Source organism: Paenibacillus sp. GXUN7292 (assembly GCF_050864975.1).
Taxonomy (GTDB): Bacteria; Bacillota; Bacilli; order Paenibacillales; family Paenibacillaceae; genus Pristimantibacillus.
This window is the reverse complement of record NZ_JBOZWO010000003.1, coordinates 173,015-230,685: the sequence shown is the minus strand read 5'-3', so window position 1 is coordinate 230,685 and position 57,671 is coordinate 173,015. Positions and strand designations below refer to the sequence as shown.

Genomic DNA, 57,671 nt, shown 5'->3' with positions numbered 1-57,671 from the left:
TGTTGTTACCTTGGTTCTGTTTTTGGTTCAACGCTTGGTTGCAAGCCGCTTCTCCTATTCGATGTCGGCGCTAAAGCCAATGTCTGTAGAAAAAGCGAAAGGCTTTAAAAATATTTTGTCTCATGCATTTGTATATTTCGTTGTGTTATTGGCGATTCTTCCGCAGCTAGTTGTAACGTTTACTTCGTTCTTGGAAACGAAGGGCGGCCAGGTTTATACCGGCAATTTCTCATTTGATAATTACAAAAATATTTTGTTAATGAAAAATACTTCTGTCATTTGGAATACTTATAAAATGGGACTTATCGCCATCGTCATTATTGTCGTGCTAGGGGTATTGATTTCTTATTTAACGGTTAGAAAGAAGAATGCCATTACGAATGTATTAGATACGGTTTCGATGTTCCCGTTCATTATTCCAGGATCGGTACTAGGGATTGCATTTATTTTCGCATTTAGTGATAAGCCGTTTGTGCTCAGCGGCACAGTGTTAATTATGGTTATGTCGTTCGTCATTAGAAGGATGCCGTACACGATTCGTTCGAGTACAGCGATTATCGGCCAAATTAGCCCAAGTCTTGAAGAAGCTGCGATTAGCCTTGGCGCGTCGGAGGCGAAGACATTCCGCAAAGTGGTTGTGCCAATGATGATGCCAGGGGTTATGGCAGGAGCAATTATGAGCTGGATTACCGTTATAAGTGAATTGAGCTCCTCGATTATTTTGTATACGAGCGGTACGCAAACACTCACCGTATCTATTTATACGGAGGTAATTCGTGGTAACTACGGCAATGCATCCGCATACTCTGCCATATTGACTGTGACTTCAATTATTTCATTATTACTGTTCTTTAAGCTGACAGGCAAACGCGAGGTTAGTGTATAGTTAGCTGAATGTGCGGAACACGAACGAAATGTATGTTTGCTTCCCTTAGCTGTATTTGATAATTTAAGATTATAAAAAATATTGCTCGGGAGGCAAACATATGACGCACAAGTATAGCGATCCTTTTGACATCAAAGGTCCCATGTTGAGTTACCCGCTATCATTGCCGGAAGGATTAGGCAGTTTGAAAAGGGTGCAGCTTACAAATCTTTGTAAGCTGCTTAAGATCGAAGGTTACAGCAGCCTGAATAAATCGAATCTAGCTGCCATGATTAGCAGAAAAATGCCGAATCATCTCGATGAGACATTTCAATTATGGGACTTGCATCGGGTGAATATCATTCAGGAAGCAGTAAAAAACAATGGCCGAATTACGAATCTTCTTGATAAACTAAAGTATTATGAGTATTTTACAAATAGAGGGATTTTGTTCCCAACATTTATAAATGGTAAAGAGGCATATCTTATGCCTGAGGAGCTTATCGCTTGGTTTAAAGAAGTGGACATTATGAATGTATACGATATCACTCGGCGCAATACAGAATGGATTAAGCTGACAATGGGCTTGATTTATCGTTATGGTGCTTTGACATACACTCAATTGAGTGAATTGGTATTTAAGCACGCTGAGATGAGGCTAGGTGCAATGGATTTTTACGACGTTATTTCAGATGCTGCACAATATTATTTGGAAATTGAAATTGATGATGATCATGACATCGTTTCTTATTTTTACAACAGTTCTCCAGAGGACATCATTGCAGAGCATAATTTCAGAAGCCAGCTTGAATTTTACCCGTTTACCCGTCAGCAGCTTATGCGAGCCGGTGAACCGGGCTATAACGAAAAGTCGAAGCATTATGAACAATCAGTCCGTTATTTGATGACAACCTATCGGATAGGCCGCGAAGATGCAGATGTCATGGTTGAGGAATGCGAATGGGAAATTAATAATCTTGCAACCTTAGGGGAATTGGTGAATGGTTTTTCAGAGTGGATCGAATTTTCTTCATTAGATGAGATGTCAACGTTGACTGACAGAGTTGCAGAAATGATGAATAACACAAGACAGTGGGCGTTGAAAGGTTATTATCCTAGCGAGCTTTCCGCGAAGCGTCAAAGCAGCAAGCCTGCGGTTTTAAACCAAGCTTCTAGCCAAAGCGGGCGGGGGACGGTGATTTCCCTTGAGACAAAAAAGAAAATTGGCCGGAATGATCCATGCCCATGTGGAAGCGGTGCAAAATTCAAGAAATGCTGCGGCCGATAGAGTTAATTTCATAATGCTGCAAAACCGAAATTGACTCAATAAGCAAATACGTTGTAAGAGCAGCCCGGAGTGGCTGTTCTTTTTAAAATAGCGTGCCCAGAGGCACGCATCATCTAGTTGATGAAAGTTCAACCGAAGGAGGGACCAAGCCACCTTCGTAGCTAGGATACCTGCGTAAGGCGAAATCTGTACGTAGAAGCGTATCGACGTCGACATCCAAGGCGATCATTCACTCTCGCAGATCATATTGCATGGTTAAACCTTATATTTCACCGAGAAACGGCACCTCCGTAGCCAAGGACGCGCAGCGTTTCTTCTTGTTCGTAGAGCAGTGATTAGCTTCTAACGGTTGCCACAAACGCTATTTGTGTAAAAATAGCAGATTAAAATTTCTAACGGTTGCAATCGCGCTTATTTACACAATAAACCACAGATTCCACTGAAAAATGGGGGAATAACGCTCATGACAACCGTTAAATGACAAAGTGAGCTAAAATAGTCGAAATAGCCTCAATGGCAACCGTTAGCGAAGTTTTAACTAGCTTTTAAGCCATCTGAAAATTGCGTTTTTCTTAGAATTACCGCAAGCGACGTAATTGTTTAAGGGTGAAGGGGGGGATGAACATGCAAAAGAGCTTCAGAGACTATATGAAAAAAATCTTTCTCAAATATTCGGTCATTACGATCGCTCTTATTTTCACGCTGTACATTTTATCCCTTTACGTTACGTTTATGGTTGTCGTCGTCAAGAAAAATCATCAGGTTAATGACCACATTCGCGCTATTGTAGCCTATGAATTTTCAAGATATCGCAATACGTTGGATAAGCTCGCCCAAGATGAAGCATTTCAGCAGGTAACGGAGGATCGTTCGCGATTATTGGAAGTAAATAATATATTGTATTCATTTGTTAACGCCAGACAATTTAAAGGGAGCTTTGTTCTTTTTGATAAAAATGGGGATATCGTTACGACCAGTCTTTACAAAGGGAATGTCGAGGCGTTAACGAGTGACTATTTGATGCAAAGCTTGCTGCGTGATACGGATTTGCGGGATGGAATAGAGCGAACCGTTGACAATTCCTTGTTCAAGGAAGGACAAAGCAGCTCCTATTACTTCGCTAAAGCGATTATGGCAGATGAAGCTGTCCAAGGCTATTTATTCTTTTTCCTGGAAGATCTCGGCCGCTATTTTCAGCATTCAGCAGATTTGGTTGCGATAACGGACCGGTTTGACCAAGCCATTTATGTATCTGATCAGAAGCTGCTATCCCATGCAGGGAAGGTAAACAAGCACTATCTGGAAGAGAATACGGCTACGATTGATAATAACGCTTACTATGTAACGAACCGTACGATTTATGAGCAGGATATTCAAATTATCAATATGCTGTCGATTAATACCTTCAAACAATCGGTATGGATTGGGCTGATTTCTTTTATAAGCATCGGCGTAGTTATGATTATTGTTATTTATTTGGTTCTGCCTAAAATTATGAGACAAAGCCTGAAGTCCGTCGATTCCTTAATTCATTTCATTCAAACGCCCTCCAAGCAGGTGAAGACACAGGCCTTTGAGGAGTTTCAAATGATTCAGGATGAGTTTCTTATTAAAATGGATCAAATCCAATCGTTAATGCAGAGTAATGCGGAAATTGCCGAGATGAAGCGGAGGATGGAAATTAAGCAGCTGGAGGCGCAGTTCAATCCTCATTTTGCATTTAATGTGCTGGAAATGCTGCGTTATGAAATTTTATTCGATCCGCAAAATGCTTCGGATATTGTTGTTTCATTTGCCAATTTACTAAGGTACAACATCCATTATGGCAGCACGATGGTGCCTGTTGAAACCGATATCAAATATGTAGAGGATTACTTGAAGCTGCAAAAAATGCGGTTTAACCGCCGTTTGGATTACACGATTGATGTGGATGAGTCGATACGAGATGTAAAAATTCCAAAGCTTATTATTCAACCGCTTATCGAAAATAGCATTAAACATTGCATAGAAGAGACGGCTCATTTGGAAATTGCGATACGCATTGTGCGGAAAGATGATTATATGTATATGGCTGTAAAAGATAACGGGAAAGGGATTGAACCGGACAGGCTGGCCTTGCTTCAGCAATCGCTCGAGCGGGGAACGAATGATACAGAGCATTACGGTATTTTTCACTCGCATCGCGTCGTTCAGCTCATTTACGGCGAGCAATTCGGAATGACGATTGACAGTGTTCATGGAGAAGGAACGAATGTTGAAATCAAGATACCTTTAAATAAAGGGGATTGATAGCATGTATAGAGTGCTTATCGTGGAAGATGAGGACATTATTCGTAAAGGACTTACCTATAAGGTGGATTGGTTGAACAATAACTGTGTCGTTGTTGGCAGTGCAATCGATGGGAATGACGGGCTGGACAAAATTAAAGAACTGAAGCCAGACATCGTAATCACCGATATAAGGATGCCTTTTAAGGATGGAATTATCATGCTGGAGGAAGCGCTGGCTGTACATGATTTTGAAACGATTATTATTTCAGGCTACAGTGAATTCGACTATGCCCAAAGAGCGATCTCGCTTGGCGTCAGCGAATATATTTTAAAGCCGATTGATTTTAAATTGCTTGATATCGCGATCCAAAAAATCAGAAAAAAAATCGATGCCCGGCAAAGTGAAGAAAAGAAGCATGAGTACCTTAATATGTATCAGGAAGTGCTTGACGTTGAAGCCTTATCGGTTCATTCCACCTATGTATCAGATATGCTGGACTATATTAAAGAAAACTACCCGCATAGAGTTTCGATAACGGATCTGAGCGAAAAATTGCAAGTATCCACCGTGTATTTAAATGCCAAGTTCAAGGAAGAAACGAACTATACGTTTAATGATTTTTTAAACCGGTACAGAATTATTAAAGCGATTGACTTTATGAAAAACAGCGGCAAGCTTATATATGAAATCGCGGAGCTGGTGGGCTTTAAGGATTACAAGTATTTTAGTCAAGTGTTCAAAAAATATGTCGGCTATTCGCCTACTCATTTTACGAAGTAATGCATCAAATATCATCTTAATAGAGAAATGGCCGTTAATCCTTGCTTATTCCAATAATCATTAGATCTACTATGTGGCTCTAAACTTCATGATCCTGAGCTGAGATGAGCAAATAATGATGAAATGATTATTGCTGTAATCGAAGGCATGCCGTAAAGTTTCTACTATCGCTAGGCATGCGATCTCGATCTGAATAAGGAGGTTGAAGAAACTATGGGGTTAAGAAAGCAATTACGGTTTAAGCTGTTGTCCATGCTAGTTTGTTTTGCCTTGCTGTTGAATGTGGCAGCGGTGTGGTCAGGTTTTGGAACCCATTTTGTAAGCGCTAACAGTCAATTTGAAATCAATGAAAACTTTGACAGCATGACAACGGAGGAGCTGCAAGAGCATTATCTGTTTTCTCCTAATCCGCTTAATGAGTCCAATAATGTCACGATTAAGCAGGATCCGTTAAGAAGCGGCAGTGCCGTGTATATTGAGGATCAATCAACAAGCGCGCAAACTCAATTCATACGTAATTTGAATGAACCGCTATCTGGTGTTGTAACGGTTGAATTGGACTGGTATCACGAGGGTAGCGAACGCGCAAGCTCGATCCGACCGATCAAAATTTTCTCTTCGACTAACGAATCTGCGGCAACGACTGTTGTAGAAATCCAAACACGGGACAGCGGAAAAAATGTAGCTCTCTCCGTTGGAAGCAGCCATACGAATATTATTAATGATTACGCCATCAATACTTGGTACCGCTTTAAGATTGTCATGAATACCGATACGAAAAAAGCAGATGTCTATGTAGACGGCGTGCTTAAAGTCGATCAAAGTAATTTTGTCAGTGCAGATGCCAATCAAATCGCAAGAATCAAGTCTTACACACAAGATAAGCCGCAAATCAGTCAATATATCGATAATTTGAAAGTATATGCCGGTACATATAGCCCAGATCCCGATCCGGGCACTGATCCCGATCTAGGTACAAATCCCGAAACGCCGCCTGTAACGGAGCCCGCGGAAGGAGATTTGATCGTTGCTCCTGACGGTCTGGACAGCAATGCCGGCACACTGGAAAGCCCCACTACGTTAACCTCAGCAATCACTCGAATTCAGCCGGGCGGCACGATTTTTATGCGCGGCGGTACCTACTACTATGATAAAACCGTACATATTGAACGCAACAACAGCGGAATAGCGGGTGAACGCAAGCGGATTTTTGCTTATAGCAACGAGAAGCCTGTGCTTGATTTCTCCGCGCAGGCATTTGATTCAATGAACCGCGGACTGCAAATTGACGGCCATTACTGGCATGTAATGGGCATCGAAGTGAAGGAAGCCGGCGATAATGGCATATTCATCGGCGGCAGCTACAACCGGATCGAAAATGTGGAAACACATCATAACAAGGATACGGGTCTTCAAATTTCCCGTTACTCGTCTACCGCGACGAGGGAGGAATGGCCTAGCTATAACGAAATTATTAATGTCTATTCCCATAACAACTATGATCCGGATAATGGCGAGGATGCGGACGGCTTCGCGGCTAAGCTGACCTCTGGTCCCGGCAATATATTCGATGGCTGCATCGCCGCTTATAATGTGGACGACGGCTGGGATTTATTCACTAAGACGGATACCGGTCCTATTGATCCCGTGACGATACGTAACAGTATTGCATTCAACAATGGAGCGACCTCCGAGGGCATATCTACCTTTAACAGCGACGGCAACGGCTTCAAGCTGGGCGGTTCCAATATACCGGTAAACCATATTGTCGAGAATAATATCGCATTCAATAACAAGAAGCACGGATTTACCTATAACAGCAACCCCGGCTCCATCACTATGTCGAATAATACAAGCTGGAATAATGGAATGAAAAGCGGCAGCAATTTTGCATTCGACAAGGGTACTCATGTATTTAAGAACAATTTGTCCTATAAAGCATCGGCCAGCGACAAGTATCCGGATGTCGTGGATGTTAGCTATTCCAATCTTTGGTGGCACAATACGAAGGGCAGCCAAAACGGGAAAGGCTTGAAGGCGAGCGAGGCGGATTTCATTAGTCTGACGCCGGCCATTTTTCGCAATGCAAATGGCTCGCCAAGCATCGGGGATTTCTTGAAGCTTGTCGAGGGCAGCAGCCTCAAAGGCGCAGGAACGCCAGCCGGCACAGATATCGGCGTGCTTTATGATTTCGTGCCGTCGCCGGGCAATCCGGACCCGGACCCGGACCCAGGTCCAAATCCAAACCCGGGCAATGGAGGAGCACAGCGGCATGAGTATGACTTGATCGGATTCGCTTCAGGAACTACCAGAGGCGGGGAACTGCCTGTAACAGATGCTAACTATGTGCAGGTATATGATGCTGTGCAGCTGGGCCAAGCCTTGAAGCGCAAATCAAGCATCAAAGTTATTGAAATTATGAACGATCTGGATTTGGGGTGGAATGAAATTCCAGAGGCTGCAAAGGTTGCTCCCTTCACCTCCCATGCAGAGCCCAAAACTCACCCTGTGCTCTTGGAAACCGGAGTAAGCAAGATTACCGTAGACGGCTTCGACGGCCTGACAATTTTCTCTGCGAACGGGGCCAAAATCAAGCACGCGGCATTCGTATTCAAGCGCAGCGCCAACATTATTATCCGTAATCTCGAATTCGACGAGCTGTGGGAGTGGGATGAACAAAGCAAGGGAGATTATGACAAAAACGATTGGGACTATATTACGCTTGAAGAATCCAGCAACATCTGGATCGACCATAGTACCTTTAACAAAGCCTATGACGGTGTCATAGACGCCAAGAAAGGGACGAACGGACTAACGATCTCATGGTCGCTGTTCCGCGGGGATGACGGCAGCCCGAATAGCTGGGTCACTCAGCAGATTAATGCGCTTGAGGCAGAGCGCAGCCAATATCCAATGTATGATTTTGCTCGCGGTCTAGGGTTAACGCCCGAGGATATTATCGCGATCGCCGGCGGTCAGAAGAAAGGGCATCTGGTCGGCGCCAACGAGTTGAAGACGGAGAATAATGATCATACTGTAACGCTGCATCATAACTACTATAAAGATATGATGGATCGTATGCCGCGGCTGCGCGGCGGCGATGTGCACGCCTATAATATTGTCATGGACAGCGCCGGCGCCCATGCTGCATCGAAGCGGTTGACAGAGGCCATGCAAAGCGCGCTTGCTTCCAAAGGCTACAAGCTTGGCGTGACCAGCAACGGCGCCATCTCTACCGAGGGTGGAGCAGTGCTCATAGAGAAATCTCATATAATTGATGTGCTCTATCCAATCCGCAATAATCAGAAGGATGCAGCCAAGTCCAACTATACAGGAAAGATTAAAGCTATCGATACAATCTACTCGTTGGACGGTGTAGTGTTCCGGGGAGGAAGCGAAGAACCGGACAGCCCATTATCGCCGGTGCCTGCGCCAGCTCTTGAATTTTCCTGGAACAATTTCTCCACGCTGCCATACAGCTACAAAACCGATGAACCGGAAACGCTCGTTGGGCGGCTTCTGGCGGAAGAAGGTGCTGGAGCCGGGAAAGTGAACTGGCCTGCCGCCCAATGGCTGATGACTGAAGGCCTGGGTCCAGAGCTGCCTCAAGACCAAGCGCCTGGACAGGTAACCGGGCTGAAAGCCTCAACCCAAGCCGGCCAAGTCAACTTGAGCTGGAGTGGCGTGTCAGGAGCGACAGCGTATCATGTAAAGCGAAGCCTGGTAAGCGGTAGCGGCTACACAACGATTGCAACCGTCAATGGAACGAATTATGCCGATTCGTCCGTCGTTAACGGCACTGCTTATTATTATGTGATCACTGCTGTGAATACCGCAGGCGAAGGAATCGCTTCTTTCGAGGTACAGGCGACACCGTTTACTGAAGAGCCGAGCAATCCACATTATCCTCCATCAGGCGGGACAATTCAGCCGGAGCAGCAGCCTGAACCGCAGGATACGGTATGGATGGAGGCATCAACAACTATGTCCAAAGGTGCGGACGGTCAATCCTTAGCCACAGTTATCGTAAACGAAGAGGCGCTCAAGAAAGCTTTCCGTACTCTGAAGCTCTCACAAGCGGCAACGCCAACTATCGCCGTCGAAATAGCTGACGAGGGCTCCGCTGTTATCGTGAATCTGCCGCTTCAAGCACTGCTTGCCGAGCTCGCCGCCTCATCAAATGCAGTGTTGTCAGTGAGAACGTCTGAAGGCGAGTACAGCCTTTCGTTGGATAAGCTTGGCCTTAGCAGCTTCACCCTCCAGCTTGACCAATCGCTGGAAGATGCCAAGTTAAAGATAGCAATCAAACCTGTAAATGGTAACGCAGCGACAAAGATTGCACACAGCGCCGCTAGTGTGGATGCCGCTATCCTAAGCGGTGCAATAGCATATTCGGTATCTATTCAAGCCAGCGGCAGCGATATACCTCTGAAAAATTATGCCGGTTATGCTACCCGTACAATCACTGTAGATTTACCAGTTGATCTCAAGCATCTTGCTGCGGTCATGTACAACCCGGAGACAGGAGCACTCACCTTTGCTCCTGCGTCCTTCAAGATAGCTGACGGCAAAGTGACAGCAACACTCAAGCGAGCCGATAACCAAATTTATATGATTATCAGCAAGAAGAAAACATTCAGTGATTTGCAAGGGCATTGGGCAAAAGCGGACGTTGAACTGTTGGCCTCCAAGCTGATTATTAAAGGCGCAGCTGCAGATCATTTCGCTCCGGACCATTCCATTACAAGAGCGGAATTTGCCACCCTGCTCGTACGCGCTTTGGGGTTGAAGGAAGAAGGAGCGCCTCAATTCCGTGACGTTGCGCAGACAGCCTGGTATGCTGAAGCGATAGGTGCAGCAGCTGCATCTGGCATCGTCAAAGGATACGCAGACGGAACCTTTGCCCCGAACTCTAGCATTACGAGGGAAGAAATGGCCGTCATGATTGCGAGGGCGCTTTCCTCAACAGGGGCGGGGACTGCTTCCTCTACTGTTCTGGAGAAGTTTGACGACAGCAGCCAAATTAGCGGCTGGGCGCGATCTGCCGCGGCGCAAGCAGTAGAAGCCGGAATTATTAAAGGAGTTACCGATCAATCCTTCGTGCCTGCTGCAAAAGCCACGCGCGCTGAGGCTGCGGTCATGCTGAAACGTTTGCTGCAAACGGTTAAATTTATCGATTAAATACAATAAATTGCAAGTGAAGCTTCCAAGACCAGAATAGTGGGCTTTGGAAGCTTCGCTTTATTATTGTAATGGTATGCTTCATCAAATGTAATCATGCTCTTGCACAATCCTCAACCCTATTGGCATTCTTGAATAACCTTTTGCCATTCCCTATCCTCCATCCAGCAAATCCCCTATGGCCGCCTTAAGCCCTGTGCCTCTGCTCCTGTGTCGTTTTTTATATGTTAACACGGACATCATTGTGCTATTATAATAAAACAATTCTAACATACAGAAATTGAGGGAGATACCGCTATGGCATCCAAAAAGCTGCAAACAGTAACGATTATTCTTATGATTACAGCGATATGTATCATGAGTATTTCAATTGTTATGTACAATATTACTGTCGATTCTATTAAGCAGGAAGTTGAAAGCGCTTACCGTGTTTCGTTGCAAAATACGAGAGAACGTATTGAATCCTACTTCCGTTCTATCGATCAGTTAACCCTTCAATTTGAAAAAATACCTGAGGTTGTTCAATTTACACAAGGCAATTTTGATCCAGTCATCCTAGGCACAGTGTTGAATCAAGCCTATCGCCTGCATGCTTCGCTTGATTATGTCGATAATGTGCTTATTTATCACGACGAATATCGTGAATCTATATCGACCAATCAAGACATGTCCAAGCGGTATACGGAGTTCAGCCCGCTGCTTGAAAAGTTCGAACAAATGAATACGGATAAAGCCTATATTAAGACTGAGCTGGAAGGCATCCCGATAAATGTATTTATTCGTAAGCTTCCGGTATTCAGTCAAGCGCAAAAGCTCACCATTGTGTTTCAAATCAATCAAGCTTTGTTTGACCGTATATTGGGAAGCGCTGCCAATGTTGAGAACAGCGGCTATTTCATTATGGATGAGGAAGGCGAGCTTGTTACGAATCGCGGCTATTTCAGCAATGAAGAAGTGATGAAGTGGGCTGGTCAAATACATGCTGCAGGTATTGCAAATGGGAATGATTCAAGCAATGTACTTAACTTGCAGGACACCTTCATTACTTATCTGGGCCCATCTTATAATGGCTGGAGCTATGCGTATGCCGTATCAAACAGCTCCTTTCTGCACAAGGCTGATGATCTTAGAAATATCGTTTTGTTAATTGCAGTATTGTTGTTTTTGCTTGCGGCCGTGCTGTCATTCGCAACGACACAGTGGCTGTGGAGAGGCTGGTACAGAATCAAATCCTTGCTTGATAACAATGCGGCAGCTGCACCGGAGACGATTCATAGCAGCAATGAGTTTAAAGATTATTTGGCCAAGGTGCAAACGATTGTAAACCGCAGCGAGCTATTGAAAAAGCAAACCGATGAAATGCTGCCGCAATTAAAGGAAGCGCTCAGCTTATCGCTGCTGGAAACGGGAGCAGTATCGTCCGAGGTGATGGAGAAAGCAAAGCAATACGGGATTTTAGTACAAGAGGGGACGTATTGCTGCCTGTGTATCATTAATGATTACCCTCAGGAAGAGCAAGGCATGTATACGGCCTGGGATAAAACGACATTGGAATACGGCGTTTTGCTCGTTATCAAGGAAGTGATAGAAGCACATGCGTATGGCTTTGCGGTTAACTCGCAAAAGGGACATGTTGCGGCTATGCTTAGCAGCAGCCAAAAGGAGCCTGCGGAGCTGACGGAAACGATCGTGAAGGTAACGCAGACGATCAGACAATTTATTCAGCAATATTTTCCGGTTACAGTCTCGATTGGAGTCAGTAAGATCCGCACAGATTTAAGCTTAATCAAATTAAGCTATAATGAAGCGCTCGAAGCGCTTAATCAAAAGCATATTTCGACAGGCGATCAGGTTTTTTATTCGCAAGATGCAGCTGAGCCTTATGCGGACGAGCAGTTTCCGTTGCGGGAAATTGAAAACAATCTGATACATGCTATTATGACGCGCAATGAGGCCCATGCCTATAGTCTTGTAGAGAACTTATATATGCTGAAGGATAAGAAAAATATTCCGTACAAATGGTTTCAGAGCAAAATGATTGAATTGACGCAGTTGCTGTCCCATCAATTAAAGCAGCATTGGAAGGAGCGAAATATCCATGAGCCGTCGCTTGATGACCTGCTGCAGCTGGCTACACTGGATGAATGGGTTAATTTCATGAAGAGCTATTTTATCGACGGGCCGATTGACGAGCTGGAAAAACAGCATCAAGCGAACATTATGACGACAACGAACAGGCTGAAAGACTATATCGCCGACCATGCCGAAACGGATCTCCAGCTTAATCACGTCTGCAAAGCGCTCCATATTCCCGCCTCCTTCGCGAAGCAGGCTTTAAAGGAAACGATGGATGCCACCTTTTCGGAGCTTGTGCTCAGCATGCGGATTGAAAAATCAAAGCAATGGCTTGCTAATGAGGATTACAGCATAGAGGAAATTGCAAAGCGCTTGTATTACAGCAATGCACAAAATTTCTCGCGTACGTTTAAAAAAGCAGTTGGCATTCCGCCTGGTCAATATCGGGTTAATACAAGAGCAGATAAAACCGGAAATGAATAATCATTTGTTTAAAATGATGCATTTGACGGATTTGATACAGTGTATCTTTTGTTCAGAATGGCTAAAATACAAGGATTGATTATTGAGAATGAATATATTGCCCCCTATATTGATGTTGTAGGCATCGAGGGGGCAATTTGTTTTGCACCTACCTTGATCCTCAAAAAAAGATGACATGAAAGGGGTTAAACCATGTTGATTCGTTCGATTAACAAAAAGGTAATGCTTGCTTTATCGATTGTGCTCATTTTTACAGTTATTGCAACAGCTTGTTCATCCAAGCCTGCAGGTAATAATGACAACACGCCAACGAGTCCGGCAAGCACCGGCAGCAATGCGCCTGCAACAGACGGGGCTGCCAAAACAGATCCAAAAGACAGAGTAACCATTAGAGTGACGCGCAGCGGAAATCCTCCAGCTGACTTAACGGTAAATAATCCGGCTGTTAAGTATTTGCAAGATAAGCTTGACGTGAATATGGAGTATCAAATGTATCCAAGCAATATTTATGCGGAGAAGATCAGAGTTCAGCTTGCCGGAGGAGATATACCGGACGCATTCGTATGGAATGCAGGGTTGGACGGCTTGATTGTTTCCTTGATACAAGCGGATAAGATTGTTCCGCTGGATGAATACATCGATAAGTACCCTGGTCTAAAGTCGTTAAAGGACTACTACAGAGTTCGCTACGACGGGAAAATCTGGGCTGTTACGGGAGCCAGGCATCCGGCTACTACCAATGATATTCCTGTCATTCGCCAAGATTGGCTTGATAATTTGAATTTGAAGGCACCGACAACAACTGACGAGCTGATGGAGGTCGCAACTGCATTTACGAAGGATGATCCGGATAAGAATGGTGTAAATGATACCTTTGGCATTATTCTTGGAAACAATTTCCTTGAGCCTGCTTTGTCGGGCTCCAACGGTATTGCGCAGGCGTTTGGTCTCGATAATGCCTATATGAAGCAGCCGGACGGCAGCTATGTTCCACAGCTGGCTGACCCGCGTTTCAAGGAATATCTAGCTTGGATGCAGGAAGCTTACAAACGAGGAGCAATCGATCCTGACTTTACGACGTCTTCGGAGCCTGGAGCCAAGCTGGTTTCAACAGGTCAAGCCGGAATTGCATTCAATTATGTCAATGTTATTTATGAGATGGAGGATCCTACTGGCTATAAGCAAAAAGATCCGAAGGCACAGCTTGTCCCGTTTGAGCCTGTTAAAGGGCCGCATGGCGACCAAGGAGCGAAATCACGCGTATCATTAGCCGGTATATATATTTCCAAAGAAGCAGCGAAGGACCAGGCCAAGATGGATAAAATTATGGAATGGCTGGAATGGGGCATTACAGATGAAGGTACACTATTCGGCACTTATGGTGTAGAAGGCGTCCATTACACGAAGGATGCCGCAGGTAATGTCTCGCCTGATGCAACGGCTGTGAAGCGGGATGAGCCTTCCCTGCTAACTTATACGAAGCAAGTCGAAGAGACGAAGAACGTTAATGCAAACAAAGGGTACTCAGAAGAAGCACAGGCAGCTGTAAGCCGGGCAGCCTTGCTGGTTGAACCGCATCTGAAGTATTCCGATACTTCTGAAGCCTATTCGCCGACAGAAACGAAGTACCGCAGTGAAATTCAAAGCTTTATTGTAGAGAATGTATCCAAAGCAATTGTAGGGCATACGAAAATTGAAGACTGGGATAAAGTCATTGAAGAATGGTACAAGAGATTTGAAGGCGATAAGATCGTTCAAGAGAAGCGCGAATTTATGGAAAGCTTCGAATAGCAGCGGCGTGTCGAACAGACCAATATCTGTTCGACACTTTTTAAGAAAGAGGTGAGGGAACTGTTGACCGGCACATCCATCGAATCTATAACCGTTAGGCCCTCGAAATGGAGAAAAATACAGAAAAGGCTTATTAGAGACCGGTATTTGTATTTATTGGCTTTGCCTGGCGTGCTTTATTATATTGTTTTCAAATATGCCCCAATGTGGGGCGTGTTAATAGCTTTTCAAAATTACAATCCGTTTCTTGGCATTATGAACAGTGAATGGATCGGCTTTGCTCAATTCGAACGGTTATTTTCGCTTAGTGACTTTTGGATTATTTTCCGAAATACAGTTGTTATCAGCGTGTTGAATTTGCTGTTTTACTTTCCGGCTCCGATCATACTCGCCCTGCTGCTGAATGAAGTGCGCCACTATTGGTACAAGCGCAGCCTGCAAACGGTTATGTATTTGCCGCATTTCGTATCCTGGGTCGTAATCGGCTCCTTGACGATTAATTTTTTTGACTCTACGGGGGCAGGAACAGCGCTATTAGAAAGGCTTGGCTATGAGGGCAAGATTTTATTCGATGTTAATTACTTCTGGGGCATGATCACGCTGCAGTCGATTTGGAAAGAGGTCGGTTGGGGAACCATTTTGTTTTTAGCCGCCTTAGCCGGCATTAATCCTGAGCTGTACGAGGCTGCTCGCGTAGATGGTGCGAATCGCTGGAAGCAAATGACGAATATTACGATGCCGCAGATTATGTTTACCGTTGTCATCTTATTAATTCTTCGGCTCGGTGACATTTTGGAGCTATCCTTTGACCAATTATATATTATGGGCAATCCGATCATTCTTAAAGTTGCTGAAGTGTTTGACACTTATGTATACAAGTCTGGCGTGCTGCAGGGCAATTACAGCTATGCGACGGCGATCGGTATTTTCAAATCCGTTGTAAATTTAATACTCGTATTATCAGCTAATTACGTCGCTCGTAAAACTAGCGACCACGCCCTATTTTAAGGAGGATCAACAGATATGATAGGAAGAAGCTTCTCCTCCAAACTCGCTGATGTTTTCAATTACACGTCACTGGCTATTATTTCGTTAGTCATGATCTATCCGTTTTGGAATGTATTTGTCGGATCGCTCTCCCAGCCGCACCTCGTGCAGCAAGGCATGCTGATGTTCGTGCCGCAAGGCTTTTCGCTGGCCGCTTATGTGACGATTTTCAATACGGACAATTTTGTGAAAGTGTTCGGAAACACAGTGTTTATTACGGTTGCCGGTACAGCGCTCAGCATGATTTTGACGGTTACGTTATCCTATACGCTGTCCAAGAAGAGAGTTGTCGGTTCCACAACCACGTTGTTTCTAGTGTTTTTTACAATGCTGTTTCAAGGCGGCATTATTCCAACGTATCTTGTCGTGAAATCTGTCGGCTTGATCGACAGTTTATGGGCGCTTATGCTGCCAAATGCGATTTCAGCGTTCAACGTACTGTTAATGGTCACTTTCTTTCGCTCTGTATCGACTGAAATTGAAGAGTCCGGGCAAATTGACGGCTGTAATGATATCGGCATTTTGTTCCGGCTTATTATCCCGACTGCCTTGCCGATTCTAGCTACATTGACGCTGTTTTACGCGGTATCGCAGTGGAATATGTTCATGCAGGCTGTCCTATATGTGAATGATACAAGCAAATACACGCTGCAGGTGCTGCTGCGGCAAATGCTGTTTCAGATGACGAACCGTGACCTTGATGAAACGCTTAGAGAGAATATTCCAAATATTGCGGTAACGGTTAAATTTAGCATGATTATTGTAGCGACTGTTCCTATATTACTCGTCTACCCTTTTTTGCAAAAGTACTTTACGAAAGGCGCTTTGCTTGGATCGGTAAAAGGGTAGGGCAGTGCAAGGCAGAGGAAGCAAAGGAGTGGCATGGAACTTGAATAAACAAATAAAGGATTCCTATAAAGGTGTTTTTTCATTGCTGCTGACCCCGTTTCATGAGGATGGCTCTATCGATTGGCATGCTTATGACGAGCATGTAGACGCGCAGCTTGCAGCTTCGCCCAAAGGGCTGTTTGCTGTATGTGGAACGAGTGAGATGAGCAGCTTGTCCGAGCAGGAGAGATTGGAGCTGGCGAGACGGGCTGCTGCTCGTGCCGGCGAAACACCGGTGAAGGCGACAGCTAATGTGAGCGGGCAAATAGAGGAGCATCTGGAGCAGGTAAGAAGAATGGAGGATACCGGAGTAAATGCCGTTGTATTAGTGCCTCCTCCGGTTCAGGATTATTCCAGGCAGCAAAAGTTCGAGTATTATGCGCAGTTAGCGGAAGCTTGCAGTGTGCCTGTTTTTATTTATGAATGGCCGGGCAGAGAGGATCATATGATCGATGCCGCTTTGTACGGCGATTTGGTGACACAGGGCGGCATAGCCGGTATCAAGGATACGACATGTACGGTTGAAGGAATTTGCAGCAAGCTGAGCATGGCTCCCGAATCGGTCGTGTATCAGGCCAATATGGCCTTCATGCTGGAGGCGCTCGAAGCAGGCGCAGGAATCGAATGTATTCATAGCGCCTCCTCTTCGCAGCTTGTTATTGATTTGTACAATGCATTTCAAGCGCAGGAACAGGCTGAAGCACAGCGATTATATGCTTATCTTACTTTTCTAAATGGCATGCTGAGAGGCATACATCCGGCAGGCTCCAAATATTTGTCGCAATTACAAGGACAGAGCATGTCAACGAAATGCCGTAACGCAAACCATTTATTAACGGCTGAGCGTATCAAAGGCCTCGATACTTTTTATCAGTTTACTAATCCGAGGTGAGACGATGTACTATGACTTGCAGGGACAAGCGGACCGAAAAAGGCAAATATACGAAAAAATAGCGGAATACACGATGGATTACTTTGATCAGGACGGTCATTGGCGTGTGAACCATAGCCATGAGGAATCGCTTGGACTGAGAGAGCGAATATGGTTTGTGCTCAGTTATATGGAATCAGGCGATAGAGGGGCTATACAGCTGGCGAATCGCATCATTACGGCAACAACGTTTTCTATGTGTCATTTCACGCCTATGGCAGCCCTTCAGGTGTTAGTGAAATATGATGACCAGCTCGAACCGGATGCCAGAGCCGCTCTTACCGCTTATTTGAATGACGAGTTATTACGTGAATTTACGAGTGTGGAGATGGAGTTTCGGGGGGCCAATGATAATTATGCAACGATGGGAGCGTATACGCTGCTAGCAGCCGGACTGTATCTCAAGCAGGACGACTATATGCAGGCAGGAGCGCAGCGTTTGCAGCAGCTGTGCAAGCTGCTGCAAAGACGCGGATTTACATCGGAGTGCAACAGTCCGACCTATACGCCAATTCAAGCGTATTGTATGGCCGAAATTGCAGAGCTGCCGCTCTCCGCTGAGCTGCAGGAAATGGCATTGCAATGCGAGGAAAGACTGTGGGTAGATTTGCTGTTCCACTATCATCCGACTACCTTTCAAACGGCTGGTCCTTATTCGCGGGCCTATGCAGTTGACTCAACGGCGCATACTCATTCTTCACGTATACTGCTCTATATTTTGCTGGGCGATGAGGTGGCGATTAATCCAATGAACACCTTCTTTACTGGCAAATTTGGCAAGCCGGGCGAATTGCTTCATCATAGCGTCGGCTTTATGCAGATCAATACGGGCTGCTTAATCCATACAACGTATCATTGCCCTGCCTATTTGGTGGAGCAGATGAAAAACAGGTCCTATCCGTATCGGGTTCAAGGGACATACGAATATAGCGCTGCGACCTTCAAGCCTCAGCCGAATCCCAATGAATCGGATGATCTATTTGAGATGCCGGCAGGCAGCGGTTCGATCTCGACCTATATGGAGCCGGACTTTGCAATGGGAGTCATGTCCCGTGAGTTCCGTACCGGTGTTTTTGATGATGCCTTTCATTTGCTTTACCGCCGCAGCGGGCAAGTGACGGAGCAAAAAGATATCGCGACCGTATGCAGCAGACTGATTCTAAATGATAAGAAGTGGGGAGAGTCAAACGACTATTCCAAAATAAACTGGCCGCAGTGGAAGGACGCTCTTTTGGATGAGGGCCGTAAAATCGGTATTCATCATGATCAGACCGCGATGATGCTGTATAAGCCCAAAATCGGGCTGCATGAAGCCGTTTCTAGTATAAAGCTGAGTTTATTACTTAGTGCAAGGTATGGGCCTGTTGAACAAATATGGCTTGGTGAGCACAGGCTCGATCAGCTCGAGGGGGCAAGTGTAGAGGCATGTCCTGTATTTGTAAAGGATGGTCCGGTGTATATGGCGTTTTTCCCGCTTGTTTTTTCAGATTTGGGCAGAGAACAGGCTGTAAAGGTTGAAAAAACCAGCGATTATCTTATCGTCTCTTTTTATAATTACGAAGGGCCAGAGCGGCATTTTGCACAGCGCGGCTTTCAGCTGATCAGCAACGGCTTTGTTGCAGAAGTAAGAAGCGAAGCGGAAGCTGGCAGCTTCGAGGAATTCCGCCGTATGTTTGATCAAGTTGTCATTACGGGCGAGTGGGCGCATGGGCGGAAAATTTCCCATATGCGGCGGACTGTGTATGAACATAGTCAAACGAAGCTGGAATGCGTATGGAATCCTATTAGTGAAGGAATCAAATATATCGAAATTAACGGTAAATTACTAGAACAACCTAAGCTTTCTGTCAGTGGGTTAGATACTGCTAAATTGCCTTTTATGAAAGTATAAGCCCTCATTGACCTATTTGTTTACCAATCATAACTAGTAGGAGTGGGAAAAATGTCATACCGGATTTTTGCTAATCATGCCCATGTGTTTCAGGAAACTGTCAGACCGCATGCAACCGTGGTTAGATTGCTGCAGCTTATGGACAATTGCGGTATCGAGCAAGCGGTTTGCTACGCTCCGTTCAGCGGGCAGATGGATACGGAAGAGACGTCATGCAACGGCTGGCTGGCCAAAGAAATAGAACAACAGGATCGTTTATTCGGATTTGGCACGCTTGATTTTAACAAAAGCAATTTAAAAGAACAGGTTCGGCAAATCTATGAGCTCGGCTTTAAAGGAATCAAGCTGCATCCGGCGTATCAAAAATTCAACATTTTATCGCCTGAAGCATTTGAAGCTTATCGAGCGGCTGAGGAGCACAAGTTGTTTTTGTCCTTTCACACCGGCATTCATTGGCACCGCATAAAAGATTACGATGTTGTATTGTTTGACGAAATCGCGCATCACTTTCCCAAGTTGGGATACAGTCTGGAGCATGTCGGCGGATACAGTTTTTTCCCGGAAGCCCTGGCTGTCATCGTTAATAATTCGCGTGTCGGTAATGTTTATGGCGGACTGACAAGTGTATTTACCAAGCATATTAGCCGCTTCTGGCACCTGACCGATGAACGTTTGATTGAGCTTGTTGCGCAGGGCGGTGCCAAGCAGCTTATTTTTGGACTCGATTTTCCATACAACCTCGAGAAGGAAACCAATATCGGGCTGGAGCGCTTGAAAAATTTGAACTTATCCGACGAGGAGTTAGAGCTAATTCTGGGTGGAAACTTACGCAGAGTGTTGGGGATTAAATAGATATTGAAATATGGTGGAAACAGAAAATAAATGTAGTCGAGAGGCTGGGAAGAGATGAAACATATTGTCATTTATCAAGAGGAAGGCAGATATGCAGCTTGGCCGGCAAACTATGGCATTTGGGGATTTGGCAATGAGATTGTAGTGGGTTTTACATCTGGCTATTACTTAAACGATGGAGGATTCCATTCCAGAGATCGTACCCAGCCGTTTACAGCCATGCAAGCTAGAAGCCTAGATGGCGGTGAGCACTGGGAATGTGTAGAGATGCCTGTAAAAACACCGGGAAATCTGGGACTGTCAGTGGGGGAGCATACGAAACCTGACTCTCATAATTTGGAGATTAATAGACCGATACCTTTGGACGTTACGACCGATTTTCAAAGTGATAATTTTGCCATGATGTTCGGCAGAAAGGATTTGGAAGGCGACGCGGCATCTTGGTTTTACGTATCACAAGACCGTTGTCATTCCTGGCAGGGACCGTTCGAATTAAGCAAAATGAATCAAATCGGAATTGCTGCGCGCACCGATTACTTAGTTGAGTCGAGCAGCACAGCACTTATTTTTCTAACGGCGCAGACGATATCGGGCCAGGAAATAGGCAGCCGTGTTTTCGTCGCGAGAACAGAAGACGGCGGCAAAACACATCAATTCCTAAGCTGGATTGATAAGCCAGATGAAAATGTATTTTCGATTATGCCGGCAAGTGTCCGAATATCAGACAATAAAATACTAGTAGCCAACCGTATTAGAAAGTATGAAGACAAGGATCAAACCTCAAATTATATCGATTTATATTGTTCGGAGGACAATGGAATAAGCTGGGGATACGTCACCAGGCCTGTCAGCAATACAGGGATAGGCGGCAATCCGCCTACGCTAACACTATTACAGGATGGCCGCCTTGTCATGACCTATGGCTTCCGTGATCAGAAATGCGGCATGCGCGCCAAGATCAGCTGTGATCAAGGGGAGACCTGGGGAGAAGAAATTATTTTGCGGGATGATGCGGGCAATCATGATGTAGGATATCCAAGAGCTGTCCTGCGCCCAGACGGCACATTGGTCATTGTTTATTACTATAACGATGAGCAGTTTCGTTCCTGCTATATTGCAGCTACATTGTGGAAGCCTTAATGTAACGGAAAAGTGAGGATGAGTATAGTGACTAACACGTTTAATTGGCAAGGCGTGTGGCCTACAATGATTACACCCTTCCATGAAGACAAGACGATTGATTATAACAGCCTAGAAAAATTAATAGAGTGGTATATAGCTCATGGCGTCGCAGGACTGTTTGCCGTATGCCAGTCAAGTGAGATGTTCGCTTTAACCTTGGAGGAGCGTGTACAGCTAGCCGCCTTCGTAGTAAAGCATACAGCCGGCAGGGTTCCTGTTATTGCTTCTGGTCATATAAGCGACACACTTGAAGGACAACTGGAGGAAATTGGCGAGATTAGTAAAACAGGCATTGATGCATTTGTGCTTGTCAGCAATCGGTTAGCATCCTCAAATGAGAGTGATGAGGTGTGGATAGCGAACTTGCAAAAGATTCTGCATGCCTTTCCTGCTATCCGTTTTGGCCTGTACGAGTGCCCGTATCCTTACAAACGATTACTGTCGCAACATATGCTGAAGTTCTGTGCGGAATCAGGCCAAATCTTATTTTTAAAGGATACTTGCTGTGACGATAAGCTGTTGCAGCAAAGATTGCGGCTTGTCCAAAATACAACACTGCGGCTGTTTAATGCGAATTCTACTACCTTATTAAGTTCTTTAGAGCAAGGCGCAGCCGGCTATAGCGGCGTAATGGCTAATATTCATCCGGATTTGTACGTTTGGCTTGTTGAAAACGATCATTCGAACGGTAAAAAGGCACAGCAGCTGCAATATTATTTGACGCTATCCTCATTGGTTGAGCATTTGGCTTATCCTATTAGTGCAAAGTATTATTTGCAAAAAATGGGGGTCATTCGCTCTATCACGACAAGAACAAAGGATGAGCATGAGCTTAATGCCCATATGAAGCTTGTTATTGACCAACTGGCATTATCCGATAATAGTGTGCGTCAAGGGAGTTTCCTATGACCGAAGGTGGGTCAGTTGTGGTTCGATATTTAAAGGATGAGGAGCTTGGAGCAGCTGTTAGGCTTGCCGATCAAATATTTCGTGCTGGTCAGAGGAAGTCAATGGGGTTATCCCTGCCCAAAGTATTCTCACGCAGCTTAAAGCAAGGCTTAGGCTGCTTTGTTGGAGATCGCCTAGTGTCATTTGCTGGGATGGTACCTTCCGTTGTTAGAGTAAAGTCTTCGAAGCTGTCCGTTTACTCTTATGGAGCGGTATGTACAGATAGCGCCTATCGGGGTCAGGGGTATGCGACTAAAGTACTCGAGTATGCTAAGCAGTCAGCTCAGAAATCCAAGACATCCCTTTTATTTGTATCTGGAGAACTGCCAATCTATATTGAGGCAGGGCTGCGTACCTTTGGAGAGTGGAACCACTGCACGTTCTTTAGCAGACTCACTCTGAATCGAGCTGTGGCTCCATGTCAAGAAATAGGCTTTCGAGAGATGCAGGGAACAGATTGGCTTCATGTATATCGAATAGCGGGTAGCGGAGCTGTTGCCTTCGAGCAAAGTATATGGGATTTGGCAGACTTAATAGAAGCAGGCTCGCTTGCAGCTATTCGAGATTGGGAACAAGTGACAATCCTCGTTCTTGAAGGAACTCAGGTTATTGGTTTTATTGTTCTTGCGTACAATAATAAAGCAAAAGAGTCAAACCGAATAGGACAAGTGATCGAATGGGGAGGAGCTATCCCGGCAGTTGCCTATACAATCAATCAATTATTATCGTTCTATCAACTATCTGAAATAAACTGGTATATAAGCAATGAGGAAAAGACTCTAATTGATCAGTGCGGACTTGATATTGGCTATCAAAAGGAACGGAATCAGGGAACCATCTGGATTAGCGATGCTGCACAGTTATTTGCAGAGCTTGCCCCTTATTGGCTGGAGCATAGAAAGCGTGCAGAAGATATTCCGCGTATTCACCTATTAGACGAAGAATCGGAACAGGTCATCCTTTCAATTGGTTCTATTGTGTCAGCCCCGATTTCTATAGTTGATTTGTCAGTATATGTTTTTGGTCAAGCGGGATTTAACAATTATGCAAATGAAGATTTTCGAAATGAAGCCCAACCCTTTTTTCCTGTTCCTTTGCCTTACACGAAAGGATTGAATTTTGTATAATAGGGTATCGGTCATTGCGTAATAAAAGGAGGTCATCACACAGCCGCAGTTATGGCTTGTGTGATGGCCTTTTTGAAATTATTAGCGATTAAGAGGGTGTCGATTAATTGTGGGCAACGATTGGCAAGCAAAAAGAAAGGAGAACGAAGAGCAAGATTGGGAATGGAGAAGCGGCAGCGTCCGCCTTTGTAGGCCAATTTTATCCTTTACAAGGATTATTTCATCAAAAAATGGGACTACAACAGCGGTCGGAATTTTAATATATTTATTGATTCTAGGCAGGAAGTACATTACGCTTACCTATATTGTAGGGGGGATGAATAAAGTGTGGTCGAAGCTTAAGCTTGGCAATATGCCCATTTTTCCAAAATTGATAGTAACATTTCTAATTATTATGACACCATTATTCACATTAAGTCTGATACTGAATGAGCTGGGCAAACAGGAAGTGAAAAGTCAAATATCTAATTCCATCTCGACAACCATCCATTATTATTTTGCCAGCTTGGAGAAGGAATTAGAAAGAATTATTCTAACGCAGAAGACTTTCGTTAACGACGAGAATCTGATGAAGCTCAGCAATATTAATTCGAGTTTATCTGACTATCAGAGAACAAAAGCTATCATTGATTTAACAGAAAAGCTTATTAATTTAAAGGAATCCAGCAGCTACATACAGGATATCACGATCTATATCGAATCGATAGGGGGAGTGGTGTCTACTTCCAGTTTAGCCGATGCCGCTGGCATTAAGGAAGAGATGGAAGCTGTAACACTTGCAACCTATTCGAGCGGCGTACCGATAACAGCATGGAAAGATCGGCTGTTCCTCAATTTAACTTACCCCACATATTTATTTGATAAAGAAAAAGCCAGAAAGTCTCCTGTTTTTATTCAGAATATTGAATTATCTAAGGAAGCAATAATAAATGCGCTGGAATCTTTCCCGCAAGAAGGCGGCGCGTTACTGTACAATGACAATTTGAGTATCTCTAATAAGCAATACCCGGAAGCTTTGGCACAAATTAAGGAGCATGTTGAAAATAGCGATTTGCCCTTTCTTTCTACCGAACAATTAAAAGTAGGCAAAGAAAACTATATCGTTATTGTCGATAAATCAACTTTTTTGGATACGAATCTCGTCTTTTATTTTCCCGAAAATCTTCTTATTGGCCAGCTTAAGACATATGGCATCTGGTTTTGGCTGCTTGTGGGCTGTTCCCTTATTATTGTCATTCTGTTTTCCTATGGTATATATCTATTAATTCAAAGGCCGCTCCGAATGCTCGTGCGGCGTTTCAGAAATGTGGAGGAGGGCAATTTTAATCCGATTCTGTTGTCAACGCGTACAGATGAATTTGGATTTCTTTTTAATCGTTTTGATCAGACAGTCCAGCGATTGAAGACTTTGATTGATGAGCTTTACGTACAGAAAATCAGGCTGCAGCAATCAGAGCTGAAGCAGCTGCAGATGCAGATTACCCCGCATTTTCTTTATAATAGCTTCTATATTTTGCATCGATTAATTAAACATGATGACAATCGCACAGCAGAATTGGTATCCAAAAACTTGGGTGATTATTTTCAATTTATTACTAGAAATGGGCAGGAGGAAGTTTTGCTATTGGATGAAGTAAACCATGTTCGCTCCTATGTGGAAATTCAAAATATACGCTTTTCAAACCGAATTGATGTGAAATTTGAGGAACTGCCCCAGGAATTTCACGATATCAAAATACCGAGGCTGATCTTACAGCCCTTGGTTGAAAATGTTTATGAGCATGGGCTTAGTGAAACAATCGCAGGCGGGAAATTAACGATTTATTTTAAGAGCATGGATGACAGATTGTATTTTGTAGTAGAGGATAATGGAGCAGGGATGCAGGAACAGGAGCTTATAGAGTTGACTCGTCAACTGGCCTTTCAGAAAGAGGGGGAGACGACGGGACTCGTAAATATCCAGCGTCGTTTGAAGTTGAAATATGGTGAACGAGGCGGGCTTGAAGTGATGCAGGGACCTAACAAGGGATTAATTGTTCAAATATACTTTCCGACCAGCAAAGGAGACTAACGAATATGTATAGGATACTTATTGTAGATGACGAGCCGTTTATTGTGAATAATATTAATCTGCTACTTAACGAGGCAGGGCATTGGGACCTGGAGGCATACCGGGCATATAACGTTTACGAAGCGCTGGACTGCCTTGCCCATAATCGGATCGATGTTGTCATCTCAGATATCCGTATGCCAGGGATGAGCGGTATTGAACTGCATGAGCGGATTATAGAGAGCTGGCCGATGTGTAAAGTTATATTTTTGACTGGCTTCAATGAGTTTGATTATGCCCGTAATGCGATTCGCATGGGTGGCATTGTTGACTATGTGCTCAAAACGGAAGATGACCACGTTCTGCTTGCTGCGTTAAACAAAGCCATTGATGAGCTGGACAAGGCCGAAGAACGGATTAATCATGACATTAAAGCTAGAACGAAACTGCAATCGGCCATTGCGGCCATTCAGAAAAGCACTTTATTCAAGTTAATGGCAGAACCTGCACTCTCTGTAAAAGAACGCGAGCACAAACTGCTTGAATCCGATATTTCTTTACTTTCGAATAAGCAGGTATTCGTTGTAATTGGAAGTATAGAGGGCTGGAATGGAGAAGTAAGTGAAGCTGACAGAATGCTGTTACTCTATGCATGTCAAAATATTGCCGAGGAGTATTTAGCGACCACTTGCATTCAGCTATCAGTCACATTTGATTTGAACAAGATTGTTTGGCTTATTCAACCGATAGCGTTAAGGTCCGGCGAGCAGACTGAAGGGGAACAGGAGCATCGTGCCTGGCAGCATTTGAAAACGAGGGTCTACTCCATTATGGAATCTGTTCAGCAATCCTGCATACAACTTTATAAGTATCCAGTTTCGTTTGTAATTGGGAAAGAGCCATGCAGTTGGGAAGATATAGGGGGACAGTTTGATCATTTGAAAAAATTGCTCGCGCAATACGCAGGCCAAGGTCAAGAAATGCTAATTCAGGATTCGGACAAGCTATCATCTCTTTATGAGTCTGTCAGGGGAGAGCAAACGGAACGGCTCATTCATTTCATTCAACAATATGTCAAAACAAATTTGGATGGTGATTTGAGCTTAACGGCGTTGGCTACCTTGGTCCATCATAGTCCAACCTATCTGTCGCGTTTATACAAACGGACGACTGGAGCAATGTTGTCGGATTATATTACGAATGAACGGATGAAGAAAGCAAAGGATTTATTGGAAGACACAACTATGAAGATTCAGGAGATCGCTATAACGTCAGGCTATGAGGCTCCGTCCCAGTTTAATCGTTCGTTTAAACGTATTTTTCAAATGACCCCGCAGGAGTATCGGGAGAACTTTTTGATAGAAAGACAATTAAAGAGGACAGCAAACGCAAAGAAAGGCAAGGATTGTTGATAGATCGCATGAAAGCGTTATTTTACAATTAGAGGTGAAAGGAAAAAGGAACAGGGGGCTAAAATATGCTGGGTAACTCGACAAAATCTGTACTTCTATCTATGGTGGTATGCGCATTCGTCTTGCTGGCAGCTTGCAGCGGCAAAGTTGAGGAGAACGGTACAAACGGAGGAACAAAGCCGTCGGACAACGGAGTAAAACCAACTGAAACAGTGGAAGTGGCCAACCATGATCCATTTGGAAAAATTGATCCGCCGATTGAAGTAACAGCAATCCGGACTGTAAATTCAAATTTGAAATTTGAAAACGGTGAAACGATTGAAAACAATGCATGGACAAAGCTGTACGAAAATGAGTTCGGTATTAAAATCAAATACTTGTGGGTTTCCGATCCGTCTCAATATGAGCAAAAGTTCAATATAGCGATGGCATCAGGCAAATTGGCTGATATTATGCCTGTCGATGGCATTCAGTTCAATCAATTGGTCGAGGCAGACCAACTGGCTGATTTGACAGAAGCGCTGGAACAATATGGAGCGCCTAAAATGAAGGAACTCCTAATGAAAGACGGAGGATTGGGCATAGAATCAGCAACCTTCGATGGAAAGCTGCTGGGGCTGCCGGTTAACTCAGGTTCATTCGACACAGCCCCGCTTTTATGGGTACGAACGGATTGGCTCGAAAAGTTGGGGCTTCCTGAGCCGAAAACGATGGAGGATGTATTCAGCATTGCGGAAGCATTCGTTACACAAGATCCAGATGGCAACCAAAAAAATGATACGTATGGACTGGGTGCAGCAAAAGATTTTTACGGTCTGGAGCCGGGGCTTGAAGGGTTCTTTAATGGTTATCATGCTTATCCAAAAAGCTGGGTGGAGGATGATTCCGGACAGCTTGTTTACGGAAGTATTCAACCAGAGATGAAGCAGGCGCTTGCCAAGCTGCAAGAAATGTATGCCAATGGCCATATTGACCGGGAGTTTGGCGTGAAGGATAAAGAAAAGTTTATTCAAACCGTAAATGCAGGGAAATTAGGGATGTTCTATGGGGCCGACTGGTCGCCGCTCCTGTTTCTAGATGGCAAGAGCCTGGATGAAAAGATGGAGTGGAAGCCATTCCATCTGCCATCTATCGACAATACTCCGGCGCAGCCGCAAACTGAATACAATGTGAATCAATATTACGTGGTCAGAAAAGGGATGAAAAATCCTGAAGCGGCTATCAAGCTCCTAAATGCTGCAAGTCATGATTGGGATCGGGGCAAGTATCCGCTTACCGATATGAACCGCAATGGGGATGTAGATAAGTGGCAATATGCTTTATTACAAGCAGCCAACCCGATTCAAAATGTGGAGACCTATGAATATGTATCCAAAGCAGTGGAAAAGCAGGATGAATCTTTGCTTAATTTAACGAGCAATCCAGGGCAGGCTAGCTTCTATAAGGGGATTAACGATTTCAACAATGGGGATATGAGCGGTTGGGGTTTTACAAGATTCTTTGATGCAATAACGATCTTGTATGACTATCATACGAAGGATCAATTCAAGATGACGAAATTTATATCCGGTCCAACGCCTACCATGGTGGAGAAAGAAGCTACTTTGTTAAAAATGGAGTTGGAAACGTTTACGAAGATTGTGATGGGTGAATCCTCCATAGATGCTTTCGATGAGTTTGTAATCAATTGGAAAAACCTTGGCGGCGATAAAATTACAGAAGAAGTAGCAAAATGGAAGGCCAGTAAGTAAGCATAAAGACAGATAAGAGCTTATTTAAAATATAAGCAAGTATAGGCTTCACCTCTATACGTATCTTATATTTCTCGGAATGAATCGCACTGCGCCGTCAAAGGATGGCGACAGCCGTTTCACCTTAGGGAGGCAAGGTCTAATACGGACCTGCTTCCTTGAATAAAAAGCGGTTAGGGGATGGTTGGTTTGTCAATTATGACTGTAACGGGCAGGGTAAGTAAGGACAGCCTCGGTGTGGTTCTGCCTCATGAGCATGCCTTTATCGATCTTAGAAAATTAGTGCCTGCTCCAATAGGAATTTCACAACAGAGGCTTGCCAATGAACAAGTAAATATACGCAATCTCGGGAAGCTGATGCGCAATCCGTATGCAGTTTTGGATAATGCGGTCATTGATGATGAGGATGTCATTCGGAATGAGCTGTTGAAATTTAAGAAAGCTGGGGGAAAGACGTTTGTCGACCTCACACTTAGGGAAATCGGAAGAGATCCTGTTTTATTAGCGGGCTTGGCTAGGGAATTAGATTTAAATATTATAGCAGGCTGCGGCTACTATGTACGCGGTTCCCATCCGCCTGATATGGATGCTAAGACGGTGGATAGCATTGTAGAAGAATTATTGCACGAAATTCGAGTTGGTATAGATGGAACAACGATTAAAGCCGGTGTAATAGGAGAAATTGGCACTAGCGAGATCATATATCCGAATGAAAGAAAGGCACTGCTTGCCGCTGCGATTGTGCAGAAGGAGACCGGACTAGGCTTGCACGTGCATACAGATTTGTATAGTACAAATGGCTATGAAATTGTTGATCTGCTTACCCAGCATGGGGCTGCGGCTGAGAAAGTCTGTATTAACCACATCGATGTGGATATCCGAATGGCGTATATTAAAGACTTGTTAAACCTTGGCGTATATGTTGAATTCGATAATTTCGGCAAGGAATTTTATGCGGATAAGCGGGATCGAAGTGTGCTTAGGGGAATGTTCGCCAGAGATATTGAGCGGGTTATGGCCATTAAACAACTCATTGACTGGGGATTTCTTTCTCAAATATTAATATCGACTGATGTTTGCCTGAAAACCTGTTTGCATCGTTACGGGGGTTGGGGGTATGACCATATGATTACTAATATAATACCGATGATGGAGGATGCCGGCATAACTGCAGAGCAAATTGAGACGCTTATGTGCGGCAACCCGGCTGCCTTTATGGATGATGGCAAGACGGGATATGAGGGAGCATGAATATTCAGAAGCTGAAGCGTCAATCCTCTCTCCATCTCATGTTAATTCCGGGTATTATTGTACTGCTTATTTATAGCTACTATCCTATGGCGGGGATTGTTATTGCCTTTCAAAAATTTATACCGATCAAAGGGATATTCGGCTCGGATTGGATTGGATTGGGTAATTTCCGTTATATCTTGCAGATGCCTGATATTTGGCAGGTATTGTATAACACTGTTTATATTGCATCTATGAAAATTTTGCTTGGTTTGATCGTGCCGATTATTATTGCCATCCTATTAAATGAACTGAAAAATATGTTTATCAAACGTGGGGTCCAGACCTTAATCTACTTGCCTCATTTTTTGTCATGGGTAATTTTGGGCGGCATAATGGTTGATATTTTGTCCCCTTCTGAAGGAATTGTGAATCAGGTTTTGCAGGCAGCGGGAATGGACACCATTTTTTTTCTTGGAAGCAATAAGTGGTTTCCTTTCGCCCTAATCGTATCCGATGTATGGAAGGAATTCGGCTTCAGTACCATTGTCTTTCTAGCAGCAATTACGGGTATCAATCCTTCTTTGTATGAAGCAGCCGTTGTGGATGGGGCAAGTCATATCCGGCAAGTATGGCATGTGACGCTTCCCGGTATGGTGCCAATTATTGTACTAATGGCGACACTAAGCCTGGGCAATGTTCTAAATGCCGGGTTCGATCAAGTGTTTAATTTGTATAGCCCGAGTGTCTATCAGAGCGGCGATATTCTTGACACATTGATTTACCGGATGGGGCTGCTTGATGCGCAGTTTGGGGTGGCTACGGCAATTGGCTTATTTAAGTCGCTCGTATCGTTTATTCTAATTGCTCTATCTTATTTCTTAGCGTACCGGCTAGTAAACTATCGTATTTTTTGATGAAAGGAAGGGTTAATATGCTGCGCCAAGCTTCTTTCGGCAGGAAAGTGTTTGTTGTAGGAAACTATCTCTTCCTTATCTCTCTTTCACTGCTATGTCTGCTGCCTTTAATTCAAATGCTGGCCATTTCTTTCAGCTCCAGCTCGGCAGCCTCGGCGGGCCTGGTTAATTTGATCCCTGTTGATTTCACGTTGTCTTCTTATAAATATATCATGCAAAAAAAAGAGTTTATTTTATCTTTTTTAATTACGCTGCAGCGGTTCGGGCTCGGCTTTGTCATTAGTATGGGACTCTCTATTTTATCTGCCTATCCATTGTCCAAGGAGAAGAAAGATTTGTACGGCCGCAGTTTTTACGCTTGGTTTTTTGTGTTTACGATTTTATTCAGCGGCGGGCTTATTCCGACTTACATCGTTGTAAGCAAGACAGGGTTGATCGATACGATATGGGCGCTTGTTATTCCAGGTGCGGTTTCTGTATTCAATGTTATTTTACTGCTTAACTTTTTTCGGGGGTTGCCGCGGGAAGTTGAAGAGTCCGCTTTTATGGATGGGGCAGGGCATTGGACAGTGCTATGCCGCATGTATATCCAGATGTCGTTGCCGGTAATAGCGACAATCGCCTTATTTACAATGGTATTTCATTGGAATTCTTGGTTTGACGGCCTGATCTATATGAATTTTCCTCAAAATTATCCGCTGTCAACGTATTTGCAATTGATGGTTATTAACAGCAATCCTATGAAGACGGACCCTAACAATTTAAGCGGGATTTTGGAAATTTCCGAGAGAACGACACGTTCGGCGCAAATCTTTCTAGGAGCTCTTCCAATCCTTATTGTGTATCCGTTTCTACAGCGTTTTTTTGTAAAGGGAATTGTACTTGGAAGTGTGAAAGGATGAGTGTGCAATGAGTATCCATTATGAGCGATGGATCTGGATTGAATTAATTGGCTTTGACAATCAGCAGCCGGATTATGCTGTTGGGGCCTATCTTGATAATGCGGGATTTATACCTGAAAGCATTTCTTTATTGTTTTACACGCCTGATTTTGTCCATGGGCATATGGGAATGGAGGATGAACGGGAATTGCCTATGGAAATCTGTTCATACGGTGCCCGCCCCTATAGCAAAGATCGCAGCAGGCAGCGATGGACGAATTATGAGCTGCGTAATTTGGTTCGTGAGTTTCAGAAGCATGGTATTGAAGTATACTGCGCCTTTTTCGATATTTTTCAATTTGATGGGGAGGATGGCAGTGAAGAGCTGCGTAAAAGTGCGTGGTGTGGCGCTCATCCTGAGTTGTACGAAATGCGCAAGACGGGCGAGCCTTTCCCGGGAATTAATCCGCTAAGGCGTATGAAGGACGGCAGCCTGTATGAAGACAAATTTGTAACGGAGCTCGTTCAGGTGCTGCAGGACTACGGATTCGACGGCTACCATGGCGCTGATGGCTATACGAGCCCAAGGCTGACTCTGGCGGAAAGCGATTATTCCGATGATATGGTGGAGCAATTTATGCACTGGAGCAGTGTGGAGCTGCCGGAAACGCTGCATGCTTCATGTGATGGCATGCGGGATGAAATGGTACGGCGCGCAGACTGGATCTGGAATAACAAGCGGATGGAATGGGTGCAATTCCACAGCGGCAGATGGGCGCAGCTTTGGCAAAAAATTATGGCTGCGATACGCAAAATCGGGAAAAAAGCCTATGTGAATACCGCCTGGACAAGAGATCCGTTTGAAGCGCTATATCGTTACGGCGTAGATTACAAGCTGCTGGCTGATACAGGGATTGATGGGTTTATCGTAGAGACTGTCGGCGCGTCTCTCTCAGCAGGAGCCGGGGAAACCGAATATGAACCGGGTTCTGAATTTATGACTATGCTAATGATGATTAAAGCTTATGTGCCGGATACGAAGCTGATTTGTTTAAATGCGCTTCATGATACTCATGAGCAATGGGATGCGATCAGTCATGCACCTACCGTACTGGAGCGGGATATTCATTCCTTAACGAATATGTATCTGGCTGGAGGTAATCAAGTAAGGCGCTGTGCAGCTGGTTTTATGGCTTGTCTTGGAGATTGTATAAGCCGGGAGAACTGGAAGTGGATTACTGCGCGCTGGGATTTAGGATTTGATGCGCAGCCGCAACGCATAGCGGGAGCCGCAGTGGTATGGTCAGATGCGATGCTGCAGTCATCTATGCGCGAATATATCGATTATCGCAATTGGCCTGTTCATAAGTACACGAATGAGCTGTTGGTGCGTGGAGCACCGATACATGCAGCTATTCGAATAGAAGATATCCCTAACTATAACAGCTCAATACTTGTAACTAATCTGCATTTGATGCCGGATGATGAACTGCAAACTATACTCGCTTATCGGGGAGGGGCTGCAATTCTGATCGGGCGGATGACGGAGCGGATTGCTATGTCCTTAAAGCACTTTGGTATTCAAAGCGGCCTTCGTGAACAAAAGTATTTTTGCGTAATTCGTGATCCTGGAAGCGAGGCCGGCAAAATTTACTTTATGGAAGAAGAGTCCCAAGGTTCAAATGGACTGACGCAAGAAGTGGGTGGAATTAACGATGGGATCACTTGGTCGGAAAGCTTGCATTTCCATCCCATGGCAGAGTCGTTTATTAGCCGCATAGTGGAGGATCTGATTGAAGTTACCGCAGCACCAAAAATATTAAAAAATAAATCCTACATTCGCGTTGCTACATTAGAGATAGCTCCGCGGCGTTACCGCCTGTTATTGACTAATTTACACATCAATTATAAATCCGCACATGTTCAGATGGGCAGCTCCATACAGCAGATTGATGTCTTGACTGAGTTTCCTGGTGTCCCTGTTAAGGCACGTGATTCCCAGTTTAGTTTGTATGTACCCGGGCGAGGGGCGGTAATTGTGGAAGTAAGCTTGTAATTATGTCAGTCAAAAGCAGGGGGTGATTGCAGCAGAATGATTATTGCCAGGCTAGGGAGAAATGCAAGGAGGACTCGATAATAATAGTGAAGGAGCGGTTATTATGTATACGAGTAACAGGTCCAAACGAAATCGTTTTTTGTCGTTGGCTATAATTACTTGCATGCTGCTTATGCTATATCCGCCAATAAAGGCTGAGGCAGCAAGTGAGGGTGTGAATGCTCAGCAAAATTTATCGGATATTTCAAAGCATTGGGCGTTTGATGTTATGCAATCATGGATTGAAAGCGGTTTATTGAACGGGTTTGGCGATCACACATATCGTCCGGACAGTTCTGTGACACGCGCCGAATTCGCAGCTTTTATCAACCGAGTGTTTAATTTTCCAGCTATTTCAGATGGCAGCACTCCGTTCTCGGATGTGGCAAACAGTGCCTGGTATATGCATGATGTTAGCAAATTGCATGCCTTTCAAATTATTAACGGTACTGGAAATGGGAAGTTCTCGCCTGATACAAACATTTCTCGTCAGGATGCTGCTGTTATCATTGCGCGTGCTTTTAAAGTAAGCTCTGGCCCTGAAGCAGTAGAAGCCTTTGCTGATGCAAATAATATTGCTGCGTACGCCGCCGCTGAAGTGGCAGCCTTGCAGGCAAAGGGATACGTGAAAGGAAGCGGAAATAATTTGTTCAGCCCGCGAAAAAACATAACTCGGGCTGAGGTTGTGCAAATGATTCAAAATGTGATGGGAACACTAGTGAACCAACCTGGTACTTATAATGAAGATGTTACTGGCAACCTTGTCGTCAACAGCGCGAATGTTCAATTAAGAAATATGACAATACATGGGGATTTGTATATCACTCAAGGTGTAAATGACGGCGAAGTGCTGCTGGAGTCCGTCACTGTATTAGGCTCCGTATACATTCTTGGAGGCGGAGAGAAAGGAATTATGCTGCTTGATTCGACGGTGGCAGGAGCCGTACGTGTAGACAAGTGGGATGGCAAAATTAAAATGACGGCAGGTGAAGGTACTGAAATTCAAGCTTTGCATATGAACGCAAGCGGTATGATTGATTTGGCGGCATCTGCCAAAGTGGCCGTTATGACATTCAATGCACCTGCTGCAGTAACAGGAGAAGGAACGATTGAACGGGCCATATTTAATGTGTCAGGTGCTCGATTGAATAAGTGGCCGCAAAAAGTAAGCTTTGCTGCGAATGTAACAGCTACTATTGACAATGTGCTGGTGGCTAAAGATACTCGCAGTCAGCCGACTGTCACTGTACCTGGCAACTATTCTGAGCCGGGCCCAAGTCCGAGTCCAAGTCCAAGCCCAAGTCCAAGTCCAAGCCCAAGCCCAAGCCCAAGTCCAAGCCCTAGCCCTGGCATTCCTTTGACGATTGTCAATTCGGGTGTCGCCAATTCTGATATCTTGATTGGCTCGGAGGCGGATGAAATGCTGCTCTATGCAGCCCAGGAATTGCAAGAGTCAGTCAAGCTCGTAAGCGGGGCAGAGCTGCCAATCTTTAAAAGGGATTCATCGGCGGCTGTTAGCATCTTGTTTGCAAACAGTGAAATGTCACTCGCTAAAAGCGGGCACTATCCACTTGAAGTGCATATCGTAAATAACGAGGCAAGTCCTGCCGTAATCTCTCTTGTACAAACTAGCAATAGTGCCATTCCTGTCAACTTGCCGGCGGACGTGTCAGTGGGGGCATATGAACGAAAAATTATCCGAGGCTCTTTTCAAATGGCGGAAGCGTTGGCTGATGGCAGCTATGTCATAGAAGTAAAGGCAACTTCAAGCGGCGGTGTTACGCTCAATACGCTTTCGCTGCCTGTCCAGTATGCATCGAACCTGCTTGTTAATCAGGGGTTTGAACACAATAATGGCGGTAATCTGCAAGGCTGGTACTCACCATCTGCTGTAAGGGATGCAGCAGTATGGAGATCAGGCGCCCATTCGATGCGCATAGATCTTGACGGCAATTCCTATATGTTTGCCAGGAGCGAACAGGAACTGCAATTGACGCCAGGAAAACAATATAAGTTAAGCGCATGGGTGAAATCGGCGGGTGCAGGAAATATGAATATGGAGATTCACGAGCGGCAAGCTAGCGGCGGCAGCAATCCTGTTACGGCCCGTACGGTAAGTACATTAACTGACGAATGGACATTGGTGGAACTGGACTATGCACCACCTGTGACTGCCAACTACAATTTCAATAATGTCTACTTCTTCATGTCGGAAACAGAATCCATGTGGGTAGATGATATTAAGCTGATTGAAGTGAACGCACAGGAAGAGCCAATGCCAGAGATTACGATGGTCAGTTCAAGCCATGCTAGCGATAAAGTGGAGCTTGTGCTTGCTACACCCGGCACCGAGCCGCAGCTTGCAAGCTTGTATGCAGCTGATCTCAGTTTTCTTGCCCAGTCAGATGGCTTTGCTATCCGTAAAGAGGGCAGCCGTATATACATTATTGGTGACGAATCACGAGGCGTGTTAAATGGCGTTTATGATTTCCTGGAACAAAACGCAGATATGCTGTGGACACGCTCGGTAGATATAGGAACCCTTTATGAAAACCAGTCAACGATTATTGCCGAGAAGGTTGATTATGCTGAAAAATCGCCGTTTCAGCTAAGAGGGTGGCATACGACAGGTTCGGGCAAATATGGGGAGTTCCACTCCGATTTGGACACAGAAAAGATGCTTGCGCGCAACAAATTAAATACTAAACTGGCTGAAATGGGCAATGTGCAGTATTGGAACAGGCATGACCGTGTCGGAATTACACCGTTCCTGCTTGGTCACAATTTAGACTCCTGGCTGCCTAATGAGAAGTATTTTGCAGCGCACCCTGAGTACTATAACGAAATTAATGGGGAATATGTGCCTGTCACGCTGGATCGTTCACAAATTAATTTTTATCATCCGGATGTGCCGGGAATTGTAGCCAATGAGATGAGGGCGCTGCTCTCCGTCCAGCCGCTGGAATATGTTGGGGTCGGCATTATGGATAACCAAGTATTCAGCCAAGGAGAGCTTAGCAATCAGCCGTTCACAACTCCGGCAGGGCTTACCGTTCAACCGGAAGATCCTGCGTATAAATCAACTGTGTTCTTTACATTTCTGAATAAAGTGGCGGCGGATCTAAAGCAGACTCATCCAAATGTAAAAATTCCGACATTTGCATATTTCTTCACTGATACACCGCCTAAGGTCGAACTGGAAGACAATATTATTATTGTAATGGCGCCGGCTGCGGAAGACGCGAGGGCTCCATTCAATACAGCGGATCAAAACAATTCGAACTATAGCTACAAGCTGAAGCTAGAGGCTTGGGCAGCGAAGACGCAAAATATTGTGATGTACAATTATTATGGCTGTTGCTCCAACAATGTATATGAAAGGCCAATTGCCGGCAAAGTCCAAGCGGATCTGCAATACTATCGCGATCTTGGCATTACGGGTGTATTGCCTGAAGGACAGGTAGACAACAGCGATATTTGGGGTATCAACGCCTTGCAATATTGGCTCATCCACAATTTGTATTGGGATCCTGATGCTGATCTGGAAGCGTTGAAGGACAAATTCTTGACCAAAGCTTACGGGGCGGCGGCTGAAGCGATGGGCAATTATTATGACTTGATCGAGCAGGGCTATAATTATGACCAGCAACCAGTTAGCGTCTATTCTAGGGAAAGTCAATATATTGGCCGATATGTTATTCAGGCCGGAATAGCGGATGCTGCGCAAGCTGCTCTGGATACTGCGTGGGAACTGGCGGATGCCAAGGGCAAGCAGCGCATTGCCCCTATTAAAACAACGTTTGAAAAGATGGTATTCACAGTTGGGCAACTGCCGAATTTATCAGCAACAGCATATAAAACGAGCTATAGTAAATCGGATATTATGAATGCGACGGATTTCAGTTCTGGTCCTTGGACAGAGGCAGTGCCAATGAACGATTTCCGGGAAATTGGTACTAAGCTGCAAGTACCGGAAGAAACGAAGGTATACCTGCTGTGGGATGATGAAAATCTGTATGTCGGCTATGAAAATTTCGATAACGATCTGGACAGTATGGTTGTCAGCGAGAGCGCTCCAGGTGAATGGTGGAGCAGCGGTGCGGATGACTCGGTTGAAACCTATGTTACTGGAAACAGGGAAGGCACTTACTATGGTTTCTTTTCTAATCCGGCTGAGGTGAAATTCGAGTACAAGTCATTCCAAGACCCTTCCTATAATGGGGAGTGGTATGCTGGCGCCCATATAGGCACAGACCGATGGAATGCCATTCAAGTTATTCCATTTGCCAGCATTGGCGTCGATCCAGCGAATATCGATACACTCTATGGCTTCTTCTTCCGAAACTTCCATGGCAAGGAACGCTTTATTACATGGGGGGGAGGTATGGTCTGGAATCCGGGCGATTTCTATCCAATCCATCTGGAACAGTCAAAAAGCCAGACTAATCTCGTTGAGAATGCTAGTTTTGAGTATGGTAATGAAGGAAGCTTTGCAGCGGGCTGGTTTTCGACTTCAGCGAAGTGGGATCATACGGAAAAATATAGCGGCACCCATTCGTTGAGACTGGACTTGAATGACGCACCGTACGTGTTCACACGTGCGGACCAGGATCTCGAGCTGCAGCCCGGCAAGCGTTACAAGCTGAGCGCGCGGGTCAAAGGAGCCTCGTCTGGCAGTATAAGCATGTCCATCTATGGAGTCGGCACAGGAGGGACGACTACGATGGCGGCCAATGTGGATGCTAGTGCCAATCATCAATGGCAGTCGATCGAATTGGAATATGAACCTGAATTAACGATGTCATATGACCATCACTGGGTTTACATCTTTATGTCAGGTACGGATAAGTTATGGATTGACGATGTGGTAATAACAGAGATAGATTCACCTGAAGGTGGCAATTTGCTATATAATTCGGGATTTGAAATCGCTACGCCGTCCAGTTTTCCGGACCGCTGGTTTTCAGCGTCTGGCGTATGGGATCATGAGACGGCTCATAGTGGCGGACGTTCCTTAAAGATTGAGCTGCAAGGAGCCGAATATGCAATGGCCAGATCGCTGCAGGATTTTGAACTTGCGCCCGGCAAACGGTATAAGCTGAGTGCTTGGGTGAAGGGGCTCACTGCAGGTTCAGCAAGCATGTCCATCTATGAGATGCTGCCAGGCGGCGGCAATAATCCAGTAACAGCCAATGCAGTTATTGCTCTGAATGGCGAGTGGCAGCTGCTTGAGCTGGAATATGAGCCGGATCTTAATGCGGCAAATGAGTATAATCATATCTATTTCTTCATGTCAGGCACGGATGCAATATGGGTCGATGATGTATCGCTTATTGAGTTGCCATAAATGATCATGATTTGGAGGCGGTTGGATTTGAAAAAATTGAAGCTGGAGCATTTCGAAGCAAGAATTGCTAGGCTGAAAGAAGTGATGCACCAGGAAGGGCTTGATGCTTGTCTTATTTATGGCGATGAGTATAGAAGGGAAAGCCTGCGCTATGTGAGTAACTTCTGGCCGCTTTTTGAAAGAGGAGCACTTATTGTACCTATGACTGGAGAGCCAATACTATTGGCAGCACCGGAGGGGGAAGTCATGTGTAAAGAGATGAGCGTATGGCCAGATATTCGGTTTGTGCCGGACTTCTCCTGCATAACCGTGCCTGATGAAATTGAGTATCCTCAAGCAAACTATACTAGCTTCCAAAAGGTTTTTGAGGAGCTGAGAAGCAAGGGGACGTTCGGGAAAATAGGAATTGTTGGAATGGATGCTATGCCGCACACTGTTTATATAGCGATTCGAGACAGCGTTCCTGGCAGTGAAGTAGTTGATGCGAATGCCATTCTATTCGAACAGCGTCTATTGAAAACGAGTGAGGAAATTGCTTGTTTAAAGGAAGCGGCACGCATTGCGGATTGTGCGTATAGAGCATTGCTGCAAAGGGCAAAGCCCGGTGTAACTGAATTACAACTAGCAGCAGCGGCACATGAGGCGGCATTTCAAGAAGGTGCAGAGTATATTCCGTTCTGCCTCGTGTCGAGCGGTGAGCGTGTTGCCACGATAATTGGAAGAGCAACACAAAAAGTTGTCGAAGATGGAGATATGGTCATGGCTGCGCTTGCGGTTCAATACGAGGGATATATAGCGTCGATCAATTTTCCATTTGTGGTTGGGGCAGCATCAGAGCAACAAAAGAAATTTATAGATTTGTTAATAGAAGCAAATGAGAGAGGAAAGGCAGCAATTAAACCAGGAATCCGAATGGCGGATATGGTAAAGGAAGTAAAGCATTATTTTAGAGAACAGGGAGTATCGCAGTATGATCTTTACCCGCCTCTTCATGGTTGTGGTGTAGCTGAGGCTGAATCACCCTATCCAAATGAGAATTCTACAGGTGTTTTCTTGACAGGTATGACCGTGAACACCGATATTAGCTTATTTGGCCATCCCGATGGCTCGAATCGAATTGAAGAATGTTTTGTTGTTACAAGCGATGGTCATGAGCCAATGTCGCAGCTTGTCGGGGAACTGAGTTGTCAGTGGCTAGCAAAGCGGGAGATAACTATAGGCTCGCCGACAACATCTTGATTAATCGTAGAAATCTTAGTTTGCTAATGACTATGGTGCTGCACTCTGTCTAAATTCGGTTAGAACTACAGAAAACGACTGCCAGTTTGACTCTTAAGTCTAACTGGCAGTCGTTTTCTATTGTTGTATGGATCGTGCGTTAAGATTATTCCCCTTCAAACGGCACCAGCAAGCTATGTTGACACGCAGTCTGCAAATCACGCCAAATTTGATTGATAGGCTCGTCCTCCATAATGGCTGATATGCCCATGTAAGGAAACAGGTTTTGTACGCAAGCTAACGCTGTTCTAGAGGTCTGCTGGCATACCTTGCTAATTTCTGTGATCTCTTCAGGAGTAAATGGCTGCTGATCCATATGGCTATTCCAGGACTGATCAATTGTCTCATAAAAAGTGCGGCTTGCGCTGCTCAATTGATTGTCTGCTTGCCTGATAAGTCCCATTATAAATTCGTATCTTCCTGCTCTTGTTGATTGCCATGCCTGCTGTCTTCGCTCAGCAAGCGATTTGGCTTCATCCAGAAAATGTCTGGAGATGCCAATGCCGATTGCGCAAAATGTGGCCTGGGCGAAAGGCAGAAACGGGTAGCTGAACAATGGCTCATCCAAGAAGGCAAGCTGCTCGGTTAAGCTAAACGTTCTTTCATCTGCCACAAACTGATTATTTACGATCATGGAGTGGCTGTCGGTTGCCTTTAGACCGAATGCTCGCCAATCGTGAACGATTTCTACCTGCCCAGGCGAGAATGCAAATGCACGAATTTCTGGGTTGTCAGAGTTGTTACTTTCGATTATACAATTGGCAGTGAAGGTGGTGGCATGCTCGGAGCCGCTGCAGAAGCTCCATTTTCCGTTTACAATATAGCCTCCTTCAGTGCGCACTGCTGTTCCAGTTGGCGCGCCGCTGCCTGCGATGACAGCTTGCGGTGGTGAAAAGACGCTTTTAGCTGTATCAGGCTGCATGAACGCAGCAAAGTATCCACCGCCGGCACCGATTGTTGTCAGCCATCCAAAGCTTCCGTCGACCCATGAAGCATACTCGAAAATTTTAAGTGCATCCGGCAAAGCCGCCATTTCTCCGCCCAATGCCTTAGGCACAAATAGTTTAAACCAATTGCGCTCTAAAATTAAGTTCAAGGCATCCCGCGCCAGACCGCCTTCATTTTCCGATTGTAAAGATACGCTTCGAATTTGATCGATCATATTTGGTTTCAGGTTCATTTGTATCTCTCCCAGCTGAAGTTATATAGATTAGAATAACACTGTAGACAATGGAAGTCATTCGAGCTATAATGATAGGCGCAAAGGCCATTGCATGCAAGACATAAATTAATTTTTAACAATAGCATATTGCCTGGGGTGCTGGAATCGGCCGGCTGAGATTGTGTCCCTTAAGACACTGACCCGTTAACCTGATCTGGATAATGCCAGCGTAGGGAGATGTGACGCACAATTCGCAGTATATTTCATGTGGAGTGTAAACAACGCCCTTGGATCGTTAAGATCAGGGGCGTTTTTTGGGTTATTTAGGAAATTATGCATCTATTAAAATTGTGAATAAGTATATCAAAATGCAAATCACTTCTCGGAGGATCTACTATCTGCTGCCATACCGTAACATGAAGTATGCGTTGTGGTGCAACAGGGATGATGATGGGCAGATCTGTTGTTTGGCGTACGCCGCGGCTGTTGAGCTCGAATGGATCCTAATGATGCGGACACTGGTGTCCGTTAGCGCTCATTTTTCGCCAACTACCCCTTTCTAGCGGACAGAAATGTCCGTTAGCGAGAAAAAAGCTAGAGAATTCGACGGAATTTTCTTCTAATGGTCATAAATGTCCGTATATTAAACAAAAATAACTGTTTTTTGGTTCTAACGGTCATTAATGACCGCACCACAAAGAAGATAGGCGGCTAAATAGATATCGGAAGCATCGCTTGTTTTTTTACACACGATGATGGCAGGTTAGGTCACCGATAGGTGATTTTGTACTGAAGTAGGCCGCGAAGCCGTTTATCCTTGGCTCAATAATGGTTTAGACATACTAGGAGGAGAAACACTGTGCAAAAAATGACTAGAAAAAGTATTTTTATTTTGATCGCTGTACTGCTTGTACTTACCGCTTGTTCCAAAAAACAGGATGGAAATGCTGGACAAAAAGCTGGCGAAGGCAATAACAAGCCTTTAACCGATGTTACTTTAGTGCTGAACTGGTCGCCGAATACGAACCATACGGGTCTGTATGCTGCCCGGGATCTGGGCTATTATGCCGAAGAAGGCTTGAATGTTGATATTATTTTACCTGGTGCAAGCGGTCCGAATGCGATCGTAGGATCAGGTCAAGTGCCTTTTGGCGTCAGCTTCCAAGAAGGCGTAACGGATGCGCGTGTTGAAGGTGTGCCGGTTGTCTCTATTGCAGCAGTTATCCAGCATAATACTTCAGTGTTCGCTTCACCTGTTGCTAAAAATATTAAATCCCCGAAAGACTTCGAAGGAAAGAAATACGGCGGCTTCGGAGCTGCAGCAGAGCCTGCCATTTTGGAGTCCTTAATGAAGGAAGACGGCGGTGCGGATGTCAATAAAGTGGAAATTCTTAATGTGGGTGAAGCAGACTTCTTTACATCTGTGCAGCGCGATATCGATTTTTCATGGATCTATTATGGATGGACAGGAATTGAGGCTGAGCTGCGCGGATTCGAACTTGATTCGATTTATCTAACCGACTATTCTGAAAAGCTGGACTACTACACACCGGTTATTATAACAAATGAGAAAACGATGAAAGAACAGCCTGAGCTGGTAAAAGCGTTTATGGCAGCTACCGCTAAAGGCTATCAATATGCGATTGACCATCCGGAGGAGTCCGCTCAGATATTGTTGAAAGCTGTGCCGGAGCTGGATAAGGACCTGGTTATTGCCAGTCAGAAATGGCTGAGCCCTCGCTACCAAGACGATGCTGCTCAATGGGGCTTGCAAGAGCAAGAGGTTTGGGAAAATTACGCGAGCTGGCTGAAGGAATACAATTTGCTGGATAAGGAATTCGATGCAGAGGCAGCCTTCACAAATGAGTTTTTGCCTGCGAAATAAGGGAGGAATTTCGATGCCAAATGCAGTAATGAGCTTTGAAGCGATTGCGCGTACGGAGGACTCTGCTCCATTTATGGATCGTGCAGTGGAAATCCTTCGAGAGTCGGGCGTGAAATTTATTGTTGGACCGCTTGATACTTTAATGGAAGGCGAGCTTGGAGAGCTGCTGGAGGTTGTCAAAAGGGTAAATGAGGAGCTTTCCGCTATAGGCGGGAACACAAGCATCTCGTCGCTGATTAAAATACATTTTGATCCGCAAGGCATCTCTATCGATCAATTGACTGAAGGGTATCAGTAAAGATGAAGAGAATGAGATTGACAGCTTGGTGGCCGCCCGTTGTGGCGGCTGTGCTTTTTTTGATCCTATGGCAAGTGTCGACCGTGTTGTTTGACATCCCGAAGTGGATGCTGCCAAGTCCACTGGAGATTGCTAACGAAGCTTACATCAGCTTGCCGCGCATTTGGATGCATACAGCAGCAACAATCCGTATGACGATTCTCGGTTTTATTGCAGGTGCAACAGCCGGGATCACTTTGGCTTTCCTGCTGCACTTTTTTCCATTTGTCAGAGCAACCTTTTATCCATTTCTTATTATGAGTCAAAACATTCCGATCATTGCGCTTGCACCTTTATTAATTATCTGGTTCGGGCTGGGGCTATTGCCAAAAATGATTATGATTGTAATAGTAGGCTTTTTTCCAATAACGTTATCGACCTTGAACGGCTTCGCTCAAACGGATGCGGGGATGTACAGCTATATGCAGATGTCTGGTGCGACTAAAAAGCAGTTATTCTGGAAGCTAGAGCTGCCGCATGCGATGCCTTTTCTCTTCTCGGGGCTGAAGATTTCAGCCACTTATAGCGTAATGGCGGCCTTTATAGCAGAATGGCTTGGAGGAAATACCGGGATCGGCGCCTACATGATTATTGCAAAATCCGCATTTCGTACTGATCGGGTGTTTATTGGAGTTTTTGTCATTGTATGCTTGAGTATGGCATTGTTCGCTTGCGTCGTTTTGCTGGAGAAATGGCTAACCCACTGGAAAAGAAGCAAGTAAAGCCGGAACCGGCAATCGCTAGTCGAAGCTGCAAAAAAGGTAAGGGAGTCAGGTGAACGAATCCATGTCAACAACGAAGCTGGAGCTGCATGGGCTGTCCAAAACGTATTCTAGCAAAGGAACAGCAGCCAAGGTGATTGAAAATGTAACGTTAACTGCATCAGAGGGAGAATTCGTTTCGATTATCGGGCCTTCCGGATGCGGGAAAAGCACCCTTTTTCACATCATTGGTGGAGTTGCCGAACCGTCTGCCGGCAAGGTTGTGCTGGATGGCAAAGAGGTTACAGGCAGCAAGGGGCTAATCAGCTATATGCCGCAACAGCCCGCTCTTTTTCCTTGGCGGACCATTCTGGACAATGTCATTATGGGGCAGGAGCTTGCAGGTTCTTCTAAGAAAGAAGCAAGAGAGGCAGCCAGAGAATGGCTCGCCAAGGCTGGACTTCAAGGCTACGAGAAGGCTTATCCGCATATGCTGTCAGGCGGCATGCAGCAACGCGCTGCATTCATCAGGGCTTTGCTGAGCCCAAGGGAAGTGATGTGCCTGGATGAACCGTTCGGCGCACTTGATGCATTAACCCGGCTGGATATGCAAAGCTGGCTGCTGGATATTTGGGAAAATAATAAACGTACCGTTTTATTTATTACACATAGTATTGAGGAAGCGCTCTTTCTGTCTGACAAAATCGTATTGCTGTCACGAAAACCAACCCGCGTATTAAAAGAGATTACCGTTCCTTTGCCTCGTCCCCGTCAGGAAGAGCTAGTGAACGATCCGCTATTCCTTGAATTAAAGCAGCATATTTATGGATTGATGAAGCAGGAGCAGAGGCACAATTAAAAGGAACTATGAAGCCATTCGTTCAGCTCAAATGCTATCATTAATTTGTTGTACGAAGTCTCTCCAGCCATTGCTTAACGACATGTGGAATGCCTTGCTTTGCGTTAGGATAACGGAATTCGAAGCCCGTAGCCAGCAGCTTGGCATTCGAGAAATAAGTATGCGCAGTCGCGTATTCCGTTAGAACAGGCCCGATTACTAACCGGCACAGCCACGCAGGAATTTTGACTACTTTTCCGGTTACGCGCAGTTCCTGCTCTATTATATTTTTGAACGATTCGGAAGGCATCGGATTCGTATCACACAAAATATAGCTTTCTCCTGTTGCGGCATGCTTCATTAAATGCAGGCAGGCTCTCGCACAATCCTCCACATGAATTGGCGAAAACATCGGCTCATTTCCTTTTAAGGAGTAGATGGGCTTATTGTTATGCAAAGGTTCTATAAACAACTGTACAGTCCAGGAATCCGCACCATAAATTTGTGCTGGAAATACGGTTGTAATAGGCAGTCCCGTCTTCTTGTACTTATCCAGCACATTTACAGATGGGGCAATATAAGGTCCCCACCCTTTTGGGGTGCTGCGGTATGTTTCGTCCTTTGCCCGATCAGCGCCGCTGTCGCCCAAATAGCTGGTTCCCGCTACGTATATAATATTTTTAATTACAGTAGGATTGATATGTTCTAATAACCGCACTGTCATTGCATAATGGCCATCACTATACGCGGAAGCAACTTTTTTTGTAACCTTCTTCCCCCAAGTAGGCGGTGCCGCCAAGTGAATGATGTACTGGCATTGTTGAATAACTTTTTGCCATTCCCCATCCTTCAGCAAATCTCCTACGACCGCTTTAAGGCCTTTTTCCTCTAGCTGCTTTGCTTTTGCTGCAGAACGCGTAAGCACGATCAGTTCTATATTTTGTTTAATTGCTTCTTGAATTAATGTTTTACCTACATAGCCTGTGCCGCCTGTAACAAATACCTTATCCATTGCTTTGATCTCCTACGTTGTCATTTTTATATAAGTTAACACGAACTGAGGATTTGTTTTGTAATAGCGACTACGAATTTTAAATGCTTTTAATAATAAAAAAAGCTTCAAACCGGAAACCGATTTGAAGCGCTGTATGTCTGAAGGAAGTTGCTTATCTCAAAGTTTTCAAAGCGCCGCTCCAAGCAAGCACTTGGTCAAGCATCGCATTAACATTAGTCAAATGCAATTCAGCAGGCTTGAAAACAGAGAAGTTTTCGAAATCTGTAAACAAAGACAGAGTTGGATGTACACGAACATCAGCAACCAGTAGCTCTCCCAAAATACCGCGAAGATGCTCTGCTGCACGAGCTCCGCCAGTAGAGCCGTAGCTTACGATACCAGCTGCTTTGTTATTCCATGCTTCACGAGCAAAATCGATAGCATTTTTCAAAGCGCCTGAAATGCTGTGATTGTATTCTTGAACGATGAATACGAATCCGTCTAGGCTAGCTAGTTTTTGATTCCAAGCCGCAATGCCAGGCTCGCTGCCATCAGTTGTACCTAAGAACGGCAAATTGAAATCAGCAATATCAACGATTTCGTAATTTGCATCTGCGCGCTGCTCTGCTATTCCTTTTACCCATTCGCCTACTTGAGGACTAATGCGACCTTCACGAGTGCTGCCTAGAATAATTCCGATATTTAACTTCGACATTCTGTTGGTTCCTCCCTAGATGGTTTGTTTTTACCAGCGTCCGATTGCTATAACAATAGCTAACGCCAAAATAATGATGTTCATGCCGATTGCCTGATTTTCTTTTCTTTTGGCATGAAAAATAGCAGCAAGAAGCATAATAATTCCTAATCCTATAGCAGCAATGGGAGTTAATACTGGAGCTATTCCTGTTGCGAAAGGGATAATTAACCCAAGTCCGCCGAGCAATTCTGATACCCCAATGAATGTAACCAGGCCTCGACCGTATTCCTTCACCCAAGGCATTTTGGCTTTCGTTTTCTCATACTGGAATGCCTTTGAACTACCAGCCATAATAAACATGAACCCCAAAATGATTTGGATGACCCATAAAGCTATATTCATAATCGTATTTGCCTCCTTGTTTTATAGTTACTGCTATGGTTATAATAAATCTTAAGAGCAGTCTTGAATAGTAGACACTTAAAAGTAACATAGTGTACAAAAGGAAACCTTAAGAGAGGAGCGGGATTTCGCCATGTCACATGACTGTAAAGTTGAAACAGCCCTCGATATTCTCGTAGGCAAATGGAAGCCGGTTATTTTGTATCATATTTTGTCGAGCGGGGTTTTGCGGTTTAGCGAGCTTCAGCGATTAATTCCTGAGATTACAAAGAAAATGTTGACCACTCAATTGAGAGAATTGGAATATCACAATATTATTAACCGCAATGTGTACCCACAAATTCCTCCAAAAGTAGAGTATTCGATTACGGAGTATGGAAAAGGATTAGTGCCGCTTCTGGATGCGATGCATCTTTGGGGAAAGGCGCATATTGAGCATTTGAATGAGCTTTATGGAGAAGAAAAAGCGGAGCATGTATAATAGGAATAGAAAGTAAGGCTATCTTTTAAGGTTATAAACCTTTTGGGATAGCTTTTTTGTTGCCGTAACATGAAGTATGCATACGGTGCAACAGGGATGATGATGGCGTAGTTCTGTATGTTTGGCGTACGATGCGGCTGTTGAGCTCGAATGGATCATAATGATGCGGACACTGACGACCGTTAGCGCTCATTTTTCGCCACTTCCACTTTCTAGCGGACAGAAATGTCCGTTAGCGGGAAAAAAGCCAAAGAATTCGACGGAATTATCTTCTAATGGTCATAAGTGTCCGCGTATGCAACAAATAGACTGTTTTTTGCTTCTAACGGTCATTAATGACCGCTCCGCAAATATGACGCATTGTATCTTCTTTACATACAATGACGGCAAGTTAGGTACCAATAGACAACTGTCGATTAATTGTGGGCAACGATTGGTAAGCAATAAGAAAGGGGAACGAAGAGCAAGATTGGGAATGGAGAAGCGGCAGCGTCCGCCTTTGTAGGCCAATTTTATCCTTTACATGGCTTATTTAATCAAAAAAATTGGACTACAACAGCGGTCGGAATCCCAAACTTGATCGTAGTAAGATCCCTTTCGATTGCTTATTGCCCTATCCACAATTAATCGACAGTCTCAATAGGCGCTTTGTTTAGTATTTATTTTCCACTCAAGGATTTACACACAACATGTAAAAAAATTGCACACTGAAGGAGTAGGAATTATTTTAATATGAGATAAGTTAAAATGGCCATAATCTATAGTGGGGTGACAGAATGCTTTATCCGCAAATGAATACTTACCGGACGATTTATGATATGAACGGCTTTTGGCGCTTTAAAGCTGATGTTGACGTTATTGGTGAAAAGGAACAGTGGCATACAGGCGTGCCTGGAGATCGCGAGATTGCAGTTCCGGCAAGCTGGAATGAACAGTACGATGATTTAATGTACTTTATGGGTACAGGATGGTATCAAAAGGAATTTGAGCTTCCGCTGGACGGTGGCGACAAAACCTATTGGCTTAGAGTAGGCTCAGCAAATTATTATACTAAGGTATGGGTGAATGGACATTACGCAGGGCACAATGAAGGTGCTCATTTGCCGTTTGAGTTTGATATAACATCGTATCTTAACGTACAGGACAAAAATACTGTTGTTATTTCTGTAGATGCTGCAATTGGCAAGGACCGCTTGCCGCCAGGAGATGTCGAGGATGAAATGATTGTTGGATTTAAGGGACAATATCCTAACAACTACTACGATTTCTTTCCTTACGGGGGCATTCAGCGTCCAGTACAAATTATCGTAAAGCCGCGAACGCATATTGCCAAGCTGATGGTGCGCACAGATGTGAATGAAGCCAACACAGCCGGCTCTGTTCATTATCAAGTTCACTTGAACGAACAGGCGCCAGGAAATGTCCGAATCGTATGTGACGGGCAAGTGATCGAGTCTGCAGTGGATCGTAAAGGTATGGCGGAAGGCATTATAAGTGTTCCAAACGCTCAGCTATGGTCGCCAGCAAGTCCTAATCTTTATGAGTTTACGGTACAATACGTAGAGCAAGGTGAAGTAAAAGATAAATACTCGCAGCAGATCGGGATTAGAAGGATTGAAATTAAGGGTAATCAGCTATTGCTTAATGGCGAGCCGGTCTTTCTGCGCGGAGTAGGCATGCATGAAGACTTTCCCGTGCTAGGCAAAGGCTTGAGCCACGCTGTAATTGCGAAGGATATCAGCCTCATTAAGTGGCTAGGCGGCAATTCATTGCGAACGACGCATTATCCATACAGTGAAGAATTTTTGCAGCATACGGATAAGGAAGGCATTCTCGTTATCGGAGAAAGTCCTTTTGTCGGCTTTGTCAAAAGTCACTATAAGGATTCCGCGATAATTGATAAAGCTGCCAAGGTTTTGACGAGAATGGTAGAGCGCGACTGCTGTCATCCGTCTATTATCGCCTGGAGCCTGGCTAACGAGCCAGATTCGCTGGATGAAGGAGCGGGACCTTTCTTCAAAACATTGTATGATACGGTCAAGGGGCTGGATAGCAGCCGGCCAATTACCTTTGTCAATTGTGTAGACCCGGATAAAGATACAGCTATGCAGCATATGGATTTTGTAAGCTTGAATCGTTATTATGGCTGGTATGAGCAAGCCGGAAGATTAGATGAGGGCTGCGAGGTGCTTGATAAGGCGCTGGACCGCTGCCATGAACGTTTCGGCAAGCCTATTATTATTACGGAATACGGGGCAGACGCTATGGCTGGCGTGCATACTAATCCGCCAGAATTATTTTCAGAAGAATATCAGGCGGAGATGCTTACCAGACAGTATCGTATCATCAAAGACAAGCCTTATTCGATTGGCGCGCATGTATGGGCATTGGCTGATTTCAAGACAAGCCAAACCCCATCTCGAGTCGTAGTGAATCGAAAAGGAATGTTTACGAGAGAGCGCCAGCCCAAGCTATCCGCTCATAGAGTGAAGCAACTGTGGGACGAGGAAAAGTAATGTAAGAAAAGGGCAACAGCGCCCCTCAGTACGGTTAGAGAAAGCAGCAAAAATAAAAATTAACTAAGCGTTTGTTCAATGAACAAACGCTTTTTTTATTTTAAGAATTTATAAGTTTTTTCTATAAACTTGTTCTTATCATTCTTCGGTAAATGCGCCTTTCCAAAGGACGGCAGAGCCATTTATCCTTGTAGTGTGCGCAATAACTGCCATGCTATAATTAGCAGTACAATTTCTTACAGGTCCTTGTTAAGACAGATAAGAAATTCTATTTTTGTCAGTACAGCTTTTATATTGAAAGCGTTGTCAAGAAAAGGGGGAGAATAATGCGCAAGAGCAAAGCTTTATTCGAGACTTTAAAAGGCTTAAATATGAAATACCGCTTTTTCTTTAAGATTTTAAGCTACTTTTTGCTGTTGCTCATACCTTTGAGTGCAGTCAGCAGTATTTATTATTTTAAAATGAAGTCTATGAATGAAAAAGAAATACACTCAAAAATGCAAAAGGACATAGCTTCTATCAGCTCGGGTGTGGATCTCTATTTAAGAACGATTCAGGAAAATCATTATAATCTGCTGCAAGACAATACCGTACATGCTTATCTCTACAAGGAGGAGGCAATCAGCCTCGAGGAAAGAGTGAGGCTTTACGATATTAACCGGGTGCTCATGAGAACGGGCAGCATTGTATTTCCTTATGTTCAGGATGTTTTTCTTTACGTGGATGACAAGAGAGTGTATTCAGGCAATGGTACCGATGATTTTGATCTGTTTTTTACAAAATTTCATCCGTTAGAGAAATATCCGGCCAGCTTCTGGAGAAGCAAAATGGCTGAAAATAAAAAGTATGAATTGCTGCAGCCGACTGCCTATACAGATGGCAGAATGGTTCTGCCTGTTGTTAACAAGCAGCTTGTTAATGGGGAGTATGCAACAGTCGTATCCTTGCTGTCTTTAAACAGTATAAATATGATTTTCGAGCAAAATTCGTATATAAACGCAACAAATTACTTTGTTTTTGACCAACAGGATACTCTTATCCATAGCTTTGCTGCCGATAAAAAAGCACATTTGCAAGAAACAGCTGATCAAGCAGCAGCCTATATAAAAAACAATGAAATCGACCTTAGCAAAGGATTTGACTTCATTAAACTCGGCAGAGAGGAAGGTTATCTCTATTATGAAATGTCTGATGCTTCTGGCTGGAAATTTGTTTCATATACGACTGCTGATCAAATTTCTAATCCGGCCAGCCGGTTGATTCAATTTATTTTTATTGTTTTTTTGGCGATTTTTGTACTGACTGTCATGCTGGCCGTATGGTTGAGCATTCGCATTTATTCACCAATTCGCAAACTAAGTGCTCTTATTGAAGACTTAAAGGAGGAGGACGGGCAAGTTAATCATACCGATGGTCATTTGGAAAGCAGTGAAGTGCATCGCATCGGATCGGGGTTGCGCCAGCTTGCTGACGGCAAAAAGTATTATCAGAGCAAATTTCAAAATGTATCTCATCAATATATGGAGCAGGCTCTCCTCCAGTTGTTAAAAGGGCAATATAAAGGGGAAACGGGGGAACTGGAGCAATATCTTCGCGAGAATTACAACTTTGAAGGCAAAACTTATATGTGCTGTGTTGTCCAGTTTCATTTTTACGATGCTTTTTATAAGGAGATACAGGATGTTGAACGATTCAATATATTATCGAAGCTGCGCAATGTTATTGCAGGTTTAATACAACCGCATATGAAGGCTGCCGTAATGGAATATAATACAGAGCTTTATGCTTGTATGATGGACGGAGCTGAGCGCGCGCGATTAGAAAAAGTGCTGCAAGGACTTTATGATACATTTTCAAGTGATATTCACTACTATCAGCTATTAATTGGAGCTGGTTGTGTGCATGACAGCATAACTGGTGCGCGCGCTTCATTCGATGAAGCTTTTGCTGCTATTGAACGGATGTTTGATAAAGCCGGATCCCATATTGTTTATGCAGGGGAAGCGGATGTGAAGAAGCATTATTATTACAGCTTTCATGATGAGCGTCAATTAATTAATTTTTTGCAGACTGGGCAGGAAGAGGAGCTGTATGAAAAGCTGCACAGCATTATGGATCTTAATCGCAAGCAGGGTGTGTCGAGCGGGGTAATGCAGCAGCTGTACGCGGCTTTGAGGAGTACGGCAGTAAAGTTTGCATACGATAAACAATTGATTTTGGAGCTGGATCAAAATTTTACGAAGGAAGCAGGAAAGCATGAGCTAAACAAATTGAAGTCATTTTTCTCTCAAGTGCTGGTGCGCAACCAAGAGAAGGTAAGAGAGGAAAGCAAGCAAGAGCAATTGGCAGAACAAATTATTAAATACGTTGATGAGCATCTGACAGAGGATTTGTATTTGGAAAGAATTGCAGAGCAAATGGATGTATCGGCAAAATATATTTCAAAAATTTTCAAAGAAAAAACAGGGACGAATTTGACGGATTACATTGGCCTAAATCGGATCAAGCTGGCACGCAAGCTGCTGGTGCAGACTAATTTGCCGATACATGAAATCGGAAATCAAGTGGGTATTTATAGCCGCACCACATTTTTGCGGACATTTAAGAAATGGGAAGGAATTGCCCCTGTAGATTATAGGCAGATGCATCAAGGCGTGGAGAAAAGCAATTGAGCGGTTTGCGAAATATGGAGCATGGCGATAAATGAATCAAGAGCTAGAAGTGGGAAATATGAAGCAGCTATCTCCCATTTTGCATCTTTAAGCCTGCGGCGCTGTTGCGTACACTACAAATGAATGCGCTTGCATTTTTCAGGAAGACAAGAGTCAAATAGTGAAAATGACGAGGAGGCGAAGTATGAGAAGATTTGCAAAGGTGCTCATTTTGCTGGTGTTGTCCGTAAGTTTAGCAGCAGGCTGCAGCTCGAATCAGCCTGGCACAAAGGGGGAGAATGGGAATAACGGATCTCCAAAAAGCTCCGAGCCTGCTAGCAGTTCAAAGCCTGTCTCCGTAAAATGGATGATGGCCGAATCCAGCGTGCAGCCGATGCAAGCTAAAGTTCCTATTATTGATGCTATTCGTGAAAAAACAAATGTGAACATTCAACTAGAGCTAGTACCGAGCAGCAGCTATCAGGAAAAAATGACGACGCTAATATCTACGAATAACATTCCAGACATTCTCCGTGTTACCGCCAAGGAAGTACAGGCTTTTGCAAGAACAGGAATTTTTCTTAATTTAAGCGAGTATGAACATTTAATGCCGAATTTTATGAAACGGATAGAGGACCGGCCGGAAATCAAAAAAATTATGGTAGACGGCAGTCTGTACTCCTTTCCTCTATTAGAGGATTTCAGAGTTAGTGTAGCGCCGCAAGCCATTTTACGAACGGATTTGCTGGAGAAGCATAATTTAAAGATGCCGGAAACTTGGGAGGAGTTGTACCAAGTATTGAAGGAGCTTAAACGGCTTTATCCGGACAGCCATCCGTTTACAACGAGACAAAAGACGTTAGGCACGATCAATTTACTTAGCTTCCCGCTTGGTTCCGGGGGCGGCGGATCGGTTCCCGTCTATTTTGAACCGAATGAAAACCGTTATATTTACGGACCGTCGCATGAGCGGTTTGTTGAAGCTATCACTTATATGAATAAGCTGTTTACAGACGGGATTTTAGACCCTGACTATTCGATTAATACGCAGGATATGGCTTGGGAGAAGCTTTCTTCGGGTAAATCCTTTTTCTATTACGATAACAATACCTTTGCAGCGAGGGTATTTAATCCCGCTATTAAGCAAGTCGATGCAAATGCCAAGTTTGAGATGATTGATCCGCTTGAAAACAGCTTTGGCGAGGTTCGTTCATTCCGCTATCAAAGAGACTGGCTTGAGACTGACTATGTCATCAGCTCCAAAGCGGCTAATCCGGAAGCGATCATAAAGATGTTCGATTATTTTTATTCGGATGAAGGGACGAAGCTGACCAATTTCGGAGTTGAAGGGGAGCATTATACGATCGAAAACGGTTTGGCTATGCCTGTGCAGGCGCTGCGGGATAAGGTGAAAAATAAAGGCGGGGACGTTGCCGCCAATATGAGGGGCGAGGTAGGCTTAGGGCAGTTTGCGTTTGCCGTTAACATTGATGAGACTTGGGACACGATCTCTACAGATCCTTATATGCTTGAGATGGGCGAGAAAATTAATGAGTTGACGGAAAAAGGCGAAATTCAGTACCAGTATTTGAATCCTCCATTTACAGAGGATGAAATTGATGCTCTTAAAAAGCTGGAAAACAAAGTGAATACGTATTATCAGCAAGAAATAGACAAATATATTATGGGCACAGTGCCGATGAGTGAATTTTCCAAGTTTCAGCAAAAGCTGTACGCGGACGGCGGCAAGGAAATGGAGCGCATTTATAATGAAGCGTTAGCTAGAATCCAATAAAAAAGCGGGGTAGCTCGCCATGGTATGGAAACAAATAAAGGAAAGCCGTTACTTATATGTACTGTTCGCGTTGCCGCTGCTTTATTTTGTTATTTTTAAGTATGGGGCGATGTTTGGCTTATTGATTGCTTTCCAAGATTACGATGTATTTAAAGGCATATGGCACAGCCGGTTTATCGGATTGGAGCATTTCCGGGAGTTCGTAACGGATGCGTACTTCTGGAAGGTGGTTCGCAATACTATCGTCATTAACTTGTATATGCTTCTATTTTATTTTCCGATGCCGATTATTTTGGCGTTAATGATTAACGAAGTGCGCTTAACTTACTTCAAAAAGGTTGTGCAGAGTATTAGCTACTTGCCGCATTTCTTGTCCACGGTTGTTGTGTGTGGTATGCTCGTCAATTTGCTTTCAACAGACGGGATGATCAACCAAATTATAGCGGCCTTTGGCGGCACGAAGATTTCTTTTTTTATGAAGCCTGAATGGTTCCGGTTTATTTATGTCATTTCGGAAATATGGCAGAAGGTCGGCTGGGGTTCGATTATTTATTTAGCTGCTTTATCCGGTATCGATCCTCATTTATATGAGGCCTCACGAATGGACGGAGCCAATCGTTTTAAGCAAATATGGCATATTTCCTTGCCAGGCATTGCACCTGTCATTTCTATATTGTTTTTGCTGACGCTAGGGGAGCTGTTGTCTGTTGGCTTTGAAAAAATATTGCTGCTTTATACAGGTCCAACCTATGAAACAGCGGATGTCATCTCTACTTATATTTATCGGCGGGGCTTGATCGGTGCAGATTTCAGTTACGGCACAGCTGTTGGCTTATTTCAGTCGGTTCTTGCGTTATTTTTAGTATATGGTGCTAATAGAGGAGCCCGGAAGCTGGGCTCAACGAGCTTGTGGTAAGGAGGGATTAGATGAGTACGAAAATATTAGAAAAGGTGAATAGCTGCATCATTGCTGCTCTATTAATTTTGCTGTGCCTCGTCATTCTCTATCCTCTTTACTATATGTTAATCGTATCATTTAGCGATGGAAATGCAGTGATGAGGGGCGAGGTGGGGTTGTTCCCGATTGGCTTTAATCTAAAGGCATATTCTTTTATTTTACAAGATCCTTACATCATTACAGCTTATGCCAATACGATTAAATACACGCTTATCGGCACCACTATATGTGTCGGCATGTCGGCTTTATGCGCCTACCCGCTTTCACGGACACGATTCTACGGCAGAACAATATTTACAATGATTATTCTGTTTACGATGTTTTTTGAAGGAGGCATTATTCCTAACTATATATTGATTCATGAGCTTGGGCTCATTAATACGATATGGGCAATCGTGCTGCCGCCTGCGATCAGCGTATGGTACATGATTATTATGAGAACCTTTTTTCAACAAATTCCGAATGAAATTCATGAGTCAGGCTATGTTGACGGAGCTAATGATATTCAAATTTTTTGGAAAATTATTCTTCCATTATCCTTGCCTGTACTTGCGACAATGACTTTATTTTATGCGGTATGGCATTGGAACAGCTTCTTTCCTGCACTCCTTTACCTGAATGAAAAGGTGAAATATCCTATGCAAATCGTAATGCGCAATATTGTTATACAAGGGGATATGGCAGGCATGGAGGCTGCATCTACCGAGTCTAGTGCGGGTGGGCTTAATTTGACCGGCTTAAATTTGAAATACGCAATTATTTATGTGACGATCACCCCGATATTGGCAGCTTATCCATTTATTCAGAAGTATTTCGTCAAAGGAATGATGGTTGGTTCATTGAAAGGGTAGTCGAATAGAAGAGGAGGATGGCAATGAAAGCAAATGTGGAGAACTTTATCGTTTATAAGGGCGAAAATCAGTATGCAGGCTGGCCGGCAAACTACGGGATGTGGAGCTGGGGGGAGGAAATTATTCTTTCCTTTGTTGCCGGGTATCCAAACGCCGAGGGTAGTTTCCATGCCATTGACCGTACGAAGCCAATAGAAACGATTCAGGCGAGGAGCAGCGACGGAGGAAGAACCTGGACAAGTGCTCCATTCCCTGGACATACACCCGGGGGGAGGGCATTATCGGCTGACGAGCATATGATACCTGAATTGTGGACGCTAAAGGCCATTCAAGAAGGAGATGCGCCAAAGCCGTTCCCTGGCCATTATGATTTTACTCATCCTGATTTTGCACTGATGAATGCCAGGACGCATTTAAATGAAGGCTCATTGTCATGGTTTTATGTAAGCAAGGACAGATGCCAGAGCTGGGAGGGGCCTTATGAGCTGCCATTGTTCGGGCAAAAGGGGATTTCGGCGAGAACCGATTATATTGTAAACGGGCCGAACGATATGCATATGTTTTTGACAGCGGTCAAGAGCAACGGCAAGGAAGGCAGGGTGTTTTGCGCGCGTACAGAAGATGGAGGTAAAAGCTTTCAGTTCGCAGCTTGGGTATGCGAGGAGCCCGAAGGCTATGCCATTATGTCTTCAAGCTTGCGTCTGGCGGATGGCACGCTGCTTTGTGCGATCAGGTATTCAGGGACGAATGCCAGTGGAGAGCGGGAATGCTGGATTGATCTGTATGAATCTAAGGATCAAGGGAAGAGCTGGTCATTTAAAAACCGGCCAGTGCCTAATA

40 protein-coding genes, 2 pseudogenes and 1 riboswitch (2 of these 43 running past the window's edge) are annotated in these 57,671 nt (G+C 44.4%); of the genes and pseudogenes, 38 read left to right on the top strand and 4 right to left on the bottom strand.

Going from position 1 to position 57,671, the window contains the following annotated elements; genetic code table 11:
- From ACRRU2_RS05230 to ACRRU2_RS05100, 27 genes and pseudogenes are all read left to right on the top strand, one after another.
- Positions 1-886, top strand: the 3' portion of a protein-coding gene (locus tag ACRRU2_RS05230) for an ABC transporter permease (protein ID WP_331699835.1). It extends 779 nt beyond the left edge of the window; the window shows 886 of its 1,665 coding nt (coding positions 780-1,665); its start codon lies off the left edge, out of view; the stop codon is at positions 884-886.
- 100 nt (positions 887-986) lie between these two features.
- Positions 987-2,153 (top strand): YecA family protein, encoded by a 1,167-nt coding sequence (locus ACRRU2_RS05225; protein ID WP_432500240.1) that lies wholly within the window; start codon positions 987-989, stop codon positions 2,151-2,153.
- Positions 2,154-2,777: 624 nt separating this feature from the next.
- A complete protein-coding gene (locus ACRRU2_RS05220) occupies positions 2,778-4,442 on the top strand; it encodes a sensor histidine kinase (RefSeq protein WP_432500239.1) in 1,665 nt (554 codons plus the stop codon).
- A 4-nt stretch (positions 4,443-4,446) separates the two neighbouring features.
- A complete protein-coding gene (locus tag ACRRU2_RS05215; RefSeq protein ID WP_432500236.1) occupies positions 4,447-5,205 on the top strand; it encodes a response regulator transcription factor in 759 nt (252 codons plus the stop codon).
- 903 nt (positions 5,206-6,108) lie between these two features.
- A pseudogene (locus ACRRU2_RS05210) lies at positions 6,109-7,383 on the top strand (right-handed parallel beta-helix repeat-containing protein); the annotation flags it as partial.
- Between the two features lie 99 nt (positions 7,384-7,482).
- A pseudogene (locus ACRRU2_RS05205) lies at positions 7,483-8,787 on the top strand (hypothetical protein); the annotation flags it as partial.
- Positions 8,782-10,386 carry an S-layer homology domain-containing protein gene (locus ACRRU2_RS05200; RefSeq protein ID WP_432500288.1) on the top strand — a complete coding sequence of 535 codons (1,605 nt, stop codon included), beginning with the start codon at positions 8,782-8,784 and terminating at the stop codon, positions 10,384-10,386. The pseudogene ACRRU2_RS05205 and the gene ACRRU2_RS05200, both read left to right, overlap by 6 nt.
- A 297-nt stretch (positions 10,387-10,683) precedes the next feature.
- Positions 10,684-12,945, top strand: a complete 2,262-nt coding sequence (locus ACRRU2_RS05195; RefSeq protein WP_432500233.1) for a helix-turn-helix domain-containing protein — start codon at positions 10,684-10,686, stop codon at positions 12,943-12,945.
- A gap of 192 nt (positions 12,946-13,137) precedes the next feature.
- The gene (locus ACRRU2_RS05190; RefSeq protein WP_331699830.1) at positions 13,138-14,736 is read left to right on the top strand and encodes an extracellular solute-binding protein; all 1,599 of its coding nucleotides are present in this window, start codon (positions 13,138-13,140) and stop codon (positions 14,734-14,736) included.
- A gap of 147 nt (positions 14,737-14,883) precedes the next feature.
- Positions 14,884-15,744: an ABC transporter permease gene (locus ACRRU2_RS05185; protein ID WP_331699829.1), complete on the top strand. Its 861-nt coding sequence runs from the start codon at positions 14,884-14,886 to the stop codon at positions 15,742-15,744.
- Positions 15,745-15,759: 15 nt separating this feature from the next.
- Complete coding sequence (locus tag ACRRU2_RS05180) at positions 15,760-16,632, top strand: carbohydrate ABC transporter permease (protein ID WP_331699828.1); 873 nt, start codon at positions 15,760-15,762, stop codon at positions 16,630-16,632.
- A gap of 40 nt (positions 16,633-16,672) precedes the next feature.
- The gene (locus ACRRU2_RS05175) at positions 16,673-17,563 is read left to right on the top strand and encodes a dihydrodipicolinate synthase family protein (RefSeq protein ID WP_331699827.1); all 891 of its coding nucleotides are present in this window, start codon (positions 16,673-16,675) and stop codon (positions 17,561-17,563) included.
- Positions 17,564-17,567: 4 nt separating this feature from the next.
- A complete protein-coding gene (locus ACRRU2_RS05170) occupies positions 17,568-19,493 on the top strand; it encodes a hypothetical protein (protein WP_432500231.1) in 1,926 nt (641 codons plus the stop codon).
- A 51-nt stretch (positions 19,494-19,544) separates the two neighbouring features.
- Entirely contained in the window at positions 19,545-20,345 is an 801-nt protein-coding gene (locus ACRRU2_RS05165) for an amidohydrolase family protein (protein WP_432500229.1), read from the top strand.
- A 54-nt stretch (positions 20,346-20,399) separates the two neighbouring features.
- The gene (locus tag ACRRU2_RS05160) at positions 20,400-21,485 is read left to right on the top strand and encodes a sialidase family protein (RefSeq protein WP_432500227.1); all 1,086 of its coding nucleotides are present in this window, start codon (positions 20,400-20,402) and stop codon (positions 21,483-21,485) included.
- A gap of 27 nt (positions 21,486-21,512) precedes the next feature.
- Positions 21,513-22,436 carry a dihydrodipicolinate synthase family protein gene (locus ACRRU2_RS05155; protein WP_432500225.1) on the top strand — a complete coding sequence of 308 codons (924 nt, stop codon included), beginning with the start codon at positions 21,513-21,515 and terminating at the stop codon, positions 22,434-22,436.
- A 17-nt stretch (positions 22,437-22,453) separates the two neighbouring features.
- Entirely contained in the window at positions 22,454-23,602 is a 1,149-nt protein-coding gene (locus ACRRU2_RS05150; protein ID WP_432500224.1) for a GNAT family N-acetyltransferase, read from the top strand.
- Positions 23,603-23,709: 107 nt separating this feature from the next.
- Positions 23,710-23,862: a hypothetical protein gene (locus ACRRU2_RS05145; protein WP_432500223.1), complete on the top strand. Its 153-nt coding sequence runs from the start codon at positions 23,710-23,712 to the stop codon at positions 23,860-23,862.
- Positions 23,863-23,927: 65 nt separating this feature from the next.
- The gene (locus ACRRU2_RS05140; protein ID WP_432500221.1) at positions 23,928-25,673 is read left to right on the top strand and encodes a histidine kinase; all 1,746 of its coding nucleotides are present in this window, start codon (positions 23,928-23,930) and stop codon (positions 25,671-25,673) included.
- Between the two features lie 5 nt (positions 25,674-25,678).
- Entirely contained in the window at positions 25,679-27,064 is a 1,386-nt protein-coding gene (locus ACRRU2_RS05135) for a response regulator transcription factor (RefSeq protein ID WP_432500219.1), read from the top strand.
- Between the two features lie 65 nt (positions 27,065-27,129).
- A complete protein-coding gene (locus ACRRU2_RS05130; protein ID WP_432500218.1) occupies positions 27,130-28,815 on the top strand; it encodes an extracellular solute-binding protein in 1,686 nt (561 codons plus the stop codon).
- A 198-nt stretch (positions 28,816-29,013) separates the two neighbouring features.
- Positions 29,014-30,066 (top strand): phosphotriesterase family protein, encoded by a 1,053-nt coding sequence (locus ACRRU2_RS05125; protein ID WP_432500286.1) that lies wholly within the window; start codon positions 29,014-29,016, stop codon positions 30,064-30,066.
- Positions 30,063-30,962 (top strand): ABC transporter permease, encoded by a 900-nt coding sequence (locus tag ACRRU2_RS05120; RefSeq protein WP_331699818.1) that lies wholly within the window; start codon positions 30,063-30,065, stop codon positions 30,960-30,962. Before ACRRU2_RS05125 ends, ACRRU2_RS05120 begins: the two co-directional genes overlap by 4 nt.
- Before the next feature lie 17 nt (positions 30,963-30,979).
- The gene (locus tag ACRRU2_RS05115) at positions 30,980-31,864 is read left to right on the top strand and encodes a carbohydrate ABC transporter permease (RefSeq protein WP_331699881.1); all 885 of its coding nucleotides are present in this window, start codon (positions 30,980-30,982) and stop codon (positions 31,862-31,864) included.
- Positions 31,865-31,871: 7 nt separating this feature from the next.
- Positions 31,872-33,899, top strand: a complete 2,028-nt coding sequence (locus ACRRU2_RS05110; protein WP_432500215.1) for a hypothetical protein — start codon at positions 31,872-31,874, stop codon at positions 33,897-33,899.
- 103 nt (positions 33,900-34,002) lie between these two features.
- Positions 34,003-39,285, top strand: coding sequence for a DUF4838 domain-containing protein (locus ACRRU2_RS05105; protein ID WP_432500214.1), 5,283 nt, complete (start codon positions 34,003-34,005; stop codon positions 39,283-39,285).
- 27 nt (positions 39,286-39,312) lie between these two features.
- On the top strand, positions 39,313-40,524 hold the full coding sequence (locus ACRRU2_RS05100; RefSeq protein ID WP_432500212.1) for a M24 family metallopeptidase: 1,212 nt from the start codon (positions 39,313-39,315) through the stop codon (positions 40,522-40,524).
- Positions 40,525-40,669: 145 nt separating this feature from the next.
- On the opposite strand, the gene ACRRU2_RS05095 is transcribed toward ACRRU2_RS05100, so the two are convergent.
- Positions 40,670-41,743: an acyl-CoA dehydrogenase gene (locus ACRRU2_RS05095; protein WP_432500211.1), complete on the bottom strand. Its 1,074-nt coding sequence runs from the start codon at positions 41,741-41,743 to the stop codon at positions 40,670-40,672.
- 124 nt (positions 41,744-41,867) lie between these two features.
- A riboswitch (TPP riboswitch) is annotated at positions 41,868-41,978 on the top strand.
- 615 nt (positions 41,979-42,593) lie between these two features.
- Here ACRRU2_RS05095 and ACRRU2_RS05090 point away from each other — a divergent pair.
- The 4 genes from ACRRU2_RS05090 (at position 42,594) to ACRRU2_RS05075 (ending at position 45,507) form a co-directional block, all read left to right on the top strand.
- Complete coding sequence (locus ACRRU2_RS05090) at positions 42,594-43,610, top strand: ABC transporter substrate-binding protein (RefSeq protein WP_432500285.1); 1,017 nt, start codon at positions 42,594-42,596, stop codon at positions 43,608-43,610.
- 13 nt (positions 43,611-43,623) lie between these two features.
- Positions 43,624-43,908 (top strand): thiamine-binding protein, encoded by a 285-nt coding sequence (locus ACRRU2_RS05085; RefSeq protein ID WP_432500210.1) that lies wholly within the window; start codon positions 43,624-43,626, stop codon positions 43,906-43,908.
- Positions 43,909-43,910: 2 nt separating this feature from the next.
- Complete coding sequence (locus ACRRU2_RS05080; protein ID WP_432500208.1) at positions 43,911-44,669, top strand: ABC transporter permease; 759 nt, start codon at positions 43,911-43,913, stop codon at positions 44,667-44,669.
- A 64-nt stretch (positions 44,670-44,733) separates the two neighbouring features.
- Positions 44,734-45,507 (top strand): ABC transporter ATP-binding protein, encoded by a 774-nt coding sequence (locus tag ACRRU2_RS05075; protein ID WP_432500206.1) that lies wholly within the window; start codon positions 44,734-44,736, stop codon positions 45,505-45,507.
- A gap of 40 nt (positions 45,508-45,547) precedes the next feature.
- Here ACRRU2_RS05075 and ACRRU2_RS05070 read toward each other — a convergent pair whose 3' ends face one another.
- The 3 genes from ACRRU2_RS05070 to ACRRU2_RS05060 all read right to left on the bottom strand — a co-directional run bounded on the left by ACRRU2_RS05070 (position 45,548) and on the right by ACRRU2_RS05060 (position 47,579).
- The gene (locus ACRRU2_RS05070) at positions 45,548-46,498 is read right to left on the bottom strand and encodes an NAD-dependent epimerase/dehydratase family protein (protein WP_432500204.1); all 951 of its coding nucleotides are present in this window, start codon (positions 46,496-46,498) and stop codon (positions 45,548-45,550) included.
- A 154-nt stretch (positions 46,499-46,652) separates the two neighbouring features.
- On the bottom strand, positions 46,653-47,195 hold the full coding sequence (locus ACRRU2_RS05065; protein WP_331699802.1) for an NADPH-dependent FMN reductase: 543 nt from the start codon (positions 47,193-47,195) through the stop codon (positions 46,653-46,655).
- A gap of 30 nt (positions 47,196-47,225) precedes the next feature.
- Entirely contained in the window at positions 47,226-47,579 is a 354-nt protein-coding gene (locus ACRRU2_RS05060; RefSeq protein WP_331699801.1) for a DoxX family protein, read from the bottom strand.
- Between the two features lie 133 nt (positions 47,580-47,712).
- Here ACRRU2_RS05060 and ACRRU2_RS05055 point away from each other — a divergent pair, with 133 nt between their 5' ends.
- From ACRRU2_RS05055 to ACRRU2_RS05025, 7 genes are all read left to right on the top strand, one after another.
- On the top strand, positions 47,713-48,060 hold the full coding sequence (locus tag ACRRU2_RS05055) for a winged helix-turn-helix transcriptional regulator (protein WP_331699800.1): 348 nt from the start codon (positions 47,713-47,715) through the stop codon (positions 48,058-48,060).
- A gap of 776 nt (positions 48,061-48,836) precedes the next feature.
- The gene (gene uidA / locus ACRRU2_RS05050; RefSeq protein WP_432500202.1) at positions 48,837-50,576 is read left to right on the top strand and encodes a beta-glucuronidase; all 1,740 of its coding nucleotides are present in this window, start codon (positions 48,837-48,839) and stop codon (positions 50,574-50,576) included.
- Positions 50,577-50,902: 326 nt separating this feature from the next.
- Positions 50,903-53,248, top strand: a complete 2,346-nt coding sequence (locus ACRRU2_RS05045; RefSeq protein ID WP_432500200.1) for a helix-turn-helix domain-containing protein — start codon at positions 50,903-50,905, stop codon at positions 53,246-53,248.
- A 184-nt stretch (positions 53,249-53,432) separates the two neighbouring features.
- Positions 53,433-55,022: an extracellular solute-binding protein gene (locus ACRRU2_RS05040; RefSeq protein WP_331699796.1), complete on the top strand. Its 1,590-nt coding sequence runs from the start codon at positions 53,433-53,435 to the stop codon at positions 55,020-55,022.
- A 19-nt stretch (positions 55,023-55,041) separates the two neighbouring features.
- Entirely contained in the window at positions 55,042-55,938 is an 897-nt protein-coding gene (locus tag ACRRU2_RS05035) for an ABC transporter permease (protein ID WP_432500197.1), read from the top strand.
- An 11-nt stretch (positions 55,939-55,949) separates the two neighbouring features.
- On the top strand, positions 55,950-56,831 hold the full coding sequence (locus ACRRU2_RS05030) for a carbohydrate ABC transporter permease (RefSeq protein WP_331699794.1): 882 nt from the start codon (positions 55,950-55,952) through the stop codon (positions 56,829-56,831).
- A 23-nt stretch (positions 56,832-56,854) separates the two neighbouring features.
- Positions 56,855-57,671: the 5' portion of a sialidase family protein gene (locus ACRRU2_RS05025; RefSeq protein WP_432500194.1), read on the top strand. Its footprint extends 284 nt past the window's final position; the window shows 817 of its 1,101 coding nt (coding positions 1-817); the start codon lies at positions 56,855-56,857; the stop codon falls past the right edge of the window.

Bases quoted from the DNA above. Each gene is read 5' to 3' on its own strand.
- ACRRU2_RS05165 (WP_432500229.1), top strand. From the start codon at position 19,545: ATGTCATACCGGATTTTTGCTAATCATGCCCATGTGTTTCAGGAAACT.
- ACRRU2_RS05095 (WP_432500211.1), bottom strand. From the start codon at position 41,743: ATGAACCTGAAACCAAATATGATCGATCAAATTCGAAGCGTATCTTTA.
- ACRRU2_RS05115 (WP_331699881.1), top strand. From the start codon at position 30,980: ATGCTGCGCCAAGCTTCTTTCGGCAGGAAAGTGTTTGTTGTAGGAAAC.
- ACRRU2_RS05055 (WP_331699800.1), top strand. From the start codon at position 47,713: ATGTCACATGACTGTAAAGTTGAAACAGCCCTCGATATTCTCGTAGGC.
- ACRRU2_RS05130 (WP_432500218.1), top strand. From the start codon at position 27,130: ATGCTGGGTAACTCGACAAAATCTGTACTTCTATCTATGGTGGTATGC.
- ACRRU2_RS05120 (WP_331699818.1), top strand. From the start codon at position 30,063: ATGAATATTCAGAAGCTGAAGCGTCAATCCTCTCTCCATCTCATGTTA.
- ACRRU2_RS05110 (WP_432500215.1), top strand. From the start codon at position 31,872: ATGAGTATCCATTATGAGCGATGGATCTGGATTGAATTAATTGGCTTT.
- ACRRU2_RS05200 (WP_432500288.1), top strand. From the start codon at position 8,782: ATGACTGAAGGCCTGGGTCCAGAGCTGCCTCAAGACCAAGCGCCTGGA.
- ACRRU2_RS05225 (WP_432500240.1), top strand. From the start codon at position 987: ATGACGCACAAGTATAGCGATCCTTTTGACATCAAAGGTCCCATGTTG.
- ACRRU2_RS05085 (WP_432500210.1), top strand. From the start codon at position 43,624: ATGCCAAATGCAGTAATGAGCTTTGAAGCGATTGCGCGTACGGAGGAC.
- ACRRU2_RS05215 (WP_432500236.1), top strand. From the start codon at position 4,447: ATGTATAGAGTGCTTATCGTGGAAGATGAGGACATTATTCGTAAAGGA.
- ACRRU2_RS05065 (WP_331699802.1), bottom strand. From the start codon at position 47,195: ATGTCGAAGTTAAATATCGGAATTATTCTAGGCAGCACTCGTGAAGGT.
- ACRRU2_RS05135 (WP_432500219.1), top strand. From the start codon at position 25,679: ATGTATAGGATACTTATTGTAGATGACGAGCCGTTTATTGTGAATAAT.
- ACRRU2_RS05125 (WP_432500286.1), top strand. From the start codon at position 29,014: ATGACTGTAACGGGCAGGGTAAGTAAGGACAGCCTCGGTGTGGTTCTG.
- ACRRU2_RS05190 (WP_331699830.1), top strand. From the start codon at position 13,138: ATGTTGATTCGTTCGATTAACAAAAAGGTAATGCTTGCTTTATCGATT.
- ACRRU2_RS05080 (WP_432500208.1), top strand. From the start codon at position 43,911: ATGAAGAGAATGAGATTGACAGCTTGGTGGCCGCCCGTTGTGGCGGCT.
- uidA (WP_432500202.1), top strand. From the start codon at position 48,837: ATGCTTTATCCGCAAATGAATACTTACCGGACGATTTATGATATGAAC.
- ACRRU2_RS05070 (WP_432500204.1), bottom strand. From the start codon at position 46,498: ATGGATAAGGTATTTGTTACAGGCGGCACAGGCTATGTAGGTAAAACA.
- ACRRU2_RS05035 (WP_432500197.1), top strand. From the start codon at position 55,042: ATGGTATGGAAACAAATAAAGGAAAGCCGTTACTTATATGTACTGTTC.
- ACRRU2_RS05160 (WP_432500227.1), top strand. From the start codon at position 20,400: ATGAAACATATTGTCATTTATCAAGAGGAAGGCAGATATGCAGCTTGG.
- ACRRU2_RS05090 (WP_432500285.1), top strand. From the start codon at position 42,594: ATGACTAGAAAAAGTATTTTTATTTTGATCGCTGTACTGCTTGTACTT.
- ACRRU2_RS05220 (WP_432500239.1), top strand. From the start codon at position 2,778: ATGCAAAAGAGCTTCAGAGACTATATGAAAAAAATCTTTCTCAAATAT.
- ACRRU2_RS05075 (WP_432500206.1), top strand. From the start codon at position 44,734: ATGTCAACAACGAAGCTGGAGCTGCATGGGCTGTCCAAAACGTATTCT.
- ACRRU2_RS05045 (WP_432500200.1), top strand. From the start codon at position 50,903: ATGCGCAAGAGCAAAGCTTTATTCGAGACTTTAAAAGGCTTAAATATG.
- ACRRU2_RS05105 (WP_432500214.1), top strand. From the start codon at position 34,003: ATGTATACGAGTAACAGGTCCAAACGAAATCGTTTTTTGTCGTTGGCT.
- ACRRU2_RS05030 (WP_331699794.1), top strand. From the start codon at position 55,950: ATGAGTACGAAAATATTAGAAAAGGTGAATAGCTGCATCATTGCTGCT.
- ACRRU2_RS05060 (WP_331699801.1), bottom strand. From the start codon at position 47,579: ATGAATATAGCTTTATGGGTCATCCAAATCATTTTGGGGTTCATGTTT.
- ACRRU2_RS05170 (WP_432500231.1), top strand. From the start codon at position 17,568: ATGTACTATGACTTGCAGGGACAAGCGGACCGAAAAAGGCAAATATAC.
- ACRRU2_RS05180 (WP_331699828.1), top strand. From the start codon at position 15,760: ATGATAGGAAGAAGCTTCTCCTCCAAACTCGCTGATGTTTTCAATTAC.
- ACRRU2_RS05040 (WP_331699796.1), top strand. From the start codon at position 53,433: ATGAGAAGATTTGCAAAGGTGCTCATTTTGCTGGTGTTGTCCGTAAGT.
- ACRRU2_RS05195 (WP_432500233.1), top strand. From the start codon at position 10,684: ATGGCATCCAAAAAGCTGCAAACAGTAACGATTATTCTTATGATTACA.